The organism is Chlorogloea sp. CCALA 695, from assembly GCF_003003885.1.
Taxonomy (GTDB): domain Bacteria; phylum Cyanobacteriota; class Cyanobacteriia; order Cyanobacteriales; family Chroococcidiopsidaceae; genus Aliterella.
In genome coordinates this window covers 1-52,196 of record NZ_PVWN01000027.1, presented here as the reverse complement: position 1 = coordinate 52,196, position 52,196 = coordinate 1, and the positions used below count along the sequence as shown (strand labels likewise).

Sequence of the window (52,196 nt, the reverse complement as noted above, 5' to 3'; positions counted from 1 at the left end):
CCATTGGGGGACGAGTTGCCTCCCCCAAACCCCCTGCAAAATGTCTCTCAATGATGCGTTGGAGAGGGTTTGAGGTAGTTGTATTTTTGGTTTTTATTTTTATTTTAACAAGTTGCGAAGCTCTGCGATCGCCCTATCCTTATTTCTCTGGCGTTAAAATAAAAGAAATAATCGTAGTGTAAGTAAAACGTGATTTCTGAGCATTGGCAACAACGGGTTGGTTCTCAACGAGATTGGGTTTGGCGCGGTTGGCAAACTCGTTATACTTATGTGCGATCGCCTCAAAAAACAAGTACGCCACTAATTTTACTGCACGGGTTTGGTACTTCTATTGGTCACTGGCGCAACAATTTAACTGTTTTGGGCGCGTCTCATACGGTTTATGCTCTAGATATGCTGGGTTTTGGCGCTTCGGAAAAACCCGCGATTAATTACAATGTCGAGCTTTGGGTTGAGCAAGTTTATGATTTTTGGCGGACTTTTATTAATACTCCGGTCGTATTAGTGGGTAATTCTACAGGTTCGTTAGTAACTTTAACTCTTGCTGCAACTTACCCGGAAATGGTTGCAGGTATCGCTATGCTGAGTTTGCCCGATTTGTCTGTCCGCGAAGAAGCTGTACCTAAATTTCTGCGCCCAATTGTCTCCAATCTTGAAAGTTTGGTGGCTTCAAAGCTATTATTTAAAACTGTTTTTCGCGTAGTCAATAGACCGGGAATTGTCAAAAAGTGGGCAGCTATGGCTTATTCTAATCCGGCGGCGGTGACGGATGAGTTAGTTGATATTCTCCTTGCTCCCGCGCAAGATCGAGGTAGTGCTAATGCTTTTGCCGGAATTCTAAAAGCAATGGTTGGTGCGGGTTTTGCCCCAAAAGTACAAAATGTGTTGCCGAACTTGAAAGTACCTATATTATTAATTTGGGGACAGCAAGATCGCATGGTTCCTCACAGTTTTGCCCGTCAGTTTGCTGACTATAATCCCCAGTACGCCCAGCTAGTTAGTTTAGAAAATGTTGGGCATTGTCCCCATGATGAATGTCCTGATGTTGTAAATCAAGCCCTTTTAGACTGGATTAGTGGTTTTAGCAAGGCTGGGGGCGGTTCTTTGAGTTTGGGTAACCTTTGCAGCTAGTAATAGGCTGAGGCTGTCGATAATATGGTTACTTTCGGCTACGGCTTGGTTTGCTCCTTGGGCGAAGGTGCTGGAAGTAGCGGCAAATTCGCGCTTTAAGGCGGCTTCGTCTTGGTTTTCTACTAATTGGGCGAGGCGGCTGTAAGTTTCTACTAACCTAGTAATGGCTTGACGGCGTTCTGTGGCGGCGGACATGATATCAACAGATAAAGCCGGATCTTGAGCAAATAAACGGCTAACTATATCAATTTCTAAGCGGTAAAGTGGGCTAGAAAATTCTAGGCTACGGCTGATGTCAATGCCTTCTTCGGCTAAAAATACGCCTAGGCTAAAGGTTGTAAAGTGCCTGATTGCCTGAATCGCTATCATCATGCGATCGTGTTCTTCGGGCGTACAGGCGATTAGTTTACCGCCACTACTTTCAATTAAGTCTAGTAGCCATTTAAAGACTTGCTCTTGACGACCTGGACAAACTATAACGTTTTGCGATAAAAATGATTGCACTCCAGGCCCGAACATGGGATGCAGGCTTAAAACAGGCCCTTTGTGCTGCTTGAGTAGTTCTTGGACTATGGGAGTTTTGACGCTGGTAATGTCTGCTAAAGCTGTATCTGCTTTGAGGTAAGGCGCGGCTTGTTGAATTACGCTGATGGTGTATTCGATGGGAACGCAAACTAATACTAATTCTGCTTTTCCTAATAGTTGTGCCGCTTCGTCCCAGTTATTATGTTCGAGAATGCTAACGTTATGACCAGCATGAGATAGTTGTTGGCTAAAAAAACTTCCTAGTTTGCCATTACCACCGATTATAGTAACTTTTCGGGGTTTGGCTGGGGTAAAAGAAGTAGAGGAAGCGATCGCCGCCGCGCAGCTAATTGTAATGCTTTTCCAAACAAATTCTGGCACGCCAGCTTGATTTAATAGTTGGGTAATATCGCCGGATTCTGCTTGTATAGGCAATGAATCATTTAAAATCGCAATTCTTTTACTGAGTAAGTTAATTATTTCCCGATCGATTTCCTTGAGACTCAAAGGTATCATGTTGAGATTGCAGGGGTACGGTGAATTGAAAAAAAAGGGGAAATTAATCCCCTAATTTTTGATGTCAGCGCAAAAAATGGACTAATTGCTCTAATTTTGACCACGCTGCACCACTGCGGAGAATGTCATGGGCGATCGCAATTCCTTTGCTATATTCCTCTGATGTAATTGCTTTCCCGACATAAAGCGCTAAGGCGGCGTTTAAAGCTACAACATTTTGTTGAGCCTCTGTACCTTTCCCTTGGAGTACGTTTTTAAGAATTTGAGCATTTTCCTCTACGTCTCCCCCTCTAATCTCGTCAGTTGCGGCTTTTTGCAAACCAAGTTCTTCAACATCTAACGTCATTAAACGGACTTGATTGTTTTCTAGTACCGCCAAATCGTTAATATCTGCTAACCCCGCTTCGTCTAGCTTTTCTCTACCATGAACAACGATCGCTCTTTCTATTCCTAGTTGCGATAAAGCACGAGCAATTGTTTCTACTAAACTAGGATCGCTAACGCCGATAATTTGCCCAGTAGGCTGCATCGGGTTAACTAATGGCCCTAATAGATTAAAAACTGTCCGCACCTTTAAAGTTTTGCGTAACCCGGCTACAGCCTTTAGCGCCGGATGCCAACCGGGAGCAAATAAAAATGTAATTCCCACTTCCTCAACGGCGGTGGTTACTTTTTCAACTTCGGAATTAAGGTTGATTCCTAAAGCCTCTAATACGTCGGCAGAACCCGTTTTACTAGAAGCTGAACGATTACCGTGCTTGGCAACTTTCACCCCGGCGGCGGCGGCTACAAAGGCTACTGCTGTAGAAATATTAAAGGTAGATGCCCCGTCTCCTCCCGTCCCGCAGGTGTCAATCAACGGTGTGGAACTGGGGATGCCTTTACTAATTGCGGATTGGGCGTGCAGAACTTGCGCCATTCCTACTAATTCAGTGGCGGTTACGCCTTTAGCTTGGATGGCGGCGAGAATTGCTCCCGATAGTACGGGCGGAATTGCCTCGGTTAACCAACCTTGCATCAAATCAGCAGCCGTCGGAATGCTGAGACTTTGCCCTGCTAGTAATTGTTCTAATAACTTGGGCCATTCAATCTCACTCGGTGCAATTATATTGTCAACGGTTGCTTGGGTTACAGCTATCATGGCGATTTTTTGTTTATTTTATTAACCGTCTTTGTGCAATGCTTTTGCTACTGTTTGGACATCTTTATCGCCACGCCCGGAACAGTTGATTACAATTCTGGGGCTACCTGTCAGTTGAGGACAAAGAGTGTCTAAATAGGCGATCGCATGAGCGGTTTCTAATGCAGGAATAATCCCTTCTTGCTGCGATAGTAATTGCAATGCGTCCAATGCCTGCTGGTCGGTAACGCTGTAGTATTCGGCGCGTCCTAGTTCTTTGAGGTAACTATGCTCTGGGCCGACTCCGGGATAGTCTAATCCGGCGCTAATTGAATGGGCTTCAACTACTTGTCCATCATTGTCTTGCAACAAATAACTCATTGCGCCATGTAGTACGCCAACGCGTCCTTTAGTTAAAGTAGCGGCGTGTTTGTCTGTTTCTACACCTTCTCCGGCGGCTTCAACCCCAATCATTCTGACACTGGAGTCGCTGACAAATTCATGAAATAGTCCCATTGCATTAGAACCGCCGCCCACACAAGCAAGCAGAATGTCCGGCAATCCGCCCCATTTCTCCTCAGCTTGCCAACGAGTTTCTTGTCCAATTACAGCATGAAAATCGCGCACTATCATCGGGTAAGGATGAGGGCCAGCTACAGAACCTAATATATAGTGAGTATTTTCTACATTTGTTACCCAGTCCCGAATCGCTTCGGAAGTTGCATCTTTAAGGGTTCCTGTTCCCGCCGATACGGGGCGGACTTCTGCGCCCATTAGTCGCATCCGAAATACGTTTAGGCTTTGGCGTTCCATATCTTGAACGCCCATGTAAATTACGCAGTCAAAGCCAAACCGAGCGCATACGGTGGCTGTAGCGACTCCGTGTTGTCCCGCTCCAGTTTCGGCGATAATTCGCTTTTTGCCCATGCGCTTGGCTAATAATACTTGCGCTAAAGCGTTATTAATTTTGTGTGCGCCTGTATGGTTTAAGTCTTCCCGCTTGAGGTAAATTAACGGGTTGCTATTTGCTGTGGCGTAGTGGGCGGTGAGACGTTCGGCAAAGTATAAAGGTGTAGGACGACCAACATAATCTTTAAGCAAGCCTTGTAATTCTTCCTGAAATCCCGAATCGTTGCAATACTTGTCGAAAGCTGCTTCTAGTTCCTCTAAAGCAGGCATTAGGGTTTCGGGAACATACTTACCGCCGAACTTACCAAACCTACCGAGGGCATCGGGTCTTTTGGGGTCGGACGCTGTGATATCGTAGATTTCTTGAATGCTGACCATTAGATAAATCCTCTATATTTTTACTTAAAGTGATGCTACTGGTTGTTTAGGCGCGATCGCACTTTTTAATTCTTGACACAGTTTCTCTACTGCTTGCAGTCCTTCGGCGGGTGTCCCAGTTTCCAACGCCCTGACAAAGGCACTACCGACAATTACTGCGTCAGCGCCCCATTCTTTGACTTGCTGGGCTTGTTCGGGTGAAGAAATCCCAAAACCTACGCCAATCGGTTTATCGGTAATTTGGCGCATTTCCACGAGTAAATCTTTGACTCTACTTTGAATTTGCGATCGCATTCCCGTTACACCCGTAACGCTAACTAGATAAATAAAGCCTTGGGACTTAGCAGAAATTGCTTTAATTCTAGTCTCAGAACTCGTTGGCGCAACTAACAAAATTAGCTCAATGCCTACTCTAGCCGCCGCTTCTAGTAATTCGTCTGCTTCTTCTAAAGGTAAATCTGGGACTACTAAGCCTTTAACCCCAACTTTAGCGATTTGCTCTAAAAATGGTTCAATTCCCCGGTTCAAAATCGGGTTGTAGTAAGTAAATAAAATAATTGGTGCTTTGATTTCGGGGCTGACTTTGGCAACTATTTCTAGCACCTGTTCTAACTTTGTATTTTTTTGCAGGGCGCGAGTTGCGGCGGCTTGAATTACTGGACCATCAGCTAGAGGATCGGAATAGGGAACGCCTAATTCAATTAAGTCTGCACCGTTACGATCTAGCACCTTTAAAGCTGCGGCGGTAGTTTCCAAGTCTGGATCTCCCGCCGTAATAAAGGGAATTAAAGCGCATTGTTTGGCTTGGCGTAAAGATTTGAGGCGTTGAGAAATAGCATTCATTGTCATAATTTACCTAAAAATAAGCACCAATTGGCAATTAGTAGCTAGCTTGCTTTATTGTCCAATAAAGTAAGCACGGCTTGTTCAACATCGGTTTGTTTGACTAAAGATTCGCCTACTAATACACTCCGAACCCCCGCCGCCGCAACAAAGGATAAATCTGTTGGCGAATACAAACCAGATTCGCTAACAACGGTTATCCCCATTGTCAAATGCTGGGATCTTTCCTGCATTAGCTGGCTAGTAGTTGCCAAATCAACGTTGAAAGTTTCTAGATTTCGGTTGTTGATTCCAACTAAACGTAAGTCAGAAAGTTTTAAAACGCGATCAAGTTCAGCTAGGGTATGGACTTCTACTAAAGCGTTCATCCCTAACGAGTGAATTAAGTACAAAAAATCTTGCAGGTTTTGGTCGGATAAAATAGCTGCAATCAAAAGCACTGCATCTGCACCCACAACCCGCGCTTTGTAAATTTGGTATGGATCAATAACAAATTCTTTGCACAATAACGGTACTTCTACAGTGGGACGAATGTTTTGCAAATTTTCAAAGCTACCTTGAAAAAATCTGCTGTCAGTAAGCACAGATAAACAAGCTGCGCCACCACGAACATAAGCAGTGGCAATTTCTACCGGGTTGAAGTTGTGGCAAATTATCCCTTTGCTAGGAGATGCTTTTTTAACTTCCGCAATTAAGCTAGGGTAGTGCGGACTATTTTGCAAAGCGCCAACAAAGTCTCGCACCATTGGCGCTGATTTTAACTGACTTTGCAAATCTCCTAGCGGTAACTGCTGGCGCATTTGGGCTATTTCTTGCTCTTTGTGCTGGACAATTTGAGCAAGAATATGTTGCGGATTTATCTGCGTCGCCGTCACTTAATAACTCCTGTTTTACGAATTTGAAAATACTACGCCATTTAATGTTTGGCTTTGCTGGGATCGGTTTTTGGCGAAAGTACAAACCACGTTGGCAATAATTGCTAAACCAACTTCTCCCGCCAAACTCATAATTGATTCTGGATGAAACTGCACCGCCGCAATCGGTAAAGTTTGATGTTCGATACCCATAATTACGTCATCATCAGAAATTGCTGTTACTTTTAGTTCTGGGGGGAGTTTTTGCGGTAAAGCAAATAAAGAATGGTATCTACCCACTTCAAAAGATTCTGGTAAACCTTGAAAAGCCCCAGAGTTTTGGTCAGTAACAAAAATCCGTGATGATTTCCCATGCTGAGGATAATCTAAAACTCCCAGTTCCCCGCCAAAAGCTTCCACAATACCTTGCAAACCTAGACAAACCCCAAAAATTGGTAGTTGTAGGCGGACGCAAGCTTTTACTGTATCTGGTACGCCAAAATCGTGAGGTCTACCAGGGCCAGGAGATAATACAACTAAGTCTGGATCTTCTTCGTCCAAAACTGACTCAGCAAAGCCATGACGTAAGGTAGTTACTGTTGCGCCAGTTTGACGGATGTAATTAGCCAAAGTGTGAACAAAAGAGTCTTCGTAGTCGATGAGTAAAACTTTTACTTTGCTGCTTTTTACTTCAGTAATACCTGCATAATCGCTACTTTTGTTAGAAAGGTTGTTATTTGCGGTAATTTTAGCGCGGCTAATTGTCTCAAATAGGGCGGCGGCTTTGGTTCTGGTTTCTTGTTCCTCTGCTTCGGCGATGGAGTCATAAAGCACCGTAGCACCGGCGCGAACTTCAGCGATGGAGTCTTTTAGTCTGATAGTCCGTAAAATTAAACCTGTATTCAAGTCGCCGTTGAAGGTCAAACAACCTACCGCCCCACCATACCAACGCCTTACACTATGTTCGTGCTGTTCTAAAAACTGCATTGCTGCCCGTTTTGGTGCGCCCGTAACGGTTACAGCCCAAGTATGGGTCAAAAAAGCATCTAAAGCATCAAATTGAGGTCTTAGTAAGCCTTCTACGTGGTCTACGGTGTGAATTAAGTGGCTATACAGTTCAATTTGTCGTCGCCCTATTACTCTTACCGAACCGGGTTCGCAAATTCTTGATTTATCGTTGCGATCTACGTCGGTACACATGGTTAATTCGGCTGCATCTTTGCCAGAATTAAGCAATAGTAAGATTTGATCGGCATCATCGATCGCATTTTGTCCCCGACTAATTGTGCCACTAATCGGACAAGTTTCAATCCTTTTTCCTTCTACTCGGACAAACATTTCGGGCGATGCGCCGATTAAATACTCGCCGCCCAAGTTAAAGATGAATCCGTAAGGACTAGGATTGATTTGCTGCAAGGTTTCAAATAACTTACTCGGTGCTTCTTCGCAAGCCGAGTAAAAGTTTTGACTGGGGACAACTTCAAATAAATCGCCCCGACGGAAGTATTCTAAGGCTTTATGAACTTTGCTGGCATATTCTCCAGGGGCGTGATCGACGCTTTTTTCAACTACTGCGCGACTTCCTCTATAATCAATTGCTTCACCTATTCTTGGCAATCCCTTTGTATTTCCCTGGGGGGTTTCAAGTTCGTACTGCAATAGAAAAGCACTTTGCAAATAGTAGTCAACTACAACCAGTTCATCGGGCAAATACAAAACTAAGTCGCGCTGATCTTCTGGTCTAATCTGGGTTTTGGGGACAGATTCAAATTGATAAACCAAATCGTAACCAAACGCGCCGTATAACCCCAAGTGTTCGTCTTCGTTGCTATGAAAAGCATTGAGAATTTCGCGGACGATGCTAAAAGCGGAAGGTTGTTTGCTGCGTTCTTCTTCGGTAAATAATTGTGCTGTTTGAACAATCGAACCAGTAATACAAGTTTCGTCTACTTCGATGCTTTCGATTTGGGATTTTTTGGTTAATCGTTCGGCTAAAAAGGGAATTAGGATCGTACCGCGTTTGTTTAAGGCTTTGATTGTAAAATTGCGATCGCACGTGCTTAATTCTAATGGCGGGTTGACAAATCCCATTGCCCATCTTTTGTATCTTCCTGGATATTCATAACTACTACCCAACAACCCGCCTCTTTGCGAATTGAGACTCCATAAAATGTCTTCTAAGGCTGTTTCAAGGGGTACTTCGGTAACAGTACGAGATACAATAATGCCGCTTTTGGTTGTATAGCAGTGGGAGTCAAACATCATAGAAATTTTCTCATAGGTAATAATTATGTAACACAAAATACTACAAAAACGGCGTGGGAGTCAAACATCATGGAAATTTTCTCACCGTTCTACTGCTTAAAGGTGTTTGCAATTACTTTTTTATAAAGAAAGCTGACAAAATAAACTCAATTTACATAAACATTTTGTTCGCCACTAAAACTTAATGACGAAGACTAATTTGTCTCGCAATCTTTTTGAAGTAGAGCATCTATAAAATGCTGGTTCTCTTTGCTAGAGTAGTTGTTATTAATAAGTGTTTACAATGAATTTTCTTTTGATTGAATTATCAATAATTTTGATATTATAAAACTCACTATTTTTATTTATAAGTTTATTGATAAAATGGATACAAATTTATTTTTTACATCTTACTTAAGAGATACTTTAGATAAGATGCGATAGCGCAAGCGCGCCCGGTAACGGGCTTCGCAATTATTTATTCGACAAGATGTTGGATCAGTAATTTACAAACATCAGTGGCAGCAATAGTATCTGCGTTGAGTGAGTTAGGTTTTTGAGTAATAAATATTGGCTGATCTTGAGACGAAACATTAATAGCACCATGAGAACCACGTACTAAATTAGCATCGGTGGGGATAACATCCATTAAGTAGCGAAATCCTAACTTTTTCTGTAATAGTTTCAAACCAACTTTAAGTTGAGGAACTTTGATTTGCGGGTCGATAAATAGTTCCACCGGATCGTAACCTGGTTTGCGGTGAATATCGACAGTAGAGGCAAAATCAGGAGCGCAAGCGTCATCTAACCAATAATAATAAGTAAACCAACTATCTGGCTGTGCGATCGCTACTAAGTCTCCAGAACGGGAATGATTGAGATGATAAGCTGCTTTTTCATCTTCTAATACCTGCGCCACACCGGGGGTTGATTCTAAAATATCGCGGACTTTGGGTAGATAAGTGCGATCATTTACATATATATGAGCAACTTGATGATCTGCAACCGCGAAAGCCTTGCTTGCGCCAGGATCGAGCAATTCGCGCCCTAATTCTTCCCGTACTGTTAATAAGCCATTTTCTCGCAACACGCGATTTAAGTGGACTGGGCGCGAAACATCAGTTATACCGTACTCTGATAAAACAACTACTTGAGCATTTCGAGCCTCATAGTAAGCAATCAAATCGCCACAAATAGCATCAATTTCTTGCAAATCTTTGTGAATAAGGCTGTTTTTAGTGCCAAGACGTTGCAATCCGTAATCTAAGTGAGGTAAATAAACTAAAGTTAGCGTCGGATTGTAACGTTCTTCTGTCCACTTAGCACTGTCTGCAATCCACTGACTAGAGGCGATGTTTGTATTGGGCCCCCAGAAGTTGAATAAGGGAAATTGACCTAAATCCTTAGTGAGATGTGATCGCATTTCCGCAGGTTGGGTATAAATATCAGGAATTTTTCGCCCATCGGCGGGGTACAGGGGGCGCGGCGTAACAGCGTAATCTACTGAGGAGTACATATTGTACCACCAGAACAAATTAGCACAGGTAAAAGACGAATCGAGCGATCGCGCCATATCCCAGATTTTAGGCGATCGCACTAATTTATTAGATTGTTTCCAGAATTTTACTTCGCATTCATCGCGGAAGTACCACCCGTTACCAACAATGCCATGTTCGTCAGGCAATTTGCCAGTTAAGTAAGTAGCTTGCGCCGTACAAGTTACCGCCGGGAGTACGGGTTTAATATTGGCTAGTTGCCCCTTTTTTGCCCAATTAGATAAAAAGGGGGTGTGTTCACTGAGTAAGCTAGGGGTTAAGCCGACTACATTTAGAACAACTGTTTTTTGCATGGTTTTTATAGGGGTTAATTTAAAAAGATGTGGGGAGATCCCCCCTAACCCCCCTTCAAAAGGGGGGAAAATATGGAACAATACTGCTTGAAAAATTATTAGGAGATGGAAGCAAGCTGTGGTTGAATTGCCAAGCCTGTTTGTAGTACCCACTCATACTCTCTTTGGATAGATGCGAGTAAATCGATTTTCATTTCTTGGGGTAAAACATCCCAAGTATAGGTTTCAATTTCTAAATGCTGACAAACAGGATTTGCTTGTAGTAATTGCAAAACTGCCACAATGTCATCTTGGGTAGACTGCAAAACTTGATAATCGTGGATAAAAATAGGTACGTGAAAATGTGTGCGCCATTCTTGAGCTTTTGACTGCTCTAGATATGGTAAAGCTGTAACTAAATCGGGGTAATGATGCAATGAACCGTCTGGGTAACGTTCGATTACTTGGTGCAAGTAAGTAGACTCAGCAAAGGGGCGCAATCGTGATAATAAAACCTCTCTATTGGCAGGTAATGCTACTTTAATAGCTGCACTTAGCTGTATTTTGCCGATTTTGATGCCACACTCCTGAAAAAGTGCAAAAACTGTAGCCGGATCTTCGTATTCCACCGCAAAATGACAAGTATCGTAGCAAATACGGATGTGTTCGAGTAATTGTGCTTCTGCTAACTTGGGAGAGATACTCAAAGATTCAGCAAGAATTGCGCCGCTAACTGGGAGTAACCAATTAGTAAAAAAATCGATTACTTCCGCCGTATTTTCGAGCAATCCATCGGGTTCGGGTTCTATATCTAAATGGATGAACTTCCCGGTTTGCTGGCGAAGGTTGATAAGTTCGGCGGTAAGGGATGCAAGGTGAAGACAACTAGAGTCGAAAATGTGATTTTCAGCAGATACTTCGCCTTTCCACCAAGGCTTGTAAGATATAGGTAAAGTAGAAATCCCTCCATCTATACCTTGAGGCAATAAAGCAGCGAGAATTTTGGCTAAATTTATTGTGTAGTTTAGGCGTTCAAGTTTAGACCAATCGGGCGAATAAACGGCATCTTTGACAACTTGGTGATGAAATTCCCCATAAGGAAAGCCATTTAGAGTAAATACATACAAGTTTTGAGCCGTTAACCAAGATTGAAACTGAGCTAAATTATCTTTTTCTAATAACTCCTTAGCGGCAATATTTGCTAAACGCAGTCCAATACCAAAAGGGTTTTCTGGAGACAACCGCAACTTAAGAACAGGGATATATTGTTGTAAATTGGCAAAAACGTCGCTCCAGCTTTCGCCGGGATGAATATTAGTGCAGTAGGTGAGATGAATATTATCTGTACCAATTTTCATAATTATTGTTTGTATTTTGGTGAAGTCAGTTAGAGGGCTGAACTTTCTTTAACCCTCACCGAAACACTGCTAAACGCACAGAGATTGAACGCTCACAGATATGACATTGTTTGCGGGGGGTTTGGGCGGCATCGAATCTGAGGAGAGACTCCCCCGAAAAATGTCTTGGGAGGCAACTCGTCCACGCCAGCTATGGGGAAGACAAAGTAATCCCCATACTGGCTCCCCAACGGGGGTTTGGGGGCAGACCCTCCATACTCAGTTTTTCTTAAGACAAGCCTTGTAGAACAAAGACACACCTATTCGATTCTTACCAAAAACTTGTGTATTAACCGAAAAAGAAGCCGATTGCCGAAACCTACCGTACCCCAAGACAAGGCACTTTTGCAGGGGGTTTGGGGGGCAGACCCCCCATATTCGGTTTTTCCTAAGAATTTAGGAGGGCGTTTTAAACTGCCAACAGTTCCTTAATAGCTTTCCTATAGACAGGTACATCAACCTCATGCACCTCAAAACCTTGACCAATTTCTTGCAATAACATTAAAGTCAATTCGCCCCCTAAGTGTTCTCTAAACTCTGTCAACCCCGCCAGCAGACACCGAGAAGAAGGAGGAGAATTTAGTTGTTCAGCAAGTTCTGGTACAGATAAAGTAAAACCAATAGCTAAAAGTGTATCAATAATGAGTTGCCATTGGGGTCGAGATAGGAACCCAGACAAGTAAGAATAAGTGCTATCAAGCGCAATACCAATTGCTACCGCTTCCCCATGTCGCAAGCGAAAATCAGTCAATTGCTCTAACTTATGCGCCGCCCAATGACCGAAATCTAAAGGACGAGAAGAACCCAACTCAAAAGCATCGCCGCTAGTAGCAATATGTTCTAAATGCAACTGAGCGCAACGATAAATTAACTGCTGCATAACTTCCATGTCTCGCCGCGCTAATTTTTTAGCATTAGACACGATAAACTCAAAAAAGTCCAAGTCTTTGATTAAAGCTACCTTAATTGCTTCTGCAATGCCCGCTCGCCAGTCGCGATCGCTTAAAGTAGTTAAAAAGTCAAAATCATTTAAAACAGCGTAAGGTGTGGCAAAACTACCTAAAAAGTTTTTCTTGCCAAAAGCATTAATCCCATTTTTTACCCCCACCGCCGAATCATTTTGCGCCAATGCAGTAGTCGGAATGCGAATTAACCTTACACCCCGATGTGCTGTAGCGGCGGCGTAGCCTACCATATCTAACACCGCTCCACCGCCAATTACTAAAACGTAAGAATGACGACACAACCCGACATTATTAATAACTTCGTGAATTTGAGTTAATAATTGTGGATCGTTTTTAGCCGCTTCTCCCCCAGGTACTACAATCGGATCTGCCGCTAAAGTTAACACCTGTCCGTAAAAGTCGATGTAGTCGGTTATTTGGGCGAGTAGATGCGGATAATGTTCTATTAAACCAGAATCGACAATTGCGATCGCTCTTTTTGTCCCTTCTCCTTCAGCAACGATTGTTTGCGCTAGTAAGGGATTGCCTACGTTAAATATTCCTGTAGTAAATCGCACGTCATAGCGAAAACTAACTGGAACGCATTGCTCAATTGGTTGTATACTGTAACTAATTTTTGATTTAGTATTAGTTGTCATAGTTATTAAATAATTCCTAAAGTTCTTTTTGTATTGCTTGGATAAATACTTCTACCGACTGCGAACCACTGATGCTAACTTTGTTGTTGATGACAAAAAACGGTACGCTACTTATACCTTGATTTCTTGCCGCTTTTGCTTCTTCTACAACTTCAGCTAACGCCGCATCGCTACTTAATTGCTGCTTTAACTGCTTTTGGTCAAAGCCAAATTCTTTACCTAAAGAAGCTAGGGTGTCAACATCGCCAATATTTAGTCCATCTTCAAAGTAAGCTTTATATACGGCTTCGACAATGACGTTTTTATGGGTTTTTGGTGTCAGTGCAATTAGCCGATGAGAAAGCGTTGTATTTACAGCCAAAAAAACCTTTTCAAAATCTAGCTTGACTCCAGCTTTTGCACCGGATTGAGTGGCGTAACTAAATAGCTGTGTTAATTGATCTGCTCCTATCCCTTTTCGCATCTTCATAAAAGCGCGAAACCCTACCCCTTGAGCGGGAATTGAATCGTCTAGTAAAAAAGGATGCCAGCGTATCTCTATTGTCTGGTTTTGGTCTAATAATGCGATCGCATCAAAGAGATGTTTTTTACCAATTCGACACCAAGGACAAGCGGTATCGTGAAAAATGTCAATTAACATAATTTAAGTTACTACAAAGACTTTTGCTAGAGTTATAGACACAAATAACAACCCTAAAACAAGTAAGCCGTATAACCCGCCAGCAAAACCCGCCGCCATACTCGCGTCTAAAATAATTAGCGATAAAACCCCAGCTTTTACAGCTTTACGGATAATATCGGCATTAGGCTCTTTAGTTGCAGCAATAAAAGGTGGAAATACTTGCGCCGTTAATAAAGCTAAAAATGGTAAAGCTGCGAAAATAGAGTAATTTGGCAATAATCCTAAAGCTAATACTCCACCTAGGGCGATCGCAAGTAACAATAAAGCTAGTTTTCCTGTACTACTTTTACCGCCGTGTACTTCCCCGCGACTAATGGCTGTAACTGCGGCTATATAAAAAATGGGAATGAGTGCTAAAAACCAGCGCTCTGTAACCATTGCAGGTATTGCACTCACGCCCAAAAGTAAATTGCCACCACGACAAAGACCCATATTTATAGGACTTAATAAGGCATTGTGTTTGTTCCAGGCATCGTAAATTAATGCCCCTATTGCCACAAATACCGCAATCACAGCACTTAGTAACGAAACTTGAGCCGCCGCTACTACGCCTATCGTTAAAAGTACAATTCCTAAGCTAGTTGCGCCAAAAATCGATGCTTTACCTGTTGGGATTGGTCTTTCGGGACGCTCTATGGCATCTAACTCGGCATCAAAAACATCATTAAACACTACCCCGCCGCCATAAAGCCCCGTTGTAGCTAAGAGTAGCCAAGCTAAAGGAACTCCTAATTCTGCGCCGGAAGCGGCAAAACCTGTTAGGATATCTGCCCAAGCCGTAACAATATTTGCAGGGCGCATTAGTTGCAAATATGCCCAAAAACGAGTAGATAAGCTGTAATTAGACTTTAATACAGTAGTCATGTATACCTCTACTCAATTAGGGCGTAATTACTCGCCCCTTCTACTATTGGCTCTTGTCCACGCAAGACAGAATTATCATTAAATGATTGCCGTTGATCGATAGGTTGAGGATTTAACCAGTCAGACTCTTTCATTTGTCCGCTTTGACTATAAGCTGTTAAAGCATTTTGATAGCAAACAGTATTGACATGATCAGCAGAAATGCCCCGATCTAACATTAGTTGCGCTGTTTTTGGCACTGCTAAGGGGTCGCTGATACCCCAATCGGCGCTGCTATCAACAATAATGCGATCGCACCCATACTGACGCACAACCTCCACCATCCGCGCATTACCCATCTTTGTATGAGGGTAAATTGTAAAAGCTGCCCAAAAACCCCGATCTAAAACTTCCTTGACAGTTTCCTCATTATTGTGGTCAATAATTACTTTAGTCGGATCTATCCCATGTTCGATTGCCACATCCATACTCCGGCTTGTTCCAGCTTTTTTGTTGCGATGGGGAGTATGAATTAGCACCACCATATCTAACTCTTTGGCAAGTTCTAGCTGCGCTCGAAAACATTTATCTTCAGCTTGGGTCATGTCATCATAACCAATTTCGCCGATCGCAACTACTCCTTCTTTGCAAGCAAATAGAGGTAATAATTCCATAACTTCCGCCGCCAAAGCTTCGTTATTTGCTTCTTTAGGATTTAAGCCAATCGTGCAGTAATGGGCGATTCCAAATTGAGCCGAGCGAAAGCGCTCCCAGCCGACTAAGCTACTAAAATAGTCTTGAAACGATCCAGCATTAGTTCGGGGTTGTCCTAGCCAAAAAGCAGGCTCAATTACAGCAACAATGCCTGATTCGCGCATAATCAGATAATCGTAAGTTGTCCGCGCGGTCATGTGAATATGAGGATCTATAAACATAGTTGAATTGGTAATTGGTAATGGGTAATTGGTGATTTTAATGAACAATTCCCAAGGAGACAGGATTGCAAAAAGGAAAAATTATCACACTTTCAGCAACGCTATTTTTTTGAATTAATATGTTCTACTAATTGCCAAAGTTCCGGCGAAACAGTGCGATTAGCTGCCAATCGTTCGTTGGCGTAGTCGGTTAACATTTGGGCTAAAGTTAGATTAGCGCGAAGTTCTAAGCCTTGAATTAGCCGCAGAGGACTACCTACAAATAGCGCCTTGAGTACCATTTGATTCCACGCCAATTCGTCGAAATACTCTTGCGGATAGGGATTGTACAACGCGATCGCATTAAAGACGGGAATCATATTACTCCTTAATCCTTCTGCCGCCCTCAAGCGATACTGTTCGGGGTATGGTAACAGTGGCAAAGCTTGATAAAGAGCGACCAATTCCCCCATGTCGGCGGTATTAAAAAGTTGCTCTAATTTTTGTAAATATTCTTCAGCCCTGTTGTGAGGAAGCGCCAATAATAATAAAGTACGAGCAGTTGCGTCGCTGTTCCAAAATTGAGGCTGCCAATGCGATCGCATTAATTGGGCGGCTTGCAATTGTTCCATTGTTAGCGATAACTTTTCTTTGCCTACATAGCGAGGTACAGCGCTAAAAGACGTAAAAAATACTCGCACTTCTGCACCATCAGCAATAAGCTTACATTTGTTATCTAACCAAGCCAAACCCTCAGTAGTGGTATGTTGTGCCACCCACTGACGGAGTAAATCGGACGTGCAAGAAGTCGCAGTTTTCATTAAAGTATCTTGCCTTTCTAAAATAGTCACTGTTTCAGTGCATCTAAGTTAAAACACTAATTTTTATTGACAAAATCTTAATTCCTAGTTTTTCAAACTAAGCTTGCCTTTTGCCTTAAATTTCTTTGACCACACAAAATAAATTAATCCCACCGCTAATAGCGACAGCGCCGAACCGGGTTCTGGGACGGGTTCGCTGGGTATATTGCCAACACCATTACACCCAAAAAAGCAGCCAGAGTTACCCGTTGTGCCGTCCGTACCGGACATTCCGCTTAAAGAAGCAAAAAATTGTGTCAAATCGCTATCAGACAAAGTGCTTAGATCCGCACCATTACCTTGAGAAAGGATGAGTTGCTCAAAAGTTTGGCTACTTGCGGCATCAAAACCGCTAGTTAATCCAGTAAATTCTTTGCCAAAGCCACCGACGAGCGAACTAACTAAGTTATCAATGTCTGGCTTCAACTCTGGAAATATTGCTTCTAAAGTAGCAATATTTTGACTTGGCTTGCTCGCTGTAGGATCGTTGCTTATAAACCAATTGCCATTACCAATAATTACGTTATTGTCGGTAAATAGCCAATTTCCGTTACCGATGACTACATTATTGTTGCCAAAATCCCAATTACCATTACCAAGGGTGGAATTATCGCTACCAAAGCTCCAATTACCATTACCAAGGGTAGAATTATTGCTGCTAGAGTCCCAGTACCAATTACCGTTACCAACGGTTGAGTTGTAACTTGCCTCCTCTCGAAGCCAGTTGCCATTACCAATAGTAGCGTTGTAACTTGCTGAGTCTATATTCCAATTACCATTACCGATAGTAGCGTTGTTACTACTCAAGTCCCAATTGCCTGTACCGATGGTGGCGTTGCTACTACCAAAGTTTTGATTTTCTGCGAAGGGGTTTTCACCATTAGCAAAAGGGTTTTTACCATCAGCAAAGAGATTAGAAATATCACTATTGGCAAAAGGGTTTTTACCATCAGCAAAGAAATTAGAAATATCACCAGTAGTTAGAGGACTACCGCCGCCATCGAACGGATTGCTACTACCGCCGCCGTTAGTATAAGAGTTATTGCTACCATTACCAACAAAAAAGTTGCTAATACTGGGTTCATTAGTTGCCATAAGTAATAGTTCGCTTATTTGTAATATGGAGATTTTTATAAAGCCAGGATTAGAAGGACAAAGTATAAATATTTGGAAAAGTTACTATTTGCCTTTTAATCCTGAGTGCGATCGCGTTTATTTGTTAAAAACTTTTGCTGTCCGTCGCCCGTGTTGCTTAAATTTAGCTGCTGCAATGCCTAAACCTATTACAGCTAGACCTAATACAGAAGAAGGCTCTGGCACTGGGGTACTCGAACCACCAGTTGGCAATCCTTGAGGAATATTACCAGTAAAAGCGGGTATACTGCTACTAGAAAATTCTGTAGGGTTCACACCGCCAGCAAAAATATCCCAGAAGTTGTCATCAGCGAAAGGATCGCCACTACTACCTAAAGGAATGCCTCCGCTTGCGAAATCAACCTTACCGAAAATATCCTCTACTGTTAGGTTATTCCCGTCAGCACCTTTAATATCCAACAACGGCCCAAAGGGTGATTGTTTTAGTAATTCATTTAAGTCTTGAGTAGTGCTGCTAGTGGTTTGAGTATCAGCCATTTGTTTGACTCCTATGAGGTTTAATTTCAAAATTTGTGTATGCAGTCAACTTGCAATCCCAGGTTTGCAAGTTGACTTGTAAGCGGTAAATCTGCTTTGAAAGAAACCTTCGACAAAGAAGCCTAGCGACAAGACACGCTTGGGTATGCTCCTTTGGTTAAGCTTTTATGCTTTAAATGCTTTTTGCTTTTGGCGTTGCTTTAATTTGAGAGTTAACGCACCACCACCCAAAACCGCTAAACCTAACATTGAGGAAGGCTCAGGGACTGGTTCTGAGTTGTTGACATTCATTACTTGGACGCGACCTTGGAAGAAGTCACCGACATAAAGCTTGCCATCTTTTAGGTCTGAACCCGCCGTCCAATTAAACTTACCTGGTTCGAGGTCTAGGGGATCGCCATAGGGAGAGGGTGCGCCCAACGCTAAAGGTGGTACGACATTGCCTTCTGCATCAAGGGCAGGTTCGCCATAGGTACTCAGAAAGTTACCACTTTTATCGAATATTTGGACGCGGCTATTGATAGAATCCGTCACGTAGATATTACCTTTCTCGTCCACCTCAGCATCAATAGGCTGATTGAACTCTCCCTCTCCAGTGCCTTGTGTGCCAAAATTTAGCAGCGCATTGCCTTCTTGGTCGATCACTTGAATGCGGTTGTTGAACTGGTCAGTCACAACTAAATTTCCCTCTGGCGTAGTTGCTATGCCTGATGGACCTTGAAATTGTCCTGGCGCAGTGCCGTTGCTGCCAATAGAACCAGTTATTTCGCCATCTGAATTAAATTTCAAGATGCGATCGCTACTATAGTCACCCACGAATCCATTGCCGTTATTGTCAAATACAATCCCCGATGGACCGAAGAAAGGTCTGCCTTCAACTAGTCCGCTAAATTGACCTTGAGCAATGGAGTTGAGATAGTTACCTTGGGGATCGAATACGTTAATCCGGTTGTTGACAACATCACCCGCATATAAATTTCCCGTATTCGGTTCAAATGCGAGCGCTGATTGCCCGTCAAATTGCCCAGGCCCGCTACCCTTACCGCCAAAGGCTTGAAGAAAATTACCCTCAGAACTGAACACCTGGATTTGATCGGTTACGTCATTAGCCACGAAGACGTTCCCTGTTTCTTTCTGTACCGCAATGCCTTGGGGAATGGCAATCGTACCTGGAGTAAACGGAGTTTCTCCTGCGGCGAAGTTAGCTGGTCTGCCGATGGAACTATCGTAGCTGAGACTAACTGCTTGGGCTTCGGTTGTTACCGCTAGCATCAAGCCACTTGTTGCAACGACTAATGAGAGATTTTTTACTAATCCCATGATGTTCGACTCCTATTCGTGTATAATTTGTGCAACCAAGCAAAGCGATCGCCCTAATGCCAGTAAGGTGCGATCGCACTTTGTTACTTAAGCTTTGAATTTGTGTGTCAACTGCTTTAACTTGCCCTTAAACTTAGAGCCAACACCCGCAGCGCTCAAAGCTAATATTCCTAAGACAGAAGCAGGTTCGGGTACGGGTTCCGCGCCTGTATTTACTCTGACAACACTGCCGTTGCCTGGGCCTACGCCTCGATTTGTTACATAGATTTGGTTATCAGGACCAATAGTCAGACCATCGGCCGATTCTAGCCCTTCACCTGCGCCAACAAGAGTGGTGCGCGTACCATCGGCGGCTAGTCGAATTAGAGATCCTGGTAAACTACTGATATCTTGACTTGTTATCTGTGAAGTGTCGGTAAATTGTAGAACTAGCAAGTTGCCTTCTTTGTCAAAAGTTAGTTCAGTAATTGCGTTGAACCCTTCAGCAAAAACTGTTGGTACACCGTCTTCGCCAATGCGGAAGATCCGCGCCTCATCTTGTGGATAAGGAAAACCTGAATATTCCCCAACATACAAAGCACCATCAGGACCAACTGCACCACCCGTAGGTACTGATTGAATTGATATCCGAGGATCGCCGTTTTCGTCTGGCTCTAAAAAGTTAATCAATCCTGGTGGCAATTCTGCTCCTGGTGGAAGCTCTGGAAGTTGTGGGTTAGTAATAATGTTTAGTGGGAGTGCTGTTGCTTTTGCTTCACTACCATCAAGCTTGATGCTATATGTTGCATTTCCGCCGCCGTCAACGACATAAGCCGTATCGCCACTAATAGTTAAGTCGTAGGGGTTTGTAACTTGGTCTCCACCATCTGGATTATTGGCAATTTCATACTTGGCAAAGTCAAAAATCTCTGTTAATCCTCCGGTGTTCAAATCTGCTTTAAACAGTTTCGCCAAGTTAGAAGTATTTAAAACATCCTCCGGTGCGGATGGTGGAAACACAGCAAGTTGCTGGGGTGGAAGTGCATAATTGCTACCCAATTCAAGGGTTTCCGCGTCACGATTTCCTGGGTAGCCAGCATAGCCAGTTAGCAAGTAAGCATTACCTACTGAATCAAACTGCAAGTCGGCAGGACCAGCAGCCTGGTTACCCGAAGGTTGTTCGGCTAAAGATTGAAAACCAGTAAATATGCGATCAGTCTGACCGTCAGTTTTGACTCTAACAATAGAGCCAGAATTACCCGCACAAATCGGCTGAAATAGCGTACTTGGAGAAGGTTGGCAAGCACCATCGCCGCCAACACCTGGCTCTGCAACGTACATTGTCCCATCAGGACCAAAGCTAACACCCCGTGCGTTACTAATTCCCTCAACAATTGTAGTTAGAGAAACAGCTTGAGCGGCAGGTACACTGACGATCGCTGCAAAACAAAAAGAAATAAAGGTAAAAGCAGATAACTTGAAGTTCATATTTTTCGACATTTACTGGTAGTATTTTGGGAAATTTGGTTAATTGGGAAATGGGACTTGTGGGATTAAGCTCTTTACAAAGCTATATTCACCGTTAGCGATTAAGGAATCGCTTTTTGCGCCACTGTTTGAGTCCTAAAGCCCCAAAAGCTAGTACGCCAAGAACAGAAGTAGGTTCGGGAACGGGTTCACTATTGTCAATTCTCAGAACTTGACTTGCGCCTGGGCGATCGCTTTGATTGGTAACGTAAACTTGACCATCGGGGCTAACTGCCAAGCTAGAGGGGGCAATTAGCCCGTCTCCACTCAGGAGCGTTGTTTGCGTTCCGTCGGGGGCAATTTGAATTACAGAGCCATCAAAATTCCCTTTCCAGGCTGACTCGTTGGCATACTGCAAGGCGTACAAATTGCCTTGGGCATCAAATTCCAAGTCTGTCAGTTGCGTAAACCCATCAGCGTAAATGCTGGTTTCCCCATCAGTACCAATTCGGTAAATTTTGGCTTCACCTTCGGGAAAAGGAAAACCCGTAAATTGACTGACATAGTAAGCACCGTCTGCACCTACAGCTACTCCTGTAGGTGTCGCATTTATGGCAAATCCTGGTGGTATTTCTCCCGATGGCACTTGAGTAGGATCGAAAGGTACAGAGTCGGTTGGGGGAAAGATGGGATTAGTTAAAACTTCTTGAGGAAAACTAGCAATTGCTTGTAAGTTGCTGCCGTCGATTCCTACACTCAATAGGGCATTTGCTCCCGCATCAATAGCGATCGCGCGATTCCCATCAAGAATAAAAGCCGTCGGATTGCTACCTATATCTGCCCCGTCGGGATTATTAGCTAATTCGTAGTTAGAGAAATCAGCAACGACGCTCCACGAATTAGTAGCAAAGTCTGCTAAAAGTAGCTTGCCCAAGTCAGGACTATTTAAAGCTGTATCTCTCAAGGCTGGATCGGCGGCGTAGCCCATTAGCACGTAAGGATTACTCGCAGTATCAAACTTGATATCTTGAGCGCCAAAGGAGCTAGTACCATCGCTCGCGGCGATCGATGGTAAGTTGGTTAAAACCCGCTCCTTTGTACCATTGCCAATTTTTGTTACAGCGCCGCTAGTTCCATAACACAAGTTGCCACCCGTCGGTGAAGGAACGCAAGCCCCCGTACCCCCCGAGCCGGCTTCGGTAACATAAATAGTGCCATCAGGAGCAAAACTCAGTCCTCTAGCATTATCTAAACCATCTGCAACTATTGAAAAAGTTGCAGCTTCGGCGGCTTGCGGAGCTAATACCGCAAGAATAGCTAAAATGAGCAATCTCAGTTTCATGACGCTACTTCGCACCCACCAAAGAACGAGGAATATAGCTCATTCCCCGCGCAAAGGTTTCAGTATTCCCAGCTTTAGCTTCTAGAGTACGTTTGATATTCATACTCTCAGCGCCGTAGTCTTCAATTTGTAGCTTGCCATGAGGCAGAGTTTCGCCGACTTTCCAAAAAGTAATTCGGTGCTGAATAAATCCCGATGCGGCTGGATCGTTGAAAGCGTAAGAGCAAGGAATCAAAACTGCTGGCGAACGTTGGTAATAGTTGTAGTCAGGATAGAAATATTCCTGTTCCAGCAAATAATACTTACTCAAATTGTTAAGGCGAAACTTGACTTGTACTTTTTGCCCGTACTCATCGATAAATTCACCAGATTCGGGAGTAATTTCGCCACTGGGATGCAATAAGTGCGCCCACTCATCTAGATTGCGGACATCTTGCAAATACTCCGCACCCATTTCTACTGGTGCATCAATGTACATGGTGTCTACATCAATGTAGTAGCGCCCTTTGGCTGCTTGGGTAAGTCCGGCTTTACGCTCCAAATTACCTTTCAAAGATCGGCATTCAGAACTATGTACTGTATGAATTCCCTCCATAATCATCGGCGGACGACGAATTGGATCGATAAAGCTCAACCAGTGAAAGTAAACTCCCTTCTCGTCTGTTCCCGGTTCTATATAGTCGGTAGGAAAAAGCAATACGGGGTAAATTTGAAAATACTGGTTGTACTCAACGCCACAATGCCACTCAATGCCGTAAAAAAGTGGATGTTGGAGTTTTTTAATGTGATAGTACAAATTGTTTTGATACCCAGAAGCTGTACCTAGCCAAGTATCATCATCAATTTGTTCGATCATCCGGCTAAACAACGTCCACTCGTCTAAATTCTGCAACTCGCAGAGATAGTCAAAGGCGGTTTCGGGGGAAGTGGCAATAAAAGCCGATGTAGCGAAGGTATTTTTTTCCACTGATTACTCCTTTGTTTTTAGACTTTTAGCTTTATTAATCCGCTCTTGGGCTAAATGCCGAGAAGCTTCATAGGTAGTAATTTCTGCACTTTGGGCGATCGCAAAAATCTCTAAAAGTGTGTCGTAAATGTTGTTTAATTGTTGAAATGCTTTGGTTTCGTCATAACCAATCATTTCGTTGTAAACGTTTATAAGTCCGCCGCCATTAATCACATAATCCGGGCAATATAAAATCCCCTTTGATTTCAATGCTTGGCTGTGTAGTTGCTCGCTTTCTAGCTGGTTATTTGCCGCCCCAGCCACAATAGGCGCTTTAATTAGTGGAATAGTGTCGCTGTTTAAAATTCCCCCCAAAGCACAAGGGGCAAACACATCAACATCTAAACCATAAATTTCATCGGGGGCGACAACTTTAGCTCCGTACAACGAAGCAACAAGTTCTGCTTTTTCGCTGCTAACATCGGTAACGTATAAGTCAACCCCATGCTCGTGCAGGTACTTACACAAATTACCTCCCACATTTCCCAAGCCCTGGACGGCAACTTTTAAACCATCCAGTCCTTGATTTTGCAGGCGAAAATTGACGGCGGCTTTGATCCCCAAAAGTACACCTTTAGCCGTAATTGGCGCAGGACCTCCAGACTTTTCGGAAGTACCAACTACGTGGCTTGTTTGACGGCGAATTGTGCAGACATCTTGCGGTGTAATGTTTACATCTTGTCCGGTAATAAACCGCCCGTTCAAGCTTTCAATAAACCGCCCGTAAGCCTCAAATAGCTCGTCAGATTTTTCTTCGGGATTGGCAATAATTACCGCTTTACCGCCGCCTACAGGAATATTGGCGCAAGCAGCTTTGTAGGTCATCCCACGACTGAGACGCAAAACGTCTTTGAGGGCGGCGGCCTCATTCACGTAAGGAAGCATTCGAGTTGCTCCCATGGCTGGACCTAAACCCGTATCGTGAATTGCAATAATTGCTTTGATGTTTGGATTTTGTCCGTGGCAAAAAAGCACTTGCTCGTGACCCATTTCTTCGATAGTTTCAAAAATTTTCACGTAACTATCCTGTTAAAAGCAGTTAAACCAAGGGAAAGGAAACTTGTTTGGGTGTACCAGTCGCTTTGACTCCGAGCGCGGCTAGCCCTTGATTGCGTCCTTTAGAAGGTGCGGGGCGACTAGGATCGATCAGGACATCAATTACAAAGGGGCTATTGTGCGCGATCGCCTTTTCCAACGCCGCAGTCAAATCGCTTTCGGTTGTAACGCGCACCCCATCAGCGCCCATACCCCGCGCTACGGTAACAAAATCTGTTTCCGGAATTAACGCATCGGCTCCTGTAAGTCCTAGTAGTTTCATTCCTTGAAAGCACATATTGTATCGAGCGTCATTTAGCACAATCCAAATTGCCGGAACTTGATACTTAACGGCGGTGCTAATTTCGTTATTCATCAGCATTGCCCCATCGCCGACAATCGCCACCGCAATACCCTGGCGCGCGATCGCTGCCCCGACAACTCCCGTTACCGTATGACCCATCGCCCCTACTCCCGTACTCACCCGGTAACGCCCTGCTTGATTAAATCTCAACAGGTTAGTTGACCAAGTAAAAGAGTTGCCCGACTCTGCCATAACTACAGCATCAGTGCCTTCAACTATGACTTTTTGGATTGCTGACATCAGCACTTCAGGACGGACTAAGTTATCTGTACCCGGTGAAATCGCTTCAATTTCTGGGTGCGGTAAGGTATTTGTTTGCTCTACTTGGGGCATTTGCGTTAATAACTCTTGCACAAATACCTCAATGTCTGACTGTATAGGCAAAGTTTCCGCGTGAGGATAAGCTACCCCTGGAACTTGGGGATCGATGTCTACATGGATAAATCCACCTCTAGGAACCATTGATTGACTCCAAAATGAAGTTGGTTCCCCTAAGCGCGTCCCTAGTACCAATATCCTTAAAGGCATTTGGGTTTGCATATAAGTCATTACCGACGAATGCCCACCTAAGCCTGTCACCCCGATAAATTGCGGATGATCTTCAGGAAAAATCCCCTTAGCACGCGGCGAACACATCACGGCGGCTCCGGTTCTTTCCGCAAGAGTGCGAATTTCCTCGGCGGCTCCCCTAGCTCCAAAACCTACCCAAATTGCAAAGTTCCCTTCTGTTAGCTTGCTGACGCATTTAGCAATTGTTTCTTTGCTGGGAATAGAGCGATCGCCTTCTAAGTCTAATCTTGGCAACTCCTGCTCAACTAAACTTGTTTGCACAGCCGTAGGTATGCTCAAATGGGCGACAAAGCCTCCTGGTTGCGCCAACCCTAAAGCAATCCTCTTAAAAATTTGCGGTAATTGCGCCGCACACTCTACAGTAGTTGCGTAGTTAAACAACGCTCCCGATGTAAAGATTCCTTCACTAGGCAAGGTATAAGCTGTAGTTTCTTGAATTGCCCATTTCCCCCGTTGAGGTGCGGAAGTGCAAGCCGATAAAAATATTACCTTAGCTCCTTCTCCACGCGCCGCAAATAGTCCGGTGATTGCATTTGTAATTCCTGGCCCGGCGGTAGTAAAAACTATTGTCGGACGATTGGTTGCAAAGTACGCTTCAACGGCTGCAAAGGCTGCGCCTCCTTCATGGCGAAAGTTTAATACTTTCATCAGGCTGTTTGACAAAGAACCCCAAAGCGTTGCCATTGCTCCCCCAGCAACCCCAAAGGCGCACTCTATCCCCAGTTGTTCCAACATCTCAACTACCGCCGCAGCGACGGTAATATTTGCGTCAGGTTGTGCTAATTCCCTTGCTTCGATAGGTTGGATATAAGCATAGGTGGCATCGGATTGTAGCGATTCAATGGATTCAACAGGTTCAAATCTTTGATAAGATTCAAGTTCCATTGGTGTTGCACGAGTATAGTTTTCAGTCATTGCTTTTAATTACTCATAAAATTTGCTGCCGGATTTAGCGCAGAAGCTAGTAGTATTTACTAGAATCGACAATAAGTAATATCAAATACTCGGTTTGAAGTTAAGACTGGTTTGTAGTTCTGCCAAAGCAAAACAGGAGAATAAATATCACCAATTTCAACCCAAGAATTTTTACGATATATGCAAACCTAACGAGGTGCTTCAAGTAACAAATGTAGGGGATACCAACAGGTATCTCAATGAATAATTTTTCGATTGCTATGTCAATTCTTTTGATTCCTTTAAGGCTGAAAAGCTTGCCTTTATTCAATTTAAAAATATATTCCCTTTGATAGGTACAGGGTATAAGTAAGTAATTTCAACTTTAAATATATTTGTATTTTTTACTACATAACCCGAAAGTAAATCTAACTCTCTAACTTTGCTAGGTGGTATACCTAACTTTTAAAAGTTGTATTACTGAATACTTGATTAGTTAACATAAGTTGTGTCTTTCGAGAGAAGTTAGGTAGGATTCAAGCTAGCTAACTTAGTGAAGGCTTTGTTAAGAAAAATTAAGTTGCTTATGGCATAGACGCTAACTCAGCGCACTCTGCAATCGCTGGGTTATTAAAAAAAGATTAGTATAAATGTATTAAACAGGGTCAAAGGTATTTTTCATCTGAAACCCTGCCTCAAACCAATCGCACCTACAAAGACCTAGAGTCCTCATATACACCAAGCACGCACTTTAATAAGCTTAAACAATGGCAGATAACCTTTAGCAAAAGTCTTGACTATCAGCTTAAGTTGTGTTGTCAAAATTAGCACTCAAGTTAAAAAGATTTTAAGTTACACATATCTTAGACACATCTTACACACATATTACACTTAACAGAAGTAACAAGTACCATAAAGTTTTGTTAAGCTTCTTTAAGAGTTGAGCAAAAAATAATTCTAGTTAAGATTGGCAAATTATGAATCAAAAAAGCATTAATCGTCCATTGAAGTAATAAAAAGGAGGGAAAAGAACTGTGAGCAACAATTATATTTCAGTTCAATCCAACTCAAAAAAGTTTTCTGTACCACCAGAAATAACGCAATTGCAACTGACAAAAGTTATTGTAGATCGTGCGCCCGATGCTATTTTTTGTGTTGAAGCAGATGGACAAATTTTTTATGCAAATGATGTAACTTGCAAATTAACAGAGTATTCTCGCCGAGAACTGCTGTTAAAGAATTTAGTAGATATAGAACTAGAAATAGATGCGGCTCAATGGGCAGAATATTGGCGCATATTAACGAAAAAAGGTAGCCTAAACTTGACATCAAAGCTCGAAACTAAAAGCGGGCGAACAGTTGTTGTAGAACTTGTAATTAACTATATAGAAGAGAGTAAAGAATTTTGCTGTATATTCGTCAAAGAAAAAGCTAATGCAGCTTTTGCATCGAAAGTAGAAGAATGCACAAATAAATTTATTGAGACAAACCAACATTTAAGCCAAGAAGTTACTCGACTAAAACAAACAGAAATACAACTTGCAACTTCTCTTTCAGTATTGCAATCTACTTTAGAATCTACAGCAAACGGCATTGTTGCTTTGAGTTTTAGCGGAGAAATTCTCAGCTACAATCAAAAATTTATAGATATGTGGCAGGTTCCAAAGGGGATAATGCTTTCTAAAAAATGCTCCCATAGCCAAAAGTTTTTTGAAAACAAAGTCAAAGATCCAGAAGCATTTCGTAAAGCAGTATGGTCAGAATCAATTCAATCTGAGAGCGATCATTACGAGATTTTGGAACTAATTGATGGCAGAACTTTTGCTCATCACTCCAAAGCGCACTTATTAGACGGAGCAATTATCGGTAGAGTTTGGAGTGTTTGGGATATAAGCGAATTTAAGTCAACAAAAGAGGTGTTAGAACAAGGTGAAAATGGCTTTGTTACTTTAGCAGAGACAACCGAAGCAATTATGTTCATAGTTCGCTCGAAGCGGCTGCAATATGTTAATTCGGCAACTTCGGAAGTCGCAGGTTATACCAAAGAGGAGTTATTAAATGAAAACTTTAACTTATCGCAGCTAATTGTTCGCCAAACACCCACTCAGCCAAACGGCAATCCGCAGCACCAAGAAATAGAAATTGTCACTAAAAACGGCGATAGGCACACTTTGGCTGGCTCTATTGACTTAATTGATTTTGATGATAAACCCGCCGAACTTTTCGCCTTCATTGATATTACCGCTAGCAAAAATGCAGAAGCAGAAGTAAGACAAGCACTAGAACAAGCAAAACAACTAAGCGAACTAAAAGAGCGTTTCGTTTCCATGTTGTGTCACCAGTTTCGTACACCCCTGAATGTGGTTTCTTTTTCCGCAGACTTGCTCAAACGTCACGTTCACCAATGGAATGAAGACAAACAACTACCATATTTAGCACACATTCAAGTAGCGGTAGAACAAATTGGGCAGGTATTAGAAGAAATCATGAGCTTTAGTAAGTTAAGAGCAGGAAAATTAATATGTGAGCCTAGGGAGTTCGATCTAGACCAATTTTGCACCGATATAGTTGTACAGATGCAGTTAGCTTGTAGCAATCAAACGCAGATTGTTTTTGTAAATAAATGCGATCGCCAAGTTTACCTAGACAAACAATTATTGGAGCCAATTTTAAATAACTTACTCTCAAACGCGATTAAGTATTCACCAGCAAATAGCACCGTAACTTTTGAGATTGCTTGTCAGGATGCAGAGATAAGTTTTCAAATTAGCGATCGCGGAATTGGTATCCCAGAACGCGATCTCCCCCAACTATTCGAGCCATTTTATCGCTGTAGCAATGTCGGCGATTTACCTGGTACGGGTTTAGGGCTATCAATGGTGAAAATGCTTGTAGAAGTGCATGGCGGCAGCATCTCTGTAGTTAGCGTAGGCAAAGGTAGCACCTTTACTTTTGTATTACCTTCAGAAAAAAAGACATTAAATAATTGGAGTAATTAAACATGAGTCCACAAACGGCTGCAAAAATTTTATTAATTGAAGATGATGCACGTACCCGCAACATCTTTATGGACTGCTTAAACGCCGAAGGTTATTGCACAATCGGAGCAGAAGACGGCTTAGAGGGGGTGGCAAAAATTCAAAACCACTCCCCCGACTTAGTAATTTGCGATGTGACTATGCCTAAGCTTGATGGTTATGGAGTGCTAAAAACTCTGCGTCAAAATCCGCTTACAGGCATTACTGCATTTATTTTTTTGACTGCAAGTGTAACTAAAGCTGACTGGCGTAGAGGGATGGAATTAGGCGCTGATGATTATTTAACTAAGCCAACTACGGTAGAAGAACTATTAAAAGCGATCGCCACTCGATTAGAAAAACGAGCAAGTCTGCATTCGTGGTATGCAACTAAGTCTGCACCAGTAGGGGAAAAGGTAAAAGAAATAATCGTCAATCAGTCAATTTTTCCCATTGCGCCGGAACTGCAAGAAGTCTTTAAGTTTATCGAAGCCAACTATCATCAACCAATTACTTTATGCGATGTGGCTCAAGCAGTTGGTTATTCACCAGCGTACTTAACTAACCGAGTAGGTAGCCAGACAGGATATACAGTAAATCGGTGGATTGTCGAGCGCCGCATGGTAGCAGCGCGTTCTTTACTACAAAGTACCGACCAATCGGTAGAACAAATCGCTAACGCTTTGGGTTATCAAAACACTTGCCATTTTTCCCGCCAATTTCGCCAACATCACGGCGCACCACCCCAAGCATGGCGCAAAGCTTCACAACGTTCTGTACCAGCGTTGAGCATTGCCCAAGCAAGTGTTGAGGTAGCGGTTAGCTAACCGCTACGGATAATTTTAAGCAATCTCTACTTGGTCGCTATTTACTTCTGTTGCACCATTGACTCTTTGAGCCACAGAAACCATTTTATTGAGAAGTTGTTGACTAGGCGCTTTGCCTTTTAAAACAACAACGCTACCAGTTTGAGCTACATAAATAGTATCAATATCCTCTAAATCTGGCTCCTCATCAAACTCTAAAGCCACTCTTTTAGCTAGTCCGCTTTGGTCGTATTCGCCGCTAAGTCCCATCCGTTCGGGAGGAACCGACTCTGTAGGCGCTTGAGCTTGAGCGGATGGTGCTTGTGATTGCGGGGCGTAGGACGGAGCAGCAGATGGTTTTTCCATGCCAAACAGACGTTTTAACCAACCCATATTTATTTTTCTCTTTTATATACACAACTTTAAATAAGCATAATTTATGCTGTTTTTACATCTATCTATCAAGAGATAAGCTTGATTTTTTCTGCCCTTTGTGACGCAATCGAGCTAGAATAAAGGGCTAAAACGGTGCTGCTTGAACTGAAGTTAGCGGTACGCGATCGCCCATCTATCAAGCCTTAATAGCCGTGAAACATACATTATCAGTTTTAGTAGAAGATGAATCCGGGGTTCTTTCCCGCATTGCTGGTTTATTTGCCCGTCGCGGCTTCAATATTGAAAGCCTCGCTGTAGGAGCCGCCGAGCAAGGGGGAATGTCTCGAATTACAATGGTTGTACCGGGTGACGAGCAGGTTATTGAGCAGTTGACAAAACAACTATATAAGCTCGTAAACGTGCTAAAAGTTCAAGATATTACCGAAATTCCGTGTGTAGAGCGAGAATTGATGCTACTGAAGGTAAACGCAAGTAGCGCCAACCGTTCAGAAATTGTCGGATTAGCCCAAATATTTCGGGCGCGAGTAGTAGATGTAGCCGAAGACTCGCTGACATTAGAAGTTGTAGGCGATCCGGGTAAAATGGTAGCGATCGTGCAAGTATTAGAAAAGTTTGGGTTACAAGAAATTGCCCGGACTGGCAAAATTGCCCTTACCCGCGAGTCGGGAGTGAATACAGAGTTGTTAAAATCTTTGCAAACGAGAGTGTGAAAATTGCTTTGAGGCGAACAAGAGTTCGCCTATCTACTTCAGATAAATCAGCAAATCAACCCTGGATTGCGCGCGATAATGTCCACAACAGCAGCGTTAAATATCAGGGAAAAATTACTTAAAGCTAAATTGTTTGAGGAGAAACCGCTACAATTTCTGAAAAACGGGTAAAGTCTTCAACATTAAAAGTCAATATATGAGATATTTCATGAGTAATCATCGCCGCAACCAATCGGGCATCATGACCTTGTTTGCCTTTAACTTGATACTTGATTACTAAATCTTTCCATACTGTCAAAACTGAAGGGGTACTAGCCTTGATTGCGAACAGTTGCTTCCAAAAGAGCCATTTCTTGAGTTGCTTCCTCTACAGTCAATCCTAGCCCATTGACATTGGCTGGACGGGTAGCCACAACCCAAAACTCAAATAGATTCTGCGGCACTATGTTTAGCTCAACATCTTGCTGTAGCAGCTTGTTAATCGCATTCTGAGCTTGGGCGTATTGAGAGTTATGGGAGTTAATTAATCGTAACAAAACATTTGTATCCACAAGATAACTCATAACTGAGCATCTTCTCGTTCGCGGTAAATGCTTTCACGCGCGATCGCATCTTCTGACAGTGAGGGGGCTTGAGCCAACGATGGGCTTTTTCCCAACGCTTTAAGTACGGCTAATCTATCGTGAGGATCTACTAGGCGATCGCTCTGTTGTTGGTTCAACAAGACAACACAGTAGTTTTCAATCAGCATCTCTAGCAAATTTTCTACAGAAACACGTTGAGCGATTGCCTGAGCCAGCAGTCGGGCTTCTATTTCTGGTTTCAATTCAATCATCAATGATAACTTAACTTTCATTATTTTCGCGCTCAATGTAATCTGTTAAGTGCGCGATATCTCTCGACTGCGCCAGTTGAATTTGAGCAATTCTGTCTACAGTACGAATTAGCTTAGAAATGTCTGTCGTATTTTTCTCGCAGATTTGTAAGATTAATCTCAAACTGGTTTCAATTTCTGTCAGTTCCATTTCTCAGCTAATCTCCTTTAAACTTACGTAGTAATATTATCCTGTGTCTCCAGGCAACTTGTATAATTCCATTAACCTACTTTAGATAAATCAGCAAATTCAATCCTGGAATCGTGCGCGATAAAGTCCATAGCAACAACGTTAAATAAAGCAAACCAATTACCCACTGATACCAAGCAAGAGTAGTCACAATTCCTGGTAAATGTTCATCCCGCAGCCGGATATCGTTAAAACCTAATTTCAATAGGTTATTTAAACTAAAATCGTAGTAATTTAGCCAATTCCAGCGATTTTCCCACAATACAGGCATATAACGTTCTCGAAATAGCGGGAAGCGCGGCATAACTGGCAATCTACCAATTAATAATCTCAATTGCCGCATACTACCATCTTCTACAAAGTAGCTGCTATTCATCAAGTCGTGATAACGTCCTTTTTGGTAAAGCCTAGCAACTAAAACTAGCGGAAGTGGTAAAACGATCGCCTCCACGCAACCTAAAGTCAAAAATGGTTGGGTTGAGGTGCGAAAAATAGCAATTAAACCAAACAGCACTAATAAGCAAAAACTACTGAGTACACAGCTAGTTTCGTAAACGGTGGGTAAAATCTTTTGGGGGTGCAGTCGTCGCCAACGGTCAATTAGCCAAAATATTAACCCAAAATGCGCGATCGCAATTGTCCCCACCCCAAACACTAACCAAAAACTCGTACCGTAACGACTAAGTAGCAGTAATAAACCTAAAGTTAACCATTGCCATGCGAGTAATAGCGATTCTGTATAAGAGATTGGAGAAGTTGCCACTAGGCGATCGCGGACTTTAATATAAGTATTGAGATCGATTTGATCTAGGCTCAAAACTTCGCCCAGATTGCGAAAAGGTTGCTCTTGTCGATACTGAGTGATCGCTTCAACTTGAATAGGCGAAAACCCTAGTTTCAGTAAGGTTTCGGAACTTGCCGTATTAATATTGATCCCCGACAACCTCCGCAATAATTCATCGCGGCGCAACTTTTGAGTAGTGTAATCTAACTGATTGGCATCGCCTATTTGCTGCAATTGCCTGAAGTTTTGAATTAGATTTCGCAATACATTTTCATTACCTTGCAATATTGGTACTTGAATCGCGCTGCCAATTTGTCCTGGATTGCCGATAATTTTGGCTGATTCCGCATCAAAAATAAGATCGGATACGTTTAAATAAGCTGAAGAATTAGCAAAAGCTGCATCGCTAAAATCTGCTTGATTAAGAATACTAGCACCGCGCAAGTTTACCGCCTGATCAAATTGCGTTTCTCGAAACGTCACAGCTTGATTAAAAGTTGCATCGGTAAGAAACAAAGATTTATAGAAGCGATTTTGTGTAAATAATGCTCTATTTGCAAAGTTAACTTGAGAAAAATCGGCATTTCCCCGCCACTGCATCCGGTTAAATCTAGCTTGTCCATTAAAACTTGCTTGATTAAAGTTGCCCGTATCTTCAAAAGTAGCACCGCTAAAAATCGCCGTTTCCAGAAATTGAGCTTGATTAAAACCCGCCGGAGTAAAGAAAATACTCCCCCGAAAAATTCCCTGTTTGCGAAAACTCGCCCCCGCAAAGCTAACATTGCGACTAAATCGCGTTTCTGTCCAATTGGCGTTTTGGGTAAATATCGCCCCAGAAGCATCCACTGGTTGCAGAAAAAATGTATTAGTAAAATTTGCCTCGCCACTAAAACGAGTTTGTACTAGCTTCAAACCGCCGCGAAATACACTAATTTGGGCAGGTGTAGCAGTTTTTGAACCCAATAGAGACATAGAGAGTTGGCTTAATTGAGCGTAACGACGGCGATCGCGTTGCAATTGTGTTTGTTCAATGGGTGTAAATATTGGTGCTAAAGCTTGTCCATATAAGGGCGATTTTAGTCCCAAATTATTCCCGACAAAATCCCCTTGAATCAGAGAATAACTCAAATCTAAACCCAAAGGACTAGATCCCGCTCTTTGCAACCCCGCTTGTAAAACTTGCTCAAAATTGGCGCGAAAACCAGTATTTTCCGGGCGTAAATCAATAATAAAGTGCTGTAAATCAATGGTGGGGATACCGCCGCTTAGTTTCGGCGTTTTTACTCTCGCATTCAGCAATTCTAAAGTTAAAACTGTTCGATCTAATTGCGCTAAAGCTCCCCATACTGGTTGAGGGAAGATTAGTAACAAGATTAATAGTGCGATCGCTACTTGCTTGATTAATCGCATTGCAAGACAATTTTCCCAGTAACAGATCCCGTTTCTAATAACCGATGCGCTGCAACGGCTTCAGATAGTGGAAACACCTTGCTTACATGGATTTTGAGCTTTCCTGTATCAATTAATTCGCCGCATTGAGTCAAAATACTTGCTTGGTGTTGTTGCGCCGCCACTAGCCCTTGTAACATTGGTATTAGCATCAATTCGTAGCTAATTCTGAGGTTACGCGAGCGCGCTACTTTCCAATCTGTACTAGCATCGGCTTCTAATATTGTCACTACATCCCCATAGATTTTTGTAGCGGCGAAAGTACGTCCAAAAATTTCTCCTCCTACCGTATCAAACCCAATATCTACTCCTGCGCCGTCTGTCCAATCTAGAGTAGCTTGAACAAAATCGGTTTCTTTGTACAAAATAGCCTGATCTGCGCCCAATTGCTGAGTAAAACTACCTTTTTCTTCACTCCCCACCGTCGTACATACTTTAGCTTGACGTAGCTTTGCTAATTGAATCGCTACATGACCAACACCACCCGCGCCAGCATGAATTAACACTTTTTGTTCTGATTGCAATAAAGCGCGATCGCACAAGGCTTCCCAGGCTGTAATTAATACTAAGGGAGCAGCCGCCGCTTCTGCAAAGGAAATTGATTTAGGTTTATGTGCTACAAACTTTTCATCTACTACAGTTTTTTGAGCATAATTGCCTTTTTTACCTCCCAATCCACCGTCACAAAAATAAACTTCATCTCCGACTTTAAACTTGCTGACATTTGTACCAATAGCTTCTATTATTCCCGCACCATCGCAACCTAAAATAGCTTGCTGATTTTCTGGATAAAAAGTGCCTTTACTCCTTAGTTTTGTATCTACAGGATTAACACCCGCCGCTTTAAGATGCACTAATATTTCTGTAGGTTTTTCTATAGCTGGCTCTGGTATTTCTCGAATTTCTAAAACTTCTGGTTTGCCCGTTGCGGTCATTAAAATTGCTTTCATTTGTTTTTAACTTCTGAAAATGTTTACTATATTAAATGCTTATTTATAAAAGTTTCCACACAATCCATCATTTCGTTAAAAACTGGATTACGTTTTTCTAAAATCTCATTATCAACTTTGATGTCTTTTTCTAACACAATACTTGGATGGGCGACATTTAAGCTTTTATCAATGCGGAATAATTCTGTTTTCTCCCCCGGATAAGGATGATTTTTAATTAATAGCTCAATTTCTTCTATACCTGCGGCTATATCTGCCTCCGAATGAGCCGCAAACACAGGCTGAGTAATATCGCTGTACTTATCTCTACCTATATATAAATCTTCAGTTTGTTTAATCAAATCGGCTAATTGTCCCGCACCATTTAAAGTCATTTCAACATAACGATAAGGATTATTCCCTATTGCCCAAATATCTTTAGATTGCTTTTGTAAATTTGGAGGAATTTTAACTTTCTTAGGCTCTTTTTTAGCAGTATTTTCTTTGTTAAAGGCATCTTTAAATAAATCGATTACATCTTTATTTCTATTGACTTGAATATAAGAGGCAACTTTTAAAAAACTATCAAATCTTAAAACTGTTTCAATGGGATTGTGGATATCTAAAGCAGCCGCAAACAAAAATAATGCTCCATTTATATGTTGCGAATCTGTAATAGCTTTATAAGTAGCAAGATTTCCTCCCGCAGATAAACCACCAATAGAAACTTGTTTACCTAAACCTGTAGCACAATCTACAGCAAAATTGACTTCATCTTGCCATTGGGTAAAGGTTACTGTATCTATTTCACTATCAGGAATTTTTAAACCATGCCCAGGTAACAAAGGTAATAAAACATTAAAACCCATAGCATGAAACCTTTTAGCGATCGCTTTCATAAAATAAGGCGAATCGGTTAAACCATGTACCAAAACGATCGCATTTTGCTTAGGTTTCCCATGATACATAATTTCGGGATAATTCCCGGATCGAATCGCGTCATTATCAAATAAGCCTTGATAATGGTTTGTCCAAGATTGTAATGCCTGCATAAATTAAATTAGTGTCTATGTGCAATAAAATAACATCTTGACGCAGCGTAAGTTTTGCGAGACTAGAAACTCCTCGGTAGATAAAAGTAAGGGTGCAAGCAGTGAGCAAAAAAATTAAACTGGTAGATAGGCTAAAACTAGGGCTTGCAGTATCTATAGCCAAAACCGTAACCTTTGGCGTGCGACTTTTGCGATTGGGCGCAGCTAGTGTATTACCAGGGGAAATTTCTAGGCGGATTCAACCCAACCTCTTACAATTACTAAGTTGTCAGGTAAAACAAGGCGTAATTTTAGTTGCAGGTACAAACGGCAAAACTACCACATCGCTGCTGCTAAAAACAATGTTAGAGCGCCAAGGATGGCGAGTAACCCACAATACGGCGGGTGCAAACTTAGAAAATGGCTTAATGACAGCGTTACTAGAAGATACCAACTTAATAGGCACTTTAAACGCAGACTTCGCAATTTTGGAAGTAGACGAAAACATTTTACGCCGAGTATTGCAGCCAATCCAACCGCGCCTAATTATGTGCTTGAATTTATTTCGAGATCAGCTAGATAGGTACGGAGAAGTAGATACAATTAGCAAACGATGGGGAGAGGCGATCGCACTATTGCCCAATCAAACCGTAGTAATTGCCAATGCAGATGATCCCACTCTTGCCTCTATGGGGCAACAATTGCCGCAGCAAGTCCGGTATTTTGGTTTAAAGGAACCCAAAGAGTATTTAGACAAAATTCCCCATGCTGTAGACTCTATTTACTGCCCCAAATGCGGTCATTTACTTGACTACGCTGGAGTTTACTTGTCTCATTTGGGCGATTATAAATGTCCCAGTTGCGACTTTACAAAACCAAAATTAGACATTGACAGCAGCCAATGGCAACAAATATTGATTGGCGTGTATAACAAATACAATACCGTCGCTGCCGTCCTTGCTGCCCAAGAATTAGGAGTAGATCAGGCAACGATCGCAGATAGTATAAATAACTTCAAAGCCGCTTTTGGACGCGCTGAGGTGCTAAACGTTGGAGGTAAACGGGTACTAATTCTTTTATCCAAAAACCCTGTAGGTATGAATGAAACTATCCGCGCTGTAATCCACGCTGGGGGAAAAACTAAACTTTTAGTCTTAAACGATCGCACACCCGATGGCACTGATGTATCTTGGATTTGGGATGTAGACACCGAAACTTTGGTTGAAAAAGGCGGTATTTTAGTCATTAGTGGCGATCGCGTTTACGATTTAGCTTTGCGTTTGCGCTACAGTCAGCCAGAATTTAACAATGGTAATATGCAGCTAATTATCGAAGAAGATTTACCTAAAGCGATTTCTATTGCCTTAGAACATACCCCCGCCGATGAAACTCTGCACATTTTACCCACCTATTCCGCCATGTTAGAAGTGCGAGAAGTATTGACTGGACGAAAAATCCTTTAACGCAAAAATATATAAATAGTCTGTAATTTGTCAAGTGGTATTTGTTAATATTAATTATAATTAATATTAGGCTAACTGTTGTGACTTTATATGCTGAATTGCACCGTCACCTAGGCGGTTCGGTAGTACCTCGAGTTTTATGGCGTTACTTTCAGCGTCATTCTACAGAATTAGTAGAGAGATTTCCCGACTATCCAGGATTTGAGGAATTTTACACGCGATCGCGCAATACTTTAGAGGAGTATTTAGAACTGCACACTTTAGTAGAAAGCGTGCAAACAGTACAAACTCTGCCTTACTTCATTTACCGTTTAATACGCGGCGCGTATATATTTGAAAACTTAGCTTATTTAGAACTACGCTATACCCCTTATTTGCGGACACCAGAGCATTTAAGTCAATCGGAGCGAATCGATAAAATGGCTGAGATTGTTGAGGTTGTAGGCATCGCCAGCCGCGTTCCAGAGTACCCGATTGTTACAAGCCAAATCCTTTGTATGCACTCCAAGCTACCTTACGAAGTAAATAAAGCGATCGCCGACTTGGCAATTAGCAACAAACAGTATGTCTGCGGTATAGATGTAGCGGGGGGAGACAGTCTTTATAGCGAAAGATTAGAAGAATTTATTAGTTTATACGAATACGCGCGATCGCATGGCGTAAAAACTACAGGACATCTTTATGAAACTTCTTCCGGCTGCTACCCTCAACTATTACCTTACTTGATGCGGATCGGGCATGGGATTCAAATCCCTTTATTGTATCCAGAGTTATTAAAGGAAGTAGCAAGAAGTAAGCAGTGCTTAGAAGTTTGTCCAACTACCTACTTTAAAACCGGAACTTTGTCCCAAATGGAACAATTAAAAGTAGTATTTGACCGTTGTTTTGAGGCGGGGGTAGATATTGCCATTTGTACCGACAACGCAGGGCTGCATAACGTCCGGTTGCCCTTTGAGTACGAAAACTTGCTAACTCATAACATCATTGACTTTGAACAACTCAAAGCTTGTCAAGATGCCGCCTTTGCCCATGCCTTTGCTTGGCCCCATAGCGATCGCCCAGCCGCAATTTTGACAGGGTTATTGCAAGCTTAAACCTGGTGATGGGGCGCTAAACTACAAGGATAATAGCGATCGCCTGTCTCAACTTGAATTGTCCTATGGTCGATAGCAAACAAGTTGTGGAGTTCGCTGCATAGCTGCGTCAAAAAGCCATCATTCGCCTGTCTCAACTTGAATTGTCCCATGGTCGATAGCAAACAAGTTGTGGAGTTCGCTGCATAGCTGCGTCAAAAAGCCATCATTAGGACACCCCGTAGGCATAACTAAATGTACAGTCAGGGCGGTTTCAGTGGTACTCATTGCCCAAATATGCAAGTCGTGGACTTCTGATACCAGAGAATACTTGCCCCCAAGCTAAAATTAAGCCGAGAACATCGCTTAAATTGTGACCTGCATCCGCCAAAAGAGCGAGAGAATTTGCAAAAATCCCATAGGTAGCTTCAATAGCTACAAACCCGCCATTAAGAATAATCCCGATAATAAAGGCACGGTTATAATTTTTGGGCGCGTGGCTGTGTTCGTGGTGATGAGCGGACATAGGTTATTGCTAAATTAATTGTTTCCTTTTACCTGGGCAATTACTTTTAGCGCTACATGGGGCAAAAATAATCAAGAGATGTTGCATTGCAACATCTCTACATCAAGGTTTATACATCTAATCAGCAACGCCCAACAATTTATCAGTTTAATTTGACACTTCCGCCATTTCAATAACTCTTTCTTCTAAGTCTTTGACTAAAAAATTCAGGGGTTTTTGGTTGCGAATTTTGTGCTTTAATCCCCGCACTTCTACGCGCATCAATACTTGCTCTAAACAATCTCTATCAAAACATACATGGCGCTGTTGATTTTTTTTGCCCAAATTAGCACCAGAAATTACGTGCAGTTGGTTGTTTTTTTTCAACTGATACCACAAACCGTCCGGGGCGTTAAGATTTCTGCCGCTAGACACTCCTGGGCTTGCAGACATATATAAGGGGTCAATCCCGGCAGTTACTCCCAAAGATTGCTCGTAGTTATAGTAATAATGCAGAGGTATATCGGCTACGGGCAAATCTAGTAGCCCTTCATAGAATTGCCTAGCAATTTCCATATCTGACACCATAATGGTGTGGACTTTGGGGGCGCTAGTAAGAAACATCCACATTGCCCCAGCGTAGGCTGCTAAGAGCATGACCATTATACCTTGAGTAGAAAGCAGACTATCAAGGGGTAAAGAGAAAAATGCGCCTAAAGTAGTGGAATGAACTAATACCATAGCAAATGATAAAAATTTAGTTAGTAATTTTAGTGTATCAAAACTATACAAAATTCTTGTTTAGCACGCCTCAATATAAAAATCGCCTTAAAGTATCTAAAAATTTCTTTAAAGCGATCGCAGCACCCGCTAAGATAGTCTTAATAAATCAACAGCGATCCACCTTCTCGAACTCTCACAGCGCGCCTGTCTTGGTCGAGGTTTAATGCTTCGTCTAACCTTAATTCTAATATTCCCGGTGCGACAGGTTTAGGCGTAACTCTAATTAATCCGCCATCTTCGCGTAAAACTGTTACAGTGACAGGCATTGCTAAGTCTTCTAGCATAAAGTTGTTATTTCCTGTCAATTGGCGCTGATTGGTATGACCTACTAATTCGTAAGTAACTTCTGTATTAGTTAGGTTTCTCAGCCGGATGTTAAATTGTCCATTAATAGCTTTAACTAAAGCTTTTCTATTTTCTTGAGATTCAGACCAAGGTTTTACTTCGCTTTGGCTAGGTGTTGAGTTTTCAGCATCGCTATTCGCTGGTTTTTGGACTTGTTTTGCTAGTCTCAAACTCTCTCTAAGCATTAGTTGCGAACGATTGTAGGGAGCTTGGGCGAAAATACTAGGATGGGGATTGAGTGCAGAAGTTTGGCGCTGATTGGTAGTAGTAGGCAAAAGTTTTAATTTACTTGCCATTTTAGGATTAGCACTGACGCTAGGAGCGATCGCTACTAACGGTAGCCCAATTAATACAGTCTTCGCAACTAGGCTAACTATTTTTGCAGTAATCATTCTTTTCTCTCGGATTTTTTATTTGTCGTTACCAACTAAAAAAAATATAATCTGAAGCATTCATACTTAAAATAATTACACCCCTGCAAAATTATTTTTGTATAAATGCTTCTTTTTAGTTAAGCTTCATTCCACAACTGGCGAATTTCATCGGGCAAGAAGCTAGCAACTTCTTTAATTCGGGCTTCAGACAACTCATCTTTGGTTGCCCAAAATACTGCTTTTACTATGGTTTCTGCCTCTACCGCTCTAGGTAAACCTGCTTCTTGATTAATCCTAAATAAGAAAGTACCAGACTTAATTTTTAAGGGTGGTCTAACTCTACTCAAAAACCGAGTAATGGGGTTAGTATCGTTCCACAAATCAGCGATTTCATTTTGCAATGCTTTATCTTCTGTGGGTTCGACCATTTCGTGGAGTTCGCTAGCAACGCGGTCAGAAGCTTCTTTTGTCATCATATCTCGCATGGTGCGAAACACTACTTCTGTAATGTCTCTAGCATCAAAAATATCTTCTAAATTTCCCCGAATTGTTACTTTTTCTAAAAAAGGCATATCATCGGTTGCAATTGCTACCGCAGGCCCTTCATTGAGAGCTTCGGGAGGGTTTGCCTCCATTCTTTCTAAAATTTTGCGTCCTTTTTCAGTAAGCTCTGCGGCTTTAAAAGTAATCAAATGAGGCAATGGGCCGTCTGGCGCACCAAAGGAATTAGCGATTCTTAAATCAAATTCTTTAGCATCCACCGCGTCAGGAACATCTTCTTGGTTCGCGTAAGCATTACCAGTAAATTCAGCTTTGATAAATTGCATCTGATTCAAGTAATCTAAATGCCCCAAAAGTTCAGCTTGAGTCAAGCTTCGACCGATAAAATCTTTAGCATCGAAGCCAACTTCGTGCATTTTTTGCCCACTTTCGTTAATCTTTTTTAAAATAATGTAGGCAACATCTTCTCTTAATGGAATTGGCATTAACTTCTCCTAATTCTTTATCAAAGGTTTGCGGTAGTTATCGTTTAGTTAATTGCCCTCAAAGTTTTGGCGTTTAGCGCTATATAACTATGTACTGGTCAATTAATTAACGATTGATATGACCGCCGAATTCTAAAATATGAGAAAATCTTACCAGCTTGCATCTGTCACAGGAAGCATTTGTTCTACGTATAAGTTTGTTAAATAGAATATATTTAGGCGTTGCCGAAAGTGTGATGATTTTTCTTTTTGCAATTCTGTCTCCTCCCCATTACCAATTACCAATTACCCATTACCCATTACCAATTACCCATCCACCAACCTAAATAGATTGTGGCGATTAAGCAGGTTCTAAAAGTATAGGTAAAGTCACAATAAAAGTTGTACCTTGGTGGAGGACGCTTGTAGCTTTGATTTGACCAAAATGGTTGAGGACGATCGCAGAAGAAATCGCTAAACCCAAGCCCGAACCGCTACAGTTAGTATGGCTGCGAGCAGGATCTACGCGATAAAAGCGGTCAAAAAGACGTGGTAAATCGGCGCTGGCAATACCCACTCCTTTGTCAATAATTTTGACTTGCATCGCCCCAGGAGGCATAGCCAGTGGGGTTAATTCGCTAGTAGTGGCAATTCTTTGTAACTGTAGTTGGACGCGATCGCCCTTGGAACTATAATTTATTGCATTCTCAATTAAATTAGTAAACAATCGCGCCAACTGATCCCAATCTCCAGAAAGTGTAAACCAGCTATCTAGTTGTTCTGGTGTTGGCACTGCTTCTTGGGGTTCAATTAGTTCTAAAGACAGGGTAATATTTTTTTCTTTTGCTAGTAACTGTTGTTCTTCCACAACTTCTACTAGCAACGCATCTAAGGGACAAGTAGCAAATTGCGGTTGTACTAATCCACTATCTTGTCGGGCTAAAAACAGCAAATCGTCCACCAATCGACCTAAGCGCTTAGTCAACCGCTCTAAAACCTTTAAGTTTTGGCTGTACTGCAAAGAAGTAGAATTTGACGAATTGCTTAGTTCTGGCTCTGCTAGGGCAACTTGGATATTAGTTTGAATTAGAGTAATCGGGCTTCTTAGTTCGTGAGAAGCATCGGCGGTAAACTGTTTGAGGCGTTGGTAAGATAGCAACACAGGTTCCATTGCTTTCCCCGAAAGAAACCAGCCGCATAAAGCAACCGAAAATACCATCAAGCCCGTACCTACACTAAGATCGATAGCAAGCTGTTGAGCGGGTTTACTAACTTCAAACCAAGGATGACTAACGCGCAAATATCCTAGTACCTCCTGTCCTACTTGCATTTTCTGGGTTACTTGCCGCAATAATAAAGGGGAATAATTGCGAGAATTGTTGTTATATTCTGCTGGCTTGAGAACTTGGACAGTTTCACCCGTAGAATTGAAATGAATGGGAATATTTAATGGTTCAGAGAAAGTTGACCACAGCAACTCACCAGTAGAGTTAAACCACTCCAAATCGATGCGATCATCTTCTACCGTATCAGCGTTGTTTCTAAAACTAGCTTCTACATTAACGTGTAACTTTTTTACATCAGGGTAGTATGGCTCAATGACTAAATTCCGTTCGACTATTTCTACCACGTGAAGCAAAGTATCATCAACTCGTTCAATCAAGGTACTACGGACATAGAAATATACGCCACTGGCGAACACCAATAGCAACACGGCGGTTACTGTGGTATACCAAATAGCCAGACGACGACGGGTAGCATGAAACATTTTGCCAGTATTTTTTCCAAAAATGCGATAACGTCAAGAATGCCCAACTAACTAACCTACTCGGATTAGGATAATATTAGTTTGGGCTAACCCGTTGATAACTGTGTAATTTAAGGTTAGCTATAAATTAATTATGGTTGAAGCACCTCAGAAATTTTCGATACTGGGGCTACCGATTCATTTAATGAATGATTATGTCGGCTGGCTTACAACTCGCCTGCAATCAGGTATTGGCACTCATGTAGTGACGCTCAATGCTGAAATGACAATGCTTTGCGAAACTGATGAGATTTTAAGAGCGATCATTAAGCAAGCAGATTTGACAATTCCTGACGGTTCAGGGATAGTTTTTTATCTCCGATTGTATGGAAAAAAAATTCGCCGATTGCCTGGAATTGAACTAGCAGAAGCCTTACTAAAAAAAGCAGGACAAGGTAAGGAGCGAGTTTTCTTCTATGGTGGCGCTCCAAGAGTTGCCGAAGCCGCCGCTCAAGCAATTAGGACTCAACACAAGGCTATTAACATTGTCGGGACTCAACACGGCTTTATTAGTGGCGCAGAGATAGAGGAATTACAAAAAAGTCTAATTGCCCTGCAACCACAATTAATTTTTGTAGGATTGGGAGTACCGCGTCAAGAATTATGGATTGCCGAAAATCGTTCCCTGTGTCCTCAAGCTACTTGGATTGGTATAGGTGGCAGTTTAGATATATGGTCGGGGATCAAATTTAGAGCGCCAGCAATCATGGCAAACAACCACTTAGAATGGCTGTACAGGTTGTATCAAGAGCCTTGGCGCTGGCGAAGAATGCTGGCTTTACCAGTATTTGTTTATAAAGCAATAGTACAAAGGTTTACTCAAACGAATCCTTTGAGCGCATCATTGCCTGTAAATGAAGCGCCGCCGAAATAAGTCTGCGTAGCTAATCCATTACTGGGATTTAACCACATTTAAAAAATAGCCTGTGATTCTAGCAGCTAAAGATGTTATCTGCGGCATTTTTAATAAAGGTTTTTTACTTAATGACAAGTTCTACCTAAAAGTAGCTTGTACTAATCAATTCAATATTACCAATGTTTCTATTTCTATCTAAACTACTGCCTTTATTTATTTATCCTTTGGGGCTGTCGTGTATTTTGCTAGTAGTAGCATTGGTAATGTTGTGGAAAAAGCCGCGCTTTGCAGCAATTCCCATCGCCTCAGCTTTGGTTATCTTGCTAGTAACAAGTAATAGTTGGGTTGCTTTGTTGTTAATGCGCTCTTTAGAATGGCAAAATACCCCCAATTACATCCCCCAAGCCGAGGCGATTGTTGTGTTGGGTGGCTCGACAAGATCGCAGTTTTTCCCCCGTCCAGGAGTAGATTTAAGTGAAGAAGGCGATCGCGTTCTTTATGGCGCAGAGCTATACAAGCAAGGTTTAGCACCAATAATTATTGTTAGTGGTGGGCGCATTGCGTGGCGGGGTAGTGGTTCCCCAGAATCAAAGGATATGGCGGAGATTTTAACCCAAGTGGGAGTTCCGAGTAGTGCGATTATTGAAGAATCCAATTCTTACAATACTCACGATAATGCAGTAAACGTCAAACAAATACTCCAAACGCGGGGAATTAAAAATATTTTACTTGTAACTTCGGCAATGCATATGCCGCGCAGTTTGGCAATATTTAAGCGTCAACAAATTAAGGCGATCGCTGCGCCTACTGATTTTCTGGTTAGCACGAACGAATTTCAAGAAATTCAAAGTAGTTTTGAAGCTAAGTTACTGACTTTACTGCCTGATAGCGGCTCTTTGCATAATTTTACTCGCGCTTTAAAAGAGTACGTGGGGTTAATTATCTATCGCTTGCGCGGTTGGGTTTGATTTATTAATCAGGTAATACTATCGAGACACGAACAAGATTAGCCCAAAGTGCGAACTTACCTTGCTTTTCAAGAAATTGTTGCCGCTCTTTATGCTGAGGCAGATCGAGCTATTATTGATGATAACTATGAAGATGCTAGTTTGCTTCAAAGTCAGGCTGATAAATTTTATTAAGTAGCTGAAAATTTAGGATTTTTAATCGCCGAGGCTAGTTGATGAATCATCCTAAAATTCAAATTAAATTATTATCTGCTCAAGCTGCGGAACTTAGTCAAAAAGCCACCACAGCTTTCAAGGAGCAAAAGTTTTCTCAAGGGCAACAATTTATGGCTCAAGCTGTAGCCGCCTCTAAAAATTGTCAGCTATTAATTCAAGAATACAAAAAAGCTACAGCCCAATTTTAACTAACCTAGATAAGCTTTCTGCTCAAAGATTTATTGCATTGATTGGAGTTGCTGACCTTAAATTAATTTTTGTTCCTTGATTAAACCGTGCTAAGAGCAAAAAGAAAAGTTGTACTATTAATGCGATCGCTATAATACATGATTAATAATCTAAGGTTTGCGGATTTTTTGCTAATGCTTGTGAAGTAAAGATATAGTCACGTAGTCACTACTTTAATTGGTTAATAAAATGTCCGCAAAAAAATCTAATCTTTTATTTCCACTACTAGCTACGGCGGTAGTCGTTGCCAGTGGCGTAGGTGCTTACGTTTATTTTCGCGGCGGGGTTGGAGACAGCACAACTCCTCTGGCTAGTGCCAAAATTATCCCTGATGAAGCACTGATTGCAAGTTTTATCTCTCCCAATTCTCAAGCATGGGAGCAATTGCAAAAGTTTGGGACTTCTGAAGCCCGAAACTTAGTAAACCAAGGCTTACAAGACTTTGACAACCAAACTTTAGCTAAATCTAATATCGATTACGAAAAAGACTTAAAACCTTGGGTTGGTGGGGTAATGATTGCAGTTTTGCCCCCAAATTCAACTAAGCAAACTCAGACTACTCCAGAATCCTTTAACGTGCTGATGGTTGTAAAAATCAAAGACAAAGTAAGTGCCTTAAATTTTGCAAATAAGCTAAAAGCGCGCCAAAACGTTAAAAATACTGAAACCGACTACAAAGGACAAAAGATTACTGAAAGTATTGATCTTCAAAGCAACCCAGTTTACAGCAGCGTCCTAAACAACGAATATGTAGTAGTTGCTCCAGAAAAAATTGGCGTACAAAAAGCCATTGATACTTTTAAGGGCGAACCATCTTTTGCTACTAAAGAAGGTGCAAATAGCCTGTTAGCAAAAGGTATAGATTTAAGTAACCCGATCGCGCAAATTTATCTTCCCGATTATGGCACTGTAGTAGAACAACTAATTGCAAGTAGCCCCAATGCTTCCCAAATTCCCCCCGAAACTTTGGCGCAGTTAAAACAAATCAAATCTGTAATTGCCGGGATAGGGGTAGATAACGATGGGTTGCGACTAAAAGCCCTCGCTGATGTTGATGAGCAACTAATAAAAAATCAATATCAAGCATCTTCAGGCAAATTAGTAGAAATATTACCCGCCGAAACTATTGCTTTGATTACTGGGGCGGGAATTGGCAAAAGTTGGACGGCTTTTAGCAAACAAGCAAAAAATATTCCCCAAGTAAGTTTAGGCTTAGATTTAGCTAGAGTCCAACTGCAAAACTACAACTTAGACTTAGACAAAGATGTTTTTGGCTGGATGGATGGCGAATTTGCTTTTGCGGCAATTGCTTCTAAACAAGGACTACTCGCACCGATTGGATTTGGGGGCGCGTTAGTAATTGATACAACAAATCGTCCCGCCGCCGAAGCTACTTTAAGTAAATTAGATGGCATTGCTAAAAGCTCTTTTGTGGGCGTAGCACCTCGAAATATTGGGGCTACGGCAGTAACGGAATGGCAAATTCCTGGTCAAGGGGCATTATTAGGGCATGGATGGTTAGATAAAGACACAGTGTTTATTGCTTTTGGCGGGCCCATCGCTGATATCGTCGCAACTAAACCAAGTCAATTATTAACTAACAGCGATACTTTTAAGGCGGCTATAAGTTCTTTGCCTAAATCGAATGCTGGATACTTTTATTTAGATATGGATAAGACGGTAGCACTAATAAACGCTAACGCCCAGCCGGGTACTATCCCCCCAGAAACCCAAGCTATTTTAGCCTCTATTCGTGGTGTGAGCATGAGCAATAGTAGTCCTAACGCTTCTACTAGCCAGTTTGAAATGTTATTAGCTTTAAAACCAAGCAGCAAGTAATTTTGGTAGGGTGTAGGTATTAATTTGTGGCGATTACTTTTGAGATTGAAGAAAAAAATTGTAGATTTCCCTCCATAGCCGCAAGAGTGATGATTTTTTGATAAATGCGATCGCCCTGGCTGTATTTTGCGTCTTGCTATTTAGCCTTTTTCCAGTGGCGGCGCTTCATAAATGCACCGAAGCTAAAAGCGGTTAAACCTAAGAGGCTTGCGGGTTCTGGGACGGGTTCACTAGATACAAGTCCTACATTATCAACTAACAAGCTAGAGTCAAAACTTTCGTCACCTACATCTACAACGCCAAACCCAATTGTATAATATCCAGTTTCCGCCAGAGAAAAGGAGCGGTTTTGAGCATTAGTTTCAGAGATAAAAGGTGTACGAGAATCGTTGAAATTAGAAAATGTGTCAGCTAATTGAAATATGTTGGATGGCGAGTTGCTAAATTGCAATGTATAGAAGGAAAAATCGTTAAACCCTAAACGTGGACTGTTAAAATCTGAAGACACATCTTCATCAGTAAGAAACTGGAAATCAAAGGATAAAATGTCGTTGGCATTGCCGTAAAAGGTTTGTTTAATCGCTGAACCCTCAATTACGTTACTGGTTGCGATCGCATTTAAACTGCCTATAGTTAATCCTAAAAATATCTCTAGGTTGGCAGTAGCTACGGAAGGATTACCAGAAAAAGTAAAATCAACTTCGGCTCCTGGGGTGTTCGACATTACTGCTGTGGCTCCTTCACCCAAGTTACTCTTAAAAGAGTCTGTATTAACAAAGGTATCCCCTATAGTGGTGTACCCCCTAAACCCATCTTCAAAATCACCGTTGATAACCGCCGCTTGCGAACTATGAGCATTGAGTAGACTTAGCAAACCAATAGCACTTGCTACTGCTGAATTTTGGACAGATTTAAAAGTAAGCATACAAAAGTTCCCCTAATTTTTAGGTGTATGTTGGATACAAAATAGTTGGTGTTGCGCAAAGCTCAAAGTATTATTAATTACTTTGAAAGTGCGGAAATTATTGGGCTTGTGCCTTTGACTCTCACCTGTTTAGCAGCTTGGCACGGACTATATTGTTCCGCCACTGTTTCTATGTAAGTTCACTGAAGAAATATATATTTAATTAATAAAATCACACCAACTTTTAATCAATACTGTTGGCGGGGCTTAGATTTTAAGTAAAAAATATACTGAGATTCCTAAGTAAGATTAATAAAGATAATTTGAAGATAAGTATAGATTTTTACTGCATTTAAAATTTTTATTGGTAATACCAACACTCAATTTTAGCTAGAAAAGCTTGCCCTAAAGCTACTTAGCTCAAATAAGCCTTGAATTGACTAAGATAAAAATTTTACTAAATAAATAAAATGTGTTTTTTGTAACAAGTTTTCGTAAAGACCGCCTTCAAGCACTAAAAGTTGATGCTATATTCAGTCTGTTAGCCTAGTGTTTTTACTGAAACTATCAGAAATTTACTGTTAAATTTATACAAACAACTTAGCTAAACCTAGTTTTAGGTTAAATAGCGATCGCTGCGGAATTTCAAGTACACAAACATTTTCCTCCGTATCTTTACGTATTAAATGTAAACCCTGGTAAATTGCTGCTCAAAGTGATTTATCAGGGTTTGCACCCAAAACGATTTTTAACTGTTGTAAGTAAAAAACAGCACAAGTAACAAAACCCTGCCAATCAGCTAGGAGTAGAAATAATCCATGAATAGATATACAAAAAGAAGACCTCCTAAAGGTACTTCAATCTTCGACTGGTTAAAAGTAAAGGTATCAAATTTACTCAAGAAAAGACTGAAGATTGTGGTGCTGTTTGCGATCGCCGCGATCGTGGGACAAAGTATGTCATCAACATTGCAAGCGCAAGAAGTTCCTACTGTAGACCCATCGCAGCCCTTAACATCCCTAAAAACTGTATCGATTCCCGAACCATCAAACCTGGCAGAATTTGTTAACGATAAAACCGCAGCTTTGGTACTGGGAAAGTCGCTATTTTGGGATATGCAAACCGGGAGCGATAACATTCAATCGTGCGCCAGTTGCCACTTTAGCGCCGGAGCAGATAACCGTTCCAAACATCAACTCAGTCCTGGGTTGCTACGAGTAAATGCTGATGGTAGTCCCAACCCAGACACTACATTTAATACTGGCGGACTAAATTACCAACTTAAAGCCAACGACTACCCCTTTCACAAACTTGCAGACATCAACAATCGTAAGTCACAAGTAATAGCTGATAGCAACGATGTTACAGGCTCCCAAGGAGTATTTGGCTTTTTGTTTTCCAACATTTTTCTCCGTAAAGCCCAAGAAGTAGGCGTTCCAGTAATAGATCCAGTATTCAACGTTGACAACACAAACTTACTCCGAGTCACCGCACGCAATTCGCCTAGTGCAATTAATGCTGTCTTTAACTTCCGTAACTTTTGGGATGGTAGAGCGCAAAATGATTTTAACGGTGTTAATCCTTTCGGCTCTAGGGATGTCAACGCTAAAGTTATTAAAGCCGAAGCTTTAGGAGACTTAAAAGAAGTAAAAATTAGTTTAGATAATGCAAGTCTTGCATCGCAAGCTGTAGGGCCACCTGTAAGTGAAGTTGAAATGTCTTACAAAGGTAAACCATTTAGTTTACTTGGTAAAAAAATGCTGCCTTTGATTCCTTTGAACAAGCAGAAAGTACACCTAGAAGACAGCGTACTAGGTACTTATAGCAAATTCCCTATGCCAGGGGTTAGATCGAAGTATAAAACCTTGGTGCAAGCTGCTTTTAAACCCCAGTGGTGGAATAGTGATCGCATAATTACTATTGATGCTAATGGTAAACCAACGTTTACTGGGCTAGTAGGAGCATCCGATCCTAATTCGGCTACGCAGTTTTCATTAATGGAGTACAACTTTCCCTTATTTTTTGGACTGGCGGTACAAATGTACGAATCAACGTTAGTTTCCAACGATGCACCGATTGACCAATACTTAGAGGGCAATTCTAATGCTTTAACTAGCCAACAAAAGCGAGGAAAAGAGCTATTTGTTGGTAAGGCTAAGTGTATTAACTGTCATGGGGGCGCAGAATTTACTAATGCTTCCGTCAAAAATGTTAAAAAAGAAAGACTAGAGCGCATGGTCATGGGCAACAATGAAGTTGCAGTTTATGACAACGGTTTTTACAACATCGGCGTAAGACCAACTAAAGAAGATTTAGGAGTAGGTGACAAAGATCCCTTTGGCAATCCTTTATCTGAGTCACGCCTAGCCCAACAAGGAAAGTTTAACGATCCTAACCTCGAACCGCCAGTAAGCCCTAACGAGCGTGTAGCGGCTGATGGAGCCTTTAAAACTCCAGGACTAAGAAATGTAGAACTTACAGCCCCTTACTTTCATAACGGCGGACAATTAACTCTACGTCAAGTAGTTGATTTTTATAATCGTGGTGGCGACTTCCACGAGCAGAATATTGACAATCTCGATCCAGATATTGAGAATTTAGGATTGAGTAATGAGGAAAAAGATGCCCTTGTTGCCTTTATGAAAGGATTAACTGACGAGCGCGTCCGCTACCAAAAAGCACCCTTCGATCATCCCCAATTGTTTGTTAGTAATGGGCATCCCGGTACAGGAACAGCTATTACTAAAGACAGCACTGGTAAAGCAACGGTAGAAATGCGAGAAATTCCCGCCGTTGGGCGTAATGGTGGTATACCGTTAACTAATTTCTTGGCAAGTAATTCGTAGAGTAGTTTTTTAAAACTGCTTTTAACTTCTTCGCCGTAAGTCCCGCGCTCTATCTGTACTCAGATGAGCGTCGGGATATAAGGCGGGCAATGACGATTACATCTATTCCCCCGTTTTGCAATAGCAAAACGGGGGAATAGATGGATGATTACGTTGCTAATTCTATGTTATAATTAATACAAGGTCGGTGACCTCTCAACTGTATGGAACATAAGGGCTAACTTCAAAGTAGTAGTTATATACTTGCCGTAGAAACATCAGAATTGATAAAGGAATACTTCTCGCTGGTATCTATAGAGTAAATCCATGAAGTGTTGTACATAGAAAAATCAAACCGCCTCAGGAAGTGGGGAGGCTGCCAGGTCAACTCAATGATGGGTTGTAGCAGTAAGTGCGTGGCGCAAGTCATAGCAAAACCTGTGGAGGGTAAGTAATATCAAGTCCGTTAAATGACTTATAGTTAAGCTCCAATTCTAGTCCACCAATGAAAACCAGTTAGTCCTTGAATCAAATCTTGCTGCTGAAGTAGAGATTGGCATCGGTGAAATAAAACCTCCTCTAAATCATCCAAGGTTTCAAAAG

At 41.9% G+C, this 52,196-nt stretch carries 51 protein-coding genes; 14 read left to right on the top strand and 37 right to left on the bottom strand.

Going from position 1 to position 52,196, the window contains the following annotated elements; genetic code table 11:
* Together C7B70_RS27805 and C7B70_RS14745 are read left to right on the top strand one after the other, a co-directional pair.
* A partial coding sequence (locus C7B70_RS27805; RefSeq protein ID WP_233220945.1) for a hypothetical protein occupies nucleotides 1-182 on the top strand: 182 nt, incomplete at its 5' end.
* 7 nt (nucleotides 183-189) lie between these two features.
* Nucleotides 190-1,131 (top strand): alpha/beta fold hydrolase, encoded by a 942-nt coding sequence (locus C7B70_RS14745; protein WP_106369784.1) that lies wholly within the window; start codon nucleotides 190-192, stop codon nucleotides 1,129-1,131.
* Here the strand turns inward: C7B70_RS14745 and tyrA are convergent.
* From tyrA to eboE, 8 genes are all read right to left on the bottom strand, one after another.
* The gene (tyrA, locus tag C7B70_RS14740; protein ID WP_106369783.1) at nucleotides 1,063-2,172 is read right to left on the bottom strand and encodes a bifunctional chorismate mutase/prephenate dehydrogenase; all 1,110 of its coding nucleotides are present in this window, start codon (nucleotides 2,170-2,172) and stop codon (nucleotides 1,063-1,065) included. The genes C7B70_RS14745 and tyrA overlap by 69 nt on opposite strands.
* A 64-nt stretch (nucleotides 2,173-2,236) precedes the next feature.
* Nucleotides 2,237-3,313, bottom strand: coding sequence for an anthranilate phosphoribosyltransferase (gene trpD, locus C7B70_RS14735; RefSeq protein WP_106369782.1), 1,077 nt, complete (start codon nucleotides 3,311-3,313; stop codon nucleotides 2,237-2,239).
* Between the two features lie 21 nt (nucleotides 3,314-3,334).
* Nucleotides 3,335-4,579, bottom strand: a complete 1,245-nt coding sequence (trpB, locus tag C7B70_RS14730; RefSeq protein ID WP_106369781.1) for a tryptophan synthase subunit beta — start codon at nucleotides 4,577-4,579, stop codon at nucleotides 3,335-3,337.
* A gap of 24 nt (nucleotides 4,580-4,603) precedes the next feature.
* Entirely contained in the window at nucleotides 4,604-5,422 is an 819-nt protein-coding gene (gene trpA, locus C7B70_RS14725) for a tryptophan synthase subunit alpha (RefSeq protein ID WP_106369780.1), read from the bottom strand.
* 44 nt (nucleotides 5,423-5,466) lie between these two features.
* Nucleotides 5,467-6,297: an indole-3-glycerol phosphate synthase TrpC gene (gene trpC / locus C7B70_RS14720; protein WP_106369779.1), complete on the bottom strand. Its 831-nt coding sequence runs from the start codon at nucleotides 6,295-6,297 to the stop codon at nucleotides 5,467-5,469.
* A gap of 15 nt (nucleotides 6,298-6,312) precedes the next feature.
* Nucleotides 6,313-8,541, bottom strand: coding sequence for an anthranilate synthase (locus tag C7B70_RS14715; RefSeq protein WP_106369778.1), 2,229 nt, complete (start codon nucleotides 8,539-8,541; stop codon nucleotides 6,313-6,315).
* Nucleotides 8,542-8,998: 457 nt separating this feature from the next.
* Nucleotides 8,999-10,369 (bottom strand): alkaline phosphatase family protein, encoded by a 1,371-nt coding sequence (locus tag C7B70_RS14710; protein ID WP_106369777.1) that lies wholly within the window; start codon nucleotides 10,367-10,369, stop codon nucleotides 8,999-9,001.
* Nucleotides 10,370-10,467: 98 nt separating this feature from the next.
* Nucleotides 10,468-11,706 carry a metabolite traffic protein EboE gene (gene eboE, locus C7B70_RS14705; RefSeq protein WP_106369776.1) on the bottom strand — a complete coding sequence of 413 codons (1,239 nt, stop codon included), beginning with the start codon at nucleotides 11,704-11,706 and terminating at the stop codon, nucleotides 10,468-10,470.
* A 100-nt stretch (nucleotides 11,707-11,806) separates the two neighbouring features.
* Here eboE and C7B70_RS25965 point away from each other — a divergent pair, with 100 nt between their 5' ends.
* Nucleotides 11,807-11,992 carry a hypothetical protein gene (locus C7B70_RS25965; RefSeq protein WP_146134059.1) on the top strand — a complete coding sequence of 62 codons (186 nt, stop codon included), beginning with the start codon at nucleotides 11,807-11,809 and terminating at the stop codon, nucleotides 11,990-11,992.
* A 162-nt stretch (nucleotides 11,993-12,154) separates the two neighbouring features.
* Here C7B70_RS25965 and C7B70_RS14700 read toward each other — a convergent pair whose 3' ends face one another.
* The 13 genes from C7B70_RS14700 to scyA form a co-directional block, all read right to left on the bottom strand.
* Entirely contained in the window at nucleotides 12,155-13,348 is a 1,194-nt protein-coding gene (locus C7B70_RS14700; protein WP_106369775.1) for a 3-dehydroquinate synthase, read from the bottom strand.
* A gap of 16 nt (nucleotides 13,349-13,364) precedes the next feature.
* Nucleotides 13,365-13,988, bottom strand: a complete 624-nt coding sequence (locus C7B70_RS14695; RefSeq protein WP_106369774.1) for a DsbA family oxidoreductase — start codon at nucleotides 13,986-13,988, stop codon at nucleotides 13,365-13,367.
* A 3-nt stretch (nucleotides 13,989-13,991) separates the two neighbouring features.
* Entirely contained in the window at nucleotides 13,992-14,894 is a 903-nt protein-coding gene (gene eboC / locus C7B70_RS14690; protein WP_106369773.1) for a UbiA-like protein EboC, read from the bottom strand.
* Between the two features lie 8 nt (nucleotides 14,895-14,902).
* Nucleotides 14,903-15,808, bottom strand: a complete 906-nt coding sequence (locus C7B70_RS14685; RefSeq protein WP_106369772.1) for a TatD family hydrolase — start codon at nucleotides 15,806-15,808, stop codon at nucleotides 14,903-14,905.
* A 101-nt stretch (nucleotides 15,809-15,909) separates the two neighbouring features.
* Nucleotides 15,910-16,638: an EboA family metabolite traffic protein gene (locus tag C7B70_RS14680; RefSeq protein ID WP_233220944.1), complete on the bottom strand. Its 729-nt coding sequence runs from the start codon at nucleotides 16,636-16,638 to the stop codon at nucleotides 15,910-15,912.
* Nucleotides 16,639-16,692: 54 nt separating this feature from the next.
* On the bottom strand, nucleotides 16,693-17,742 hold the full coding sequence (locus C7B70_RS14675; RefSeq protein WP_106369770.1) for a hypothetical protein: 1,050 nt from the start codon (nucleotides 17,740-17,742) through the stop codon (nucleotides 16,693-16,695).
* 117 nt (nucleotides 17,743-17,859) lie between these two features.
* Complete coding sequence (locus tag C7B70_RS14670; protein WP_106369769.1) at nucleotides 17,860-18,279, bottom strand: PEP-CTERM sorting domain-containing protein; 420 nt, start codon at nucleotides 18,277-18,279, stop codon at nucleotides 17,860-17,862.
* 165 nt (nucleotides 18,280-18,444) lie between these two features.
* Nucleotides 18,445-19,599: a scytonemin biosynthesis PEP-CTERM protein ScyF gene (scyF, locus tag C7B70_RS14665; protein WP_106369768.1), complete on the bottom strand. Its 1,155-nt coding sequence runs from the start codon at nucleotides 19,597-19,599 to the stop codon at nucleotides 18,445-18,447.
* Nucleotides 19,600-19,686: 87 nt separating this feature from the next.
* Nucleotides 19,687-21,066, bottom strand: a complete 1,380-nt coding sequence (locus C7B70_RS14660; protein ID WP_106369767.1) for a ScyD/ScyE family protein — start codon at nucleotides 21,064-21,066, stop codon at nucleotides 19,687-19,689.
* Between the two features lie 94 nt (nucleotides 21,067-21,160).
* Nucleotides 21,161-22,387 (bottom strand): ScyD/ScyE family protein, encoded by a 1,227-nt coding sequence (locus C7B70_RS14655; RefSeq protein ID WP_199192275.1) that lies wholly within the window; start codon nucleotides 22,385-22,387, stop codon nucleotides 21,161-21,163.
* 4 nt (nucleotides 22,388-22,391) lie between these two features.
* On the bottom strand, nucleotides 22,392-23,354 hold the full coding sequence (gene scyC, locus C7B70_RS14650; RefSeq protein WP_106369765.1) for a scytonemin biosynthesis cyclase/decarboxylase ScyC: 963 nt from the start codon (nucleotides 23,352-23,354) through the stop codon (nucleotides 22,392-22,394).
* Nucleotides 23,355-23,357: 3 nt separating this feature from the next.
* Complete coding sequence (gene scyB, locus C7B70_RS14645) at nucleotides 23,358-24,410, bottom strand: tryptophan dehydrogenase ScyB (protein ID WP_106369764.1); 1,053 nt, start codon at nucleotides 24,408-24,410, stop codon at nucleotides 23,358-23,360.
* 22 nt (nucleotides 24,411-24,432) lie between these two features.
* Entirely contained in the window at nucleotides 24,433-26,277 is a 1,845-nt protein-coding gene (gene scyA / locus C7B70_RS14640; RefSeq protein ID WP_106369763.1) for a scytonemin biosynthesis protein ScyA, read from the bottom strand.
* A gap of 1,013 nt (nucleotides 26,278-27,290) precedes the next feature.
* Here scyA and C7B70_RS14635 point away from each other — a divergent pair.
* Both C7B70_RS14635 and C7B70_RS14630 read left to right on the top strand, forming a co-directional pair.
* On the top strand, nucleotides 27,291-29,255 hold the full coding sequence (locus tag C7B70_RS14635) for a PAS domain-containing sensor histidine kinase (RefSeq protein WP_106369762.1): 1,965 nt from the start codon (nucleotides 27,291-27,293) through the stop codon (nucleotides 29,253-29,255).
* Nucleotides 29,256-29,257: 2 nt separating this feature from the next.
* Nucleotides 29,258-30,100 (top strand): response regulator, encoded by an 843-nt coding sequence (locus C7B70_RS14630; RefSeq protein ID WP_106369761.1) that lies wholly within the window; start codon nucleotides 29,258-29,260, stop codon nucleotides 30,098-30,100.
* 15 nt (nucleotides 30,101-30,115) lie between these two features.
* Here C7B70_RS14630 and C7B70_RS14625 read toward each other — a convergent pair whose 3' ends face one another.
* On the bottom strand, nucleotides 30,116-30,472 hold the full coding sequence (locus C7B70_RS14625) for a BON domain-containing protein (protein WP_106369760.1): 357 nt from the start codon (nucleotides 30,470-30,472) through the stop codon (nucleotides 30,116-30,118).
* A gap of 194 nt (nucleotides 30,473-30,666) precedes the next feature.
* On the opposite strand from C7B70_RS14625, the gene ilvN reads away from it, so the two are divergent.
* On the top strand, nucleotides 30,667-31,185 hold the full coding sequence (ilvN, locus tag C7B70_RS14620) for an acetolactate synthase small subunit (protein ID WP_106369759.1): 519 nt from the start codon (nucleotides 30,667-30,669) through the stop codon (nucleotides 31,183-31,185).
* Nucleotides 31,186-31,309: 124 nt separating this feature from the next.
* Here ilvN and C7B70_RS27800 read toward each other — a convergent pair whose 3' ends face one another.
* The 7 genes from C7B70_RS27800 to C7B70_RS14590 form a co-directional block, all read right to left on the bottom strand.
* Nucleotides 31,310-31,483: a hypothetical protein gene (locus tag C7B70_RS27800; RefSeq protein WP_233220943.1), complete on the bottom strand. Its 174-nt coding sequence runs from the start codon at nucleotides 31,481-31,483 to the stop codon at nucleotides 31,310-31,312.
* Between the two features lie 13 nt (nucleotides 31,484-31,496).
* Nucleotides 31,497-31,748: a hypothetical protein gene (locus tag C7B70_RS27795; protein WP_233220942.1), complete on the bottom strand. Its 252-nt coding sequence runs from the start codon at nucleotides 31,746-31,748 to the stop codon at nucleotides 31,497-31,499.
* Nucleotides 31,745-32,041 (bottom strand): hypothetical protein, encoded by a 297-nt coding sequence (locus C7B70_RS14610; RefSeq protein ID WP_106369758.1) that lies wholly within the window; start codon nucleotides 32,039-32,041, stop codon nucleotides 31,745-31,747. Before C7B70_RS14610 ends, C7B70_RS27795 begins: the two co-directional genes overlap by 4 nt.
* The gene (locus C7B70_RS14605; RefSeq protein ID WP_106369757.1) at nucleotides 32,031-32,210 is read right to left on the bottom strand and encodes a hypothetical protein; all 180 of its coding nucleotides are present in this window, start codon (nucleotides 32,208-32,210) and stop codon (nucleotides 32,031-32,033) included. The genes C7B70_RS14610 and C7B70_RS14605 overlap by 11 nt, the downstream gene beginning before the upstream one ends.
* 76 nt (nucleotides 32,211-32,286) lie before the next feature.
* Nucleotides 32,287-34,443, bottom strand: a complete 2,157-nt coding sequence (locus C7B70_RS14600; protein ID WP_106369756.1) for a helix-hairpin-helix domain-containing protein — start codon at nucleotides 34,441-34,443, stop codon at nucleotides 32,287-32,289.
* Complete coding sequence (locus C7B70_RS14595; protein ID WP_106369755.1) at nucleotides 34,434-35,432, bottom strand: zinc-dependent alcohol dehydrogenase family protein; 999 nt, start codon at nucleotides 35,430-35,432, stop codon at nucleotides 34,434-34,436. Before C7B70_RS14595 ends, C7B70_RS14600 begins: the two co-directional genes overlap by 10 nt.
* Before the next feature lie 26 nt (nucleotides 35,433-35,458).
* The gene (locus C7B70_RS14590) at nucleotides 35,459-36,463 is read right to left on the bottom strand and encodes a carboxylesterase (protein ID WP_106369754.1); all 1,005 of its coding nucleotides are present in this window, start codon (nucleotides 36,461-36,463) and stop codon (nucleotides 35,459-35,461) included.
* Between the two features lie 113 nt (nucleotides 36,464-36,576).
* Between C7B70_RS14590 and C7B70_RS14585 the strand changes: the two genes are divergently transcribed.
* Both C7B70_RS14585 and C7B70_RS14580 read left to right on the top strand, forming a co-directional pair.
* Entirely contained in the window at nucleotides 36,577-37,905 is a 1,329-nt protein-coding gene (locus C7B70_RS14585; protein ID WP_199192277.1) for a Mur ligase family protein, read from the top strand.
* A gap of 80 nt (nucleotides 37,906-37,985) precedes the next feature.
* Entirely contained in the window at nucleotides 37,986-38,999 is a 1,014-nt protein-coding gene (locus C7B70_RS14580; protein ID WP_106369753.1) for an adenosine deaminase, read from the top strand.
* On the opposite strand, the gene C7B70_RS26375 is transcribed toward C7B70_RS14580, so the two are convergent.
* The 7 genes from C7B70_RS26375 to C7B70_RS14555 form a co-directional block, all read right to left on the bottom strand.
* Nucleotides 38,996-39,151: a hypothetical protein gene (locus C7B70_RS26375; RefSeq protein WP_199192279.1), complete on the bottom strand. Its 156-nt coding sequence runs from the start codon at nucleotides 39,149-39,151 to the stop codon at nucleotides 38,996-38,998. The genes C7B70_RS14580 and C7B70_RS26375 overlap by 4 nt on opposite strands.
* The gene (locus C7B70_RS27790; protein ID WP_233220941.1) at nucleotides 39,120-39,266 is read right to left on the bottom strand and encodes a hypothetical protein; all 147 of its coding nucleotides are present in this window, start codon (nucleotides 39,264-39,266) and stop codon (nucleotides 39,120-39,122) included. The genes C7B70_RS26375 and C7B70_RS27790 overlap by 32 nt, the downstream gene beginning before the upstream one ends.
* A complete protein-coding gene (locus tag C7B70_RS14575; protein ID WP_233220940.1) occupies nucleotides 39,253-39,504 on the bottom strand; it encodes a cation transporter in 252 nt (83 codons plus the stop codon). The genes C7B70_RS27790 and C7B70_RS14575 overlap by 14 nt, the downstream gene beginning before the upstream one ends.
* A 147-nt stretch (nucleotides 39,505-39,651) precedes the next feature.
* Nucleotides 39,652-40,224, bottom strand: coding sequence for a VOC family protein (locus tag C7B70_RS14570; protein WP_106369785.1), 573 nt, complete (start codon nucleotides 40,222-40,224; stop codon nucleotides 39,652-39,654).
* 140 nt (nucleotides 40,225-40,364) lie between these two features.
* Nucleotides 40,365-41,003, bottom strand: coding sequence for a hypothetical protein (locus C7B70_RS14565; RefSeq protein WP_106369752.1), 639 nt, complete (start codon nucleotides 41,001-41,003; stop codon nucleotides 40,365-40,367).
* Nucleotides 41,004-41,122: 119 nt separating this feature from the next.
* Nucleotides 41,123-41,971 carry a DUF2267 domain-containing protein gene (locus tag C7B70_RS14560; protein WP_106369751.1) on the bottom strand — a complete coding sequence of 283 codons (849 nt, stop codon included), beginning with the start codon at nucleotides 41,969-41,971 and terminating at the stop codon, nucleotides 41,123-41,125.
* Nucleotides 41,972-42,311: 340 nt separating this feature from the next.
* The gene (locus C7B70_RS14555; RefSeq protein WP_106369750.1) at nucleotides 42,312-43,718 is read right to left on the bottom strand and encodes a cell wall metabolism sensor histidine kinase WalK; all 1,407 of its coding nucleotides are present in this window, start codon (nucleotides 43,716-43,718) and stop codon (nucleotides 42,312-42,314) included.
* 133 nt (nucleotides 43,719-43,851) lie between these two features.
* Here C7B70_RS14555 and C7B70_RS14550 point away from each other — a divergent pair, with 133 nt between their 5' ends.
* From C7B70_RS14550 to C7B70_RS14535, 5 genes are all read left to right on the top strand, one after another.
* Nucleotides 43,852-44,631, top strand: coding sequence for a WecB/TagA/CpsF family glycosyltransferase (locus C7B70_RS14550; protein ID WP_106369749.1), 780 nt, complete (start codon nucleotides 43,852-43,854; stop codon nucleotides 44,629-44,631).
* 161 nt (nucleotides 44,632-44,792) lie between these two features.
* Nucleotides 44,793-45,581, top strand: a complete 789-nt coding sequence (locus C7B70_RS14545) for a YdcF family protein (protein WP_106369748.1) — start codon at nucleotides 44,793-44,795, stop codon at nucleotides 45,579-45,581.
* Nucleotides 45,582-45,629: 48 nt separating this feature from the next.
* The gene (locus C7B70_RS28375; RefSeq protein WP_255409340.1) at nucleotides 45,630-45,755 is read left to right on the top strand and encodes a hypothetical protein; all 126 of its coding nucleotides are present in this window, start codon (nucleotides 45,630-45,632) and stop codon (nucleotides 45,753-45,755) included.
* A 41-nt stretch (nucleotides 45,756-45,796) separates the two neighbouring features.
* A complete protein-coding gene (locus C7B70_RS14540) occupies nucleotides 45,797-45,985 on the top strand; it encodes a hypothetical protein (protein ID WP_106369747.1) in 189 nt (62 codons plus the stop codon).
* A gap of 229 nt (nucleotides 45,986-46,214) precedes the next feature.
* Nucleotides 46,215-47,864: a DUF3352 domain-containing protein gene (locus tag C7B70_RS14535; RefSeq protein ID WP_106369746.1), complete on the top strand. Its 1,650-nt coding sequence runs from the start codon at nucleotides 46,215-46,217 to the stop codon at nucleotides 47,862-47,864.
* 136 nt (nucleotides 47,865-48,000) lie between these two features.
* Here C7B70_RS14535 and C7B70_RS14530 read toward each other — a convergent pair whose 3' ends face one another.
* Nucleotides 48,001-48,789: a PEP-CTERM sorting domain-containing protein gene (locus C7B70_RS14530; RefSeq protein ID WP_106369745.1), complete on the bottom strand. Its 789-nt coding sequence runs from the start codon at nucleotides 48,787-48,789 to the stop codon at nucleotides 48,001-48,003.
* A 797-nt stretch (nucleotides 48,790-49,586) separates the two neighbouring features.
* On the opposite strand from C7B70_RS14530, the gene C7B70_RS14525 reads away from it, so the two are divergent.
* Nucleotides 49,587-51,614, top strand: coding sequence for a cytochrome-c peroxidase (locus tag C7B70_RS14525; RefSeq protein ID WP_106369744.1), 2,028 nt, complete (start codon nucleotides 49,587-49,589; stop codon nucleotides 51,612-51,614).
* The last annotated feature ends 582 nt before the right edge of the window (nucleotides 51,615-52,196 follow it).

What these genes read in the sequence shown, in the direction of transcription:
- tyrA (WP_106369783.1), bottom strand. Translation starts at nt 2,172, where the DNA reads ATGATACCTTTGAGTCTCAAGGAAATCGATCGGGAAATAATTAACTTA.
- trpD (WP_106369782.1), bottom strand. Translation starts at nt 3,313, where the DNA reads ATGATAGCTGTAACCCAAGCAACCGTTGACAATATAATTGCACCGAGT.
- trpB (WP_106369781.1), bottom strand. Translation starts at nt 4,579, where the DNA reads ATGGTCAGCATTCAAGAAATCTACGATATCACAGCGTCCGACCCCAAA.
- trpA (WP_106369780.1), bottom strand. Translation starts at nt 5,422, where the DNA reads ATGAATGCTATTTCTCAACGCCTCAAATCTTTACGCCAAGCCAAACAA.
- C7B70_RS14715 (WP_106369778.1), bottom strand. Translation starts at nt 8,541, where the DNA reads ATGATGTTTGACTCCCACTGCTATACAACCAAAAGCGGCATTATTGTA.
- C7B70_RS14710 (WP_106369777.1), bottom strand. Translation starts at nt 10,369, where the DNA reads ATGCAAAAAACAGTTGTTCTAAATGTAGTCGGCTTAACCCCTAGCTTA.
- eboE (WP_106369776.1), bottom strand. Translation starts at nt 11,706, where the DNA reads ATGAAAATTGGTACAGATAATATTCATCTCACCTACTGCACTAATATT.
- C7B70_RS25965 (WP_146134059.1), top strand. Translation starts at nt 11,807, where the DNA reads ATGACATTGTTTGCGGGGGGTTTGGGCGGCATCGAATCTGAGGAGAGA.
- C7B70_RS14700 (WP_106369775.1), bottom strand. Translation starts at nt 13,348, where the DNA reads ATGACAACTAATACTAAATCAAAAATTAGTTACAGTATACAACCAATT.
- C7B70_RS14695 (WP_106369774.1), bottom strand. Translation starts at nt 13,988, where the DNA reads ATGTTAATTGACATTTTTCACGATACCGCTTGTCCTTGGTGTCGAATT.
- eboC (WP_106369773.1), bottom strand. Translation starts at nt 14,894, where the DNA reads ATGACTACTGTATTAAAGTCTAATTACAGCTTATCTACTCGTTTTTGG.
- C7B70_RS14685 (WP_106369772.1), bottom strand. Translation starts at nt 15,808, where the DNA reads ATGTTTATAGATCCTCATATTCACATGACCGCGCGGACAACTTACGAT.
- C7B70_RS14675 (WP_106369770.1), bottom strand. Translation starts at nt 17,742, where the DNA reads ATGGCAACTAATGAACCCAGTATTAGCAACTTTTTTGTTGGTAATGGT.
- C7B70_RS14670 (WP_106369769.1), bottom strand. Translation starts at nt 18,279, where the DNA reads ATGGCTGATACTCAAACCACTAGCAGCACTACTCAAGACTTAAATGAA.
- scyF (WP_106369768.1), bottom strand. Translation starts at nt 19,599, where the DNA reads ATGGGATTAGTAAAAAATCTCTCATTAGTCGTTGCAACAAGTGGCTTG.
- C7B70_RS14660 (WP_106369767.1), bottom strand. Translation starts at nt 21,066, where the DNA reads ATGAACTTCAAGTTATCTGCTTTTACCTTTATTTCTTTTTGTTTTGCA.
- C7B70_RS14655 (WP_199192275.1), bottom strand. Translation starts at nt 22,387, where the DNA reads ATGAAACTGAGATTGCTCATTTTAGCTATTCTTGCGGTATTAGCTCCG.
- scyA (WP_106369763.1), bottom strand. Translation starts at nt 26,277, where the DNA reads ATGACTGAAAACTATACTCGTGCAACACCAATGGAACTTGAATCTTAT.
- C7B70_RS14630 (WP_106369761.1), top strand. Translation starts at nt 29,258, where the DNA reads ATGAGTCCACAAACGGCTGCAAAAATTTTATTAATTGAAGATGATGCA.
- C7B70_RS14625 (WP_106369760.1), bottom strand. Translation starts at nt 30,472, where the DNA reads ATGGGTTGGTTAAAACGTCTGTTTGGCATGGAAAAACCATCTGCTGCT.
- C7B70_RS27795 (WP_233220942.1), bottom strand. Translation starts at nt 31,748, where the DNA reads ATGAGTTATCTTGTGGATACAAATGTTTTGTTACGATTAATTAACTCC.
- C7B70_RS14610 (WP_106369758.1), bottom strand. Translation starts at nt 32,041, where the DNA reads ATGAAAGTTAAGTTATCATTGATGATTGAATTGAAACCAGAAATAGAA.
- C7B70_RS14605 (WP_106369757.1), bottom strand. Translation starts at nt 32,210, where the DNA reads ATGGAACTGACAGAAATTGAAACCAGTTTGAGATTAATCTTACAAATC.
- C7B70_RS14600 (WP_106369756.1), bottom strand. Translation starts at nt 34,443, where the DNA reads ATGCGATTAATCAAGCAAGTAGCGATCGCACTATTAATCTTGTTACTA.
- C7B70_RS14595 (WP_106369755.1), bottom strand. Translation starts at nt 35,432, where the DNA reads ATGAAAGCAATTTTAATGACCGCAACGGGCAAACCAGAAGTTTTAGAA.
- C7B70_RS14590 (WP_106369754.1), bottom strand. Translation starts at nt 36,463, where the DNA reads ATGCAGGCATTACAATCTTGGACAAACCATTATCAAGGCTTATTTGAT.
- C7B70_RS26375 (WP_199192279.1), bottom strand. Translation starts at nt 39,151, where the DNA reads ATGGGACAATTCAAGTTGAGACAGGCGAATGATGGCTTTTTGACGCAG.
- C7B70_RS27790 (WP_233220941.1), bottom strand. Translation starts at nt 39,266, where the DNA reads ATGAGTACCACTGAAACCGCCCTGACTGTACATTTAGTTATGCCTACG.
- C7B70_RS14575 (WP_233220940.1), bottom strand. Translation starts at nt 39,504, where the DNA reads ATGTCCGCTCATCACCACGAACACAGCCACGCGCCCAAAAATTATAAC.
- C7B70_RS14570 (WP_106369785.1), bottom strand. Translation starts at nt 40,224, where the DNA reads ATGGTATTAGTTCATTCCACTACTTTAGGCGCATTTTTCTCTTTACCC.
- C7B70_RS14565 (WP_106369752.1), bottom strand. Translation starts at nt 41,003, where the DNA reads ATGATTACTGCAAAAATAGTTAGCCTAGTTGCGAAGACTGTATTAATT.
- C7B70_RS14560 (WP_106369751.1), bottom strand. Translation starts at nt 41,971, where the DNA reads ATGCCAATTCCATTAAGAGAAGATGTTGCCTACATTATTTTAAAAAAG.
- C7B70_RS14555 (WP_106369750.1), bottom strand. Translation starts at nt 43,718, where the DNA reads ATGTTTCATGCTACCCGTCGTCGTCTGGCTATTTGGTATACCACAGTA.
- C7B70_RS14550 (WP_106369749.1), top strand. Translation starts at nt 43,852, where the DNA reads ATGGTTGAAGCACCTCAGAAATTTTCGATACTGGGGCTACCGATTCAT.
- C7B70_RS14545 (WP_106369748.1), top strand. Translation starts at nt 44,793, where the DNA reads ATGTTTCTATTTCTATCTAAACTACTGCCTTTATTTATTTATCCTTTG.
- C7B70_RS14540 (WP_106369747.1), top strand. Translation starts at nt 45,797, where the DNA reads ATGAATCATCCTAAAATTCAAATTAAATTATTATCTGCTCAAGCTGCG.
- C7B70_RS14535 (WP_106369746.1), top strand. Translation starts at nt 46,215, where the DNA reads ATGTCCGCAAAAAAATCTAATCTTTTATTTCCACTACTAGCTACGGCG.
- C7B70_RS14530 (WP_106369745.1), bottom strand. Translation starts at nt 48,789, where the DNA reads ATGCTTACTTTTAAATCTGTCCAAAATTCAGCAGTAGCAAGTGCTATT.
- C7B70_RS14525 (WP_106369744.1), top strand. Translation starts at nt 49,587, where the DNA reads ATGAATAGATATACAAAAAGAAGACCTCCTAAAGGTACTTCAATCTTC.